This window comes from Providencia sp. PROV156 (assembly GCF_028480905.1).
GTDB classification, from domain to species: domain Bacteria; phylum Pseudomonadota; class Gammaproteobacteria; order Enterobacterales; family Enterobacteriaceae; genus Providencia; species Providencia hangzhouensis.
In genome coordinates this window covers 1-57,671 of record NZ_JAMPPE010000003.1, presented here as the reverse complement: position 1 = coordinate 57,671, position 57,671 = coordinate 1, and the positions used below count along the sequence as shown (strand labels likewise).

At 40.4% G+C, this 57,671-nt stretch carries 50 protein-coding genes, 4 tRNA genes, 1 pseudogene and 1 other annotated feature (1 of these 56 running past the window's edge); of the genes and pseudogenes, 44 read left to right on the top strand and 11 right to left on the bottom strand.

Annotated elements, in window-relative coordinates:
- Positions 1–176, bottom strand: the start of a protein-coding gene (locus tag PSF31_RS02625) for a LysR family transcriptional regulator (protein ID WP_096864766.1). Its footprint begins 760 nt before the window's first position; 176 of the gene's 936 nt are visible here — the first part of the coding sequence; its start codon is at positions 174–176; its stop codon lies off the left edge, out of view.
- 125 nt (positions 177–301) lie between these two features.
- Here PSF31_RS02625 and lysA point away from each other — a divergent pair, with 125 nt between their 5' ends.
- The 4 genes from lysA to PSF31_RS02605 all read left to right on the top strand — a co-directional run bounded on the left by lysA (position 302) and on the right by PSF31_RS02605 (position 4,317).
- Entirely contained in the window at positions 302–1,561 is a 1,260-nt protein-coding gene (lysA, locus tag PSF31_RS02620; RefSeq protein ID WP_004264731.1) for a diaminopimelate decarboxylase, read from the top strand.
- Positions 1,562–1,732: 171 nt separating this feature from the next.
- Complete coding sequence (locus PSF31_RS02615; RefSeq protein WP_096864767.1) at positions 1,733–2,368, top strand: hypothetical protein; 636 nt, start codon at positions 1,733–1,735, stop codon at positions 2,366–2,368.
- A gap of 21 nt (positions 2,369–2,389) precedes the next feature.
- Positions 2,390–3,625, top strand: a complete 1,236-nt coding sequence (locus tag PSF31_RS02610; protein ID WP_164561206.1) for a hypothetical protein — start codon at positions 2,390–2,392, stop codon at positions 3,623–3,625.
- Positions 3,622–4,317 (top strand): hypothetical protein, encoded by a 696-nt coding sequence (locus PSF31_RS02605; RefSeq protein ID WP_164561205.1) that lies wholly within the window; start codon positions 3,622–3,624, stop codon positions 4,315–4,317. The genes PSF31_RS02610 and PSF31_RS02605 overlap by 4 nt, the downstream gene beginning before the upstream one ends.
- 89 nt (positions 4,318–4,406) lie before the next feature.
- On the opposite strand, the gene fadE is transcribed toward PSF31_RS02605, so the two are convergent.
- A complete protein-coding gene (fadE, locus tag PSF31_RS02600) occupies positions 4,407–6,872 on the bottom strand; it encodes an acyl-CoA dehydrogenase FadE (RefSeq protein ID WP_096864771.1) in 2,466 nt (821 codons plus the stop codon).
- A gap of 390 nt (positions 6,873–7,262) precedes the next feature.
- Here fadE and lpcA point away from each other — a divergent pair, with 390 nt between their 5' ends.
- Entirely contained in the window at positions 7,263–7,841 is a 579-nt protein-coding gene (lpcA, locus tag PSF31_RS02595; protein ID WP_004264745.1) for a D-sedoheptulose 7-phosphate isomerase, read from the top strand.
- Between the two features lie 26 nt (positions 7,842–7,867).
- Positions 7,868–8,635, top strand: a complete 768-nt coding sequence (locus tag PSF31_RS02590) for a class II glutamine amidotransferase (protein WP_004264748.1) — start codon at positions 7,868–7,870, stop codon at positions 8,633–8,635.
- Here the strand turns inward: PSF31_RS02590 and PSF31_RS02585 are convergent.
- Positions 8,606–9,343: a L,D-transpeptidase family protein gene (locus PSF31_RS02585; RefSeq protein WP_004264751.1), complete on the bottom strand. Its 738-nt coding sequence runs from the start codon at positions 9,341–9,343 to the stop codon at positions 8,606–8,608. The two genes, PSF31_RS02590 and PSF31_RS02585, sit on opposite strands and share 30 nt — an antisense overlap.
- 416 nt (positions 9,344–9,759) lie before the next feature.
- Between PSF31_RS02585 and PSF31_RS02580 the strand changes: the two genes are divergently transcribed.
- From PSF31_RS02580 to nqrM, 8 genes are all read left to right on the top strand, one after another.
- Entirely contained in the window at positions 9,760–11,103 is a 1,344-nt protein-coding gene (locus tag PSF31_RS02580) for a Na(+)-translocating NADH-quinone reductase subunit A (RefSeq protein ID WP_004264753.1), read from the top strand.
- Positions 11,104–11,107: 4 nt separating this feature from the next.
- The gene (locus PSF31_RS02575) at positions 11,108–12,346 is read left to right on the top strand and encodes an NADH:ubiquinone reductase (Na(+)-transporting) subunit B (protein WP_004264756.1); all 1,239 of its coding nucleotides are present in this window, start codon (positions 11,108–11,110) and stop codon (positions 12,344–12,346) included.
- Complete coding sequence (locus tag PSF31_RS02570) at positions 12,339–13,133, top strand: Na(+)-translocating NADH-quinone reductase subunit C (RefSeq protein WP_004264759.1); 795 nt, start codon at positions 12,339–12,341, stop codon at positions 13,131–13,133. The genes PSF31_RS02575 and PSF31_RS02570 overlap by 8 nt, the downstream gene beginning before the upstream one ends.
- The gene (locus tag PSF31_RS02565) at positions 13,126–13,755 is read left to right on the top strand and encodes an NADH:ubiquinone reductase (Na(+)-transporting) subunit D (protein ID WP_004264762.1); all 630 of its coding nucleotides are present in this window, start codon (positions 13,126–13,128) and stop codon (positions 13,753–13,755) included. Before PSF31_RS02570 ends, PSF31_RS02565 begins: the two co-directional genes overlap by 8 nt.
- A 4-nt stretch (positions 13,756–13,759) precedes the next feature.
- Positions 13,760–14,356: an NADH:ubiquinone reductase (Na(+)-transporting) subunit E gene (gene nqrE, locus PSF31_RS02560; protein WP_004264764.1), complete on the top strand. Its 597-nt coding sequence runs from the start codon at positions 13,760–13,762 to the stop codon at positions 14,354–14,356.
- Positions 14,357–14,371: 15 nt separating this feature from the next.
- Positions 14,372–15,598, top strand: a complete 1,227-nt coding sequence (gene nqrF, locus PSF31_RS02555; protein ID WP_004264766.1) for an NADH:ubiquinone reductase (Na(+)-transporting) subunit F — start codon at positions 14,372–14,374, stop codon at positions 15,596–15,598.
- A gap of 240 nt (positions 15,599–15,838) precedes the next feature.
- Complete coding sequence (locus tag PSF31_RS02550; protein WP_036958908.1) at positions 15,839–16,870, top strand: FAD:protein FMN transferase; 1,032 nt, start codon at positions 15,839–15,841, stop codon at positions 16,868–16,870.
- 17 nt (positions 16,871–16,887) lie between these two features.
- Entirely contained in the window at positions 16,888–17,115 is a 228-nt protein-coding gene (gene nqrM, locus PSF31_RS02545; protein WP_004264769.1) for a (Na+)-NQR maturation NqrM, read from the top strand.
- A 96-nt stretch (positions 17,116–17,211) separates the two neighbouring features.
- On the opposite strand, the gene PSF31_RS02540 is transcribed toward nqrM, so the two are convergent.
- Positions 17,212–17,574, bottom strand: coding sequence for a hypothetical protein (locus PSF31_RS02540; protein WP_096864772.1), 363 nt, complete (start codon positions 17,572–17,574; stop codon positions 17,212–17,214).
- A gap of 178 nt (positions 17,575–17,752) precedes the next feature.
- Positions 17,753–18,638 (bottom strand): annotated as a pseudogene (locus PSF31_RS02535) (glycerophosphodiester phosphodiesterase family protein).
- A gap of 281 nt (positions 18,639–18,919) precedes the next feature.
- On the opposite strand from PSF31_RS02535, the gene dinB reads away from it, so the two are divergent.
- Entirely contained in the window at positions 18,920–19,975 is a 1,056-nt protein-coding gene (gene dinB / locus PSF31_RS02530) for a DNA polymerase IV (protein ID WP_036958912.1), read from the top strand.
- Between the two features lie 48 nt (positions 19,976–20,023).
- Here the strand turns inward: dinB and pepD are convergent, their stop codons facing one another.
- A complete protein-coding gene (gene pepD / locus PSF31_RS02525; protein ID WP_004264782.1) occupies positions 20,024–21,484 on the bottom strand; it encodes a beta-Ala-His dipeptidase in 1,461 nt (486 codons plus the stop codon).
- 437 nt (positions 21,485–21,921) lie between these two features.
- On the opposite strand from pepD, the gene gpt reads away from it, so the two are divergent.
- The 18 genes from gpt to luxS all read left to right on the top strand — a co-directional run bounded on the left by gpt (position 21,922) and on the right by luxS (position 39,369).
- Positions 21,922–22,386, top strand: coding sequence for a xanthine phosphoribosyltransferase (gene gpt / locus PSF31_RS02520; protein ID WP_036958965.1), 465 nt, complete (start codon positions 21,922–21,924; stop codon positions 22,384–22,386).
- 184 nt (positions 22,387–22,570) lie between these two features.
- Positions 22,571–23,821 (top strand): esterase FrsA, encoded by a 1,251-nt coding sequence (gene frsA / locus PSF31_RS02515; protein WP_004264784.1) that lies wholly within the window; start codon positions 22,571–22,573, stop codon positions 23,819–23,821.
- 71 nt (positions 23,822–23,892) lie between these two features.
- On the top strand, positions 23,893–24,294 hold the full coding sequence (crl, locus tag PSF31_RS02510; RefSeq protein WP_036958914.1) for a sigma factor-binding protein Crl: 402 nt from the start codon (positions 23,893–23,895) through the stop codon (positions 24,292–24,294).
- Positions 24,295–24,410: 116 nt separating this feature from the next.
- Entirely contained in the window at positions 24,411–25,514 is a 1,104-nt protein-coding gene (gene proB / locus PSF31_RS02505; RefSeq protein WP_036958967.1) for a glutamate 5-kinase, read from the top strand.
- Positions 25,515–25,516: 2 nt separating this feature from the next.
- On the top strand, positions 25,517–26,770 hold the full coding sequence (gene proA / locus PSF31_RS02500) for a glutamate-5-semialdehyde dehydrogenase (protein ID WP_096864773.1): 1,254 nt from the start codon (positions 25,517–25,519) through the stop codon (positions 26,768–26,770).
- Between the two features lie 127 nt (positions 26,771–26,897).
- Positions 26,898–27,395: a shikimate kinase AroL gene (gene aroL, locus PSF31_RS02495; protein ID WP_096864774.1), complete on the top strand. Its 498-nt coding sequence runs from the start codon at positions 26,898–26,900 to the stop codon at positions 27,393–27,395.
- A gap of 140 nt (positions 27,396–27,535) precedes the next feature.
- The gene (gene aas / locus PSF31_RS02490; RefSeq protein ID WP_164561204.1) at positions 27,536–29,683 is read left to right on the top strand and encodes a bifunctional acyl-ACP--phospholipid O-acyltransferase/long-chain-fatty-acid--ACP ligase; all 2,148 of its coding nucleotides are present in this window, start codon (positions 27,536–27,538) and stop codon (positions 29,681–29,683) included.
- A gap of 1 nt (position 29,684) precedes the next feature.
- A complete protein-coding gene (gene lplT, locus PSF31_RS02485; RefSeq protein ID WP_036958917.1) occupies positions 29,685–30,887 on the top strand; it encodes a lysophospholipid transporter LplT in 1,203 nt (400 codons plus the stop codon).
- 14 nt (positions 30,888–30,901) lie between these two features.
- Complete coding sequence (gene pncC / locus PSF31_RS02480; RefSeq protein WP_004264808.1) at positions 30,902–31,405, top strand: nicotinamide-nucleotide amidase; 504 nt, start codon at positions 30,902–30,904, stop codon at positions 31,403–31,405.
- Between the two features lie 104 nt (positions 31,406–31,509).
- On the top strand, positions 31,510–32,577 hold the full coding sequence (gene recA / locus PSF31_RS02475) for a recombinase RecA (protein ID WP_094962029.1): 1,068 nt from the start codon (positions 31,510–31,512) through the stop codon (positions 32,575–32,577).
- A 326-nt stretch (positions 32,578–32,903) separates the two neighbouring features.
- On the top strand, positions 32,904–35,531 hold the full coding sequence (gene alaS / locus PSF31_RS02470; protein ID WP_096864775.1) for an alanine--tRNA ligase: 2,628 nt from the start codon (positions 32,904–32,906) through the stop codon (positions 35,529–35,531).
- A 227-nt stretch (positions 35,532–35,758) separates the two neighbouring features.
- Entirely contained in the window at positions 35,759–35,944 is a 186-nt protein-coding gene (csrA, locus tag PSF31_RS02465; RefSeq protein WP_004264815.1) for a carbon storage regulator CsrA, read from the top strand.
- A 435-nt stretch (positions 35,945–36,379) separates the two neighbouring features.
- Positions 36,380–36,472: transfer RNA gene (locus tag PSF31_RS02460), tRNA-Ser, on the top strand.
- Between the two features lie 11 nt (positions 36,473–36,483).
- A tRNA-Arg gene (locus tag PSF31_RS02455) sits at positions 36,484–36,560 on the top strand.
- Between the two features lie 138 nt (positions 36,561–36,698).
- Positions 36,699–36,775: transfer RNA gene (locus PSF31_RS02450), tRNA-Arg, on the top strand.
- Between the two features lie 94 nt (positions 36,776–36,869).
- Positions 36,870–36,946: transfer RNA gene (locus PSF31_RS02445), tRNA-Arg, on the top strand.
- A gap of 196 nt (positions 36,947–37,142) precedes the next feature.
- Complete coding sequence (gshA, locus tag PSF31_RS02440; RefSeq protein WP_096864776.1) at positions 37,143–38,702, top strand: glutamate--cysteine ligase; 1,560 nt, start codon at positions 37,143–37,145, stop codon at positions 38,700–38,702.
- 151 nt (positions 38,703–38,853) lie between these two features.
- Positions 38,854–39,369 (top strand): S-ribosylhomocysteine lyase, encoded by a 516-nt coding sequence (gene luxS / locus PSF31_RS02435; protein ID WP_004914042.1) that lies wholly within the window; start codon positions 38,854–38,856, stop codon positions 39,367–39,369.
- 85 nt (positions 39,370–39,454) lie between these two features.
- Here luxS and PSF31_RS02430 read toward each other — a convergent pair whose 3' ends face one another.
- Positions 39,455–40,741, bottom strand: a complete 1,287-nt coding sequence (locus PSF31_RS02430) for a CNNM domain-containing protein (protein ID WP_036958918.1) — start codon at positions 40,739–40,741, stop codon at positions 39,455–39,457.
- 42 nt (positions 40,742–40,783) lie between these two features.
- Complete coding sequence (locus tag PSF31_RS02425; protein WP_096864777.1) at positions 40,784–41,575, bottom strand: cytochrome C assembly family protein; 792 nt, start codon at positions 41,573–41,575, stop codon at positions 40,784–40,786.
- A gap of 384 nt (positions 41,576–41,959) precedes the next feature.
- Here PSF31_RS02425 and ffh point away from each other — a divergent pair, with 384 nt between their 5' ends.
- The 8 genes from ffh to PSF31_RS02385 all read left to right on the top strand — a co-directional run bounded on the left by ffh (position 41,960) and on the right by PSF31_RS02385 (position 50,048).
- On the top strand, positions 41,960–43,321 hold the full coding sequence (gene ffh / locus PSF31_RS02420; protein WP_096864778.1) for a signal recognition particle protein: 1,362 nt from the start codon (positions 41,960–41,962) through the stop codon (positions 43,319–43,321).
- A gap of 136 nt (positions 43,322–43,457) precedes the next feature.
- On the top strand, positions 43,458–43,706 hold the full coding sequence (gene rpsP / locus PSF31_RS02415) for a 30S ribosomal protein S16 (RefSeq protein ID WP_004264823.1): 249 nt from the start codon (positions 43,458–43,460) through the stop codon (positions 43,704–43,706).
- An 18-nt stretch (positions 43,707–43,724) separates the two neighbouring features.
- Positions 43,725–44,270 (top strand): ribosome maturation factor RimM, encoded by a 546-nt coding sequence (rimM, locus tag PSF31_RS02410; RefSeq protein WP_004264824.1) that lies wholly within the window; start codon positions 43,725–43,727, stop codon positions 44,268–44,270.
- A 38-nt stretch (positions 44,271–44,308) separates the two neighbouring features.
- On the top strand, positions 44,309–45,073 hold the full coding sequence (trmD, locus tag PSF31_RS02405; protein WP_036958921.1) for a tRNA (guanosine(37)-N1)-methyltransferase TrmD: 765 nt from the start codon (positions 44,309–44,311) through the stop codon (positions 45,071–45,073).
- 41 nt (positions 45,074–45,114) lie between these two features.
- The gene (gene rplS / locus PSF31_RS02400; RefSeq protein ID WP_096864779.1) at positions 45,115–45,468 is read left to right on the top strand and encodes a 50S ribosomal protein L19; all 354 of its coding nucleotides are present in this window, start codon (positions 45,115–45,117) and stop codon (positions 45,466–45,468) included.
- 467 nt (positions 45,469–45,935) lie between these two features.
- Positions 45,936–47,030 carry a 3-deoxy-7-phosphoheptulonate synthase gene (locus tag PSF31_RS02395; RefSeq protein ID WP_004264828.1) on the top strand — a complete coding sequence of 365 codons (1,095 nt, stop codon included), beginning with the start codon at positions 45,936–45,938 and terminating at the stop codon, positions 47,028–47,030.
- Between the two features lie 13 nt (positions 47,031–47,043).
- Positions 47,044–48,165, top strand: a complete 1,122-nt coding sequence (tyrA, locus tag PSF31_RS02390) for a bifunctional chorismate mutase/prephenate dehydrogenase (RefSeq protein WP_096864780.1) — start codon at positions 47,044–47,046, stop codon at positions 48,163–48,165.
- A 314-nt stretch (positions 48,166–48,479) separates the two neighbouring features.
- The gene (locus PSF31_RS02385) at positions 48,480–50,048 is read left to right on the top strand and encodes a methyl-accepting chemotaxis protein (RefSeq protein ID WP_096864781.1); all 1,569 of its coding nucleotides are present in this window, start codon (positions 48,480–48,482) and stop codon (positions 50,046–50,048) included.
- Positions 50,049–50,098: 50 nt separating this feature from the next.
- On the opposite strand, the gene pheA is transcribed toward PSF31_RS02385, so the two are convergent.
- The 3 genes from pheA to bamD form a co-directional block, all read right to left on the bottom strand.
- The gene (gene pheA / locus PSF31_RS02380; RefSeq protein ID WP_096864782.1) at positions 50,099–51,271 is read right to left on the bottom strand and encodes a bifunctional chorismate mutase/prephenate dehydratase; all 1,173 of its coding nucleotides are present in this window, start codon (positions 51,269–51,271) and stop codon (positions 50,099–50,101) included.
- Positions 51,272–51,297: 26 nt separating this feature from the next.
- Positions 51,298–51,415, bottom strand: a sequence feature (Phe leader region).
- Between the two features lie 140 nt (positions 51,416–51,555).
- Complete coding sequence (raiA, locus tag PSF31_RS02375) at positions 51,556–51,888, bottom strand: ribosome-associated translation inhibitor RaiA (RefSeq protein ID WP_036958924.1); 333 nt, start codon at positions 51,886–51,888, stop codon at positions 51,556–51,558.
- Between the two features lie 315 nt (positions 51,889–52,203).
- Entirely contained in the window at positions 52,204–52,935 is a 732-nt protein-coding gene (gene bamD, locus PSF31_RS02370; protein ID WP_004264835.1) for an outer membrane protein assembly factor BamD, read from the bottom strand.
- 137 nt (positions 52,936–53,072) lie between these two features.
- On the opposite strand from bamD, the gene rluD reads away from it, so the two are divergent.
- From rluD to clpB, 3 genes are all read left to right on the top strand, one after another.
- On the top strand, positions 53,073–54,050 hold the full coding sequence (gene rluD, locus PSF31_RS02365) for a 23S rRNA pseudouridine(1911/1915/1917) synthase RluD (RefSeq protein WP_004264836.1): 978 nt from the start codon (positions 53,073–53,075) through the stop codon (positions 54,048–54,050).
- Positions 54,050–54,784, top strand: a complete 735-nt coding sequence (yfiH, locus tag PSF31_RS02360) for a purine nucleoside phosphorylase YfiH (protein ID WP_004264837.1) — start codon at positions 54,050–54,052, stop codon at positions 54,782–54,784. The genes rluD and yfiH overlap by 1 nt, the downstream gene beginning before the upstream one ends.
- 123 nt (positions 54,785–54,907) lie before the next feature.
- A complete protein-coding gene (gene clpB / locus PSF31_RS02355; RefSeq protein WP_094962020.1) occupies positions 54,908–57,481 on the top strand; it encodes an ATP-dependent chaperone ClpB in 2,574 nt (857 codons plus the stop codon).
- Positions 57,482–57,671: the final 190 nt, after the last annotated feature.

Here is a 57,671-nt window from a genome sequence, read left to right as displayed (position 1 = left end):
TGTAACCGCCCTTTGACTCTATCGAATAACTTAAACTGTAAAAGGTATTCTAAGCGAGCAAGTTCACGGCTGATAGTCGGCTGTGAGGTGTTTAGCAGCGCAGCGGCTTCCGTTAGGTTAGGGGTCGTCATTACTGCACGGAATATTTCGATGTGCCGCCATGAAATGGCTTGCATAAGGCGTCCTTAATAAATTCCATATCAAATATGAATAGACTTTAGCAAAATAGATATTTTTTTTCCCGTATTATTCTTTGAATAATAGCTTTTAATATAATAAAAACTTGCAAACGAGAAAGACAATGACTTCATTCGCAACGACAACAAGCCAATATTTAACCCCTGAGTATTTACGCGCATTACCTGAGCAGTATGGTAGCCCTGTTTGGGTTTATGATAGCGCGGTGATCATTGAGCGTATCAAGCAATTACAAGTTTTTGATACCGTGCGCTTTGCACAAAAAGCGTGCTCGAATATTCATATCCTGCGCTTAATGAAGCAGCAAGGTGTTAAAGTCGATTCCGTTTCCTTAGGGGAGATTGAACGAGCGCTGGTGGCAGGGTTCCAGCCCGGGCGTGAAAACTCAGAAATCGTCTTTACAGCAGATGTGCTCGATAGGGCGACATTAGCGAAAGTGACTGAGTTAGATATCCCTGTGAATGCAGGCTCGATTGATATGCTTGAACAAATTGGCGAGCAAAAAGCTGGACATCCTGTTTGGCTGCGTATCAACCCTGGTTTTGGTCACGGCCATAGCCAAAAAACCAATACTGGTGGTGAAAATAGTAAGCACGGTATTTGGCATGAAGACTTATCTTTAGCGTTAGAAAAAATTCGCCATTACAATTTATCATTGGTTGGTATTCATATGCATATTGGTTCTGGGGTTGACTATCAACATCTTGCCGATGTGTGTGATTCTATGGTGGCGCTAGTCACAACCGCAGGGGTTGACCTTCATGCCATTTCAGCTGGTGGTGGGCTATCAACACCGTATCGTGAAGGCGATGAATTAATCGATGTGCAGCATTATTACAGCTTATGGGATAACGCTCGCCAACGTATCGAACAACACTTAGGGCACAAAATTGAACTTGAAATAGAACCTGGCCGTTATTTGGTTGCAGAATCAGGCGTATTGTTAGCCGAAGTGCGAGCCGTTAAAGATATGGGTAGCCGCCACTATGTGCTTGTAGACAGTGGTTTTAATGACCTAATGCGCCCAGCGATGTATGGCAGCTATCACCATATTTCAGTATTACCCACGGATGGACGTAACGTTGATGGGGCTCAACTAAAAGATACTATTGTCGCTGGCCCTCTGTGTGAATCAGGAGATGTATTTACCCAGTTAGAGGGCGGTTTAGTGGTAACCCGCGCTTTACCCGAGGTGAAAGTTGGCGATTTTCTGGTTTTTCATGACACTGGTGCTTATGGTGCATCCATGTCATCAAACTACAATAGCCGCCCATTATTACCCGAAGTGATGTTTGTGAATGGCAAACCACAATTAATTCGCCGCCGCCAAACGATAGAGGAATTATTGGCGTTGGAGTTGTAATTTAAATAATTCCTCAAAAAATTAATGGGTCCAGCTATTAAATAAATGGCTGGATTTTTTTGTTTTTAATTAAGGTTAAAACTACTCTTTTAGGTTATTTACAATACTTTTTTATATGTAAAAATAAATTTATTTTCTTCTAATGATTGATTTTATTTAAATGAGAATAATATGAAATTGATGATTTTTATACTTGGCTTAGCCTTTTTAGAGTGTAAAGCTAATGATTTTAAAAGAGATATCATTATGCCATCATATAGGATGTTATCATTTAATTATGATAGTAAGTATTTAATATATGAACCATCTATTAGTGATGAGTACCCACCACCAAGAAATGAAAAAGATTTCTTTTTGTTAGTTGAAAAGGCTGCATCAGGAGATTCAAATAGTAATTTATTATTATTTAAATTATTCCTTAAGGATTCTAATTGCAAGTATTTTGATTTTAAGCCTTCGATACCTAATTTCATATGTAAAAAAGCTGTTAATTACTTAATTGAATCAGTTAATATAAATCCTGATAATAATATGGCGTTATTTGAAATGAGTAAACTTTATCATAAAGGGGTTGTATTGAATGAAAATGTAAATAAAGCAAATCTAATTCTAGATAAGATAATAAAAAAAGGAGGGAGAGATTCTGTATTAGTCTGTGATTACTTAGTTGAAATTACTCTTTTTGATGATGATGGAAATATAAAAAATATTGATAAATCTAGATATTATGCAGATATTGGTGCTAAAAATGGTAGCGAAAAATGTAAAAAATATCTCAATGATATAGATAACTATATGAAAAATTAATAGAGATAAAAGGGGGGATGTATGGATGTTAAAGAATATATACCAGAACATTATTTACAAAGCGTAAATGAAGGTGATAGTCGATTGTTTGAATTAGATGATAATGGTTTCTCTAGCTATGGAGGACCTAGCTTTACTATATTTGTTTCTCCGCCAGATAGCCAATATATAGATGTTGTAGGTGATAATACAAATATAGGGGATTCTTCTTTTGGTCATGTATTTATTGGCCTTAAAGGCATAAATCCGGAAAGTAACCAATTTGAAAGCGTATCTATAGGTTTTAGTGCTGGTAATAGTTTTTTGACCAATACGGATAATATTTCATTCGATGATCATAATAAGTATTCAGAAGCATCATCTTTGACAATTGTGGGACAAGGACCTGTGTTTGATAATGATTTAAATAATTTATTTAAGACATATAATTCAATCAAAAATAATTCGGATGGTAATGAAAATTATAACTTGATATCAAATAATTGTATTGACTTCGTGAGTGAGTTTCTTGAGAAGTCTGGTGTCAATGGTATTAAATTAGCAGGAACACCGAAGAAAAACTTAAAGAAAATAAAGGAAATAGCAAAGGACTATAAAACACCTTTAATTATTGACTTAAATAATAATGGAGTGGAAACTTTATCATATGATTTTGGTGTGCTATTTAAATTTAATGGAGAGCTAAAAAAAACCGGATGGGTTTCTCCCAGTGATGCATTATTGGTGATGGATAAAAATAGTGATGGAATTATTAATGATTCTAGTGAGTTATTTGGGGATGATTATCTGAAAGAAAATGGTTGTTTTGCATTAAATGGCTTTGATGGCTTAATGGATTTTGATAGCAATAATGATGGATTTGTTAGTAATGATGATTTTCACTGGGAATATCTTAAGTTATGGCGAGATAAAAACAGTGATGGTAAAACGCAGTCTGAAGAATTATTAGGTTTGAGTAAGGCCGGTATTTCATCAATAAGCTTAAATTATTCATTTTCTGATTATGTGGATGGAAATAGTAATCAACATAAATTAATATCAGAGGTAACTTGGATTGATGGAAAAAAAACAGATATTGTTGATGTGTGGTTTAAACAAAAAGATATAGCTCATCCTGAAAATCAACTAGCAGAGTTGATTTCATTATTTAATAGTGAGTCATCTATAAGCTTAAATAATGTATTAATGACTACAATGAAAAATACACTACCATTTTTAAAATCAAATAACGATCGCGTATTTAATGGGTTAATATGAAATGGTTATTGGTTGTGCTAGTTTTTATTCTCAGTGGATATGATTCATATTCATACAGTGAAAATTTTTTACAAAGTAGTGACGTGAAACCTCCGTCGTATAGGATGCTTGCTTTTTCTACTAATAATATGAAGCATGAAGAAGAGAAAAATTTTTTTCAGGCCATGACACCAATTGAGACAGCAGAGAAATTTTATTTACTCAAAAATAAAGTAGATGAAGGTGACGCCAAAACCCATTATCTTTTATTTTTATTATATTTTGATGATTCGACCTGTTCTGAAAAAAGTCTAGTCAATTTAAAGCGAATTGCAGATGAAAATTGTTTAATTGGTTTAGAATATTTAAATAAAGCTGTAATGATTGATCCTAATTTCCAGCTGGGTTTATACCGATTAGCTTACTTTAATAACCACGGAGTTGGTATGGAGATTGATTTGGAACAGTCAATAAAATATTGGGAAAGGTTGATAGAAACTAAAGGTTATTACCGTCTATTAGCGTTAGAGGCTGCCTCTGAAATCTATTTTTACGAATTTGGAAAAATAGACAAAGCAAAAGAGTATCTAACAATTTGCGCAAATGAAGGTGGGGAGATTTGTCAATTTAAGCTAGGTGACTGGGATAATAAAATTAAATTACGACCTTATATATTAGAGGCTAAACAACGAGCAAACTCCCCGAGTACGTAGAAAATTGATGTATAATTTGCACTAATAAAAAACTCAAGGGGCGAATAACTCCTTGAGTTTTTTTATTACTTAATAAACTTAATAATTAATTAAGCCGCTTTCTTTTTCTTACTGGTTTCTTCATTTGATGGCTCATTTGGCGACTTTTTTGCAGGAAGTACACCCAGATCATCAAACTCAAACTCATCGACGTTAATTGTCCGTAACCGGCTTGCTTCTGCTTTACGCAAGATATCAGCCTCTTCTTGCGTAATTACGTTTTCAGGAAGTAGTTGGTCAGCAAGCTTATCTAAGCGAGTAAAGCTGAGCTTACGCTCTTTTAAGCGGCAGATACGTTCGAAAATAGGTTCAGCAGCAATGATATCGAGCAGAGCTTGGTTTACAAGGCCATGAGGGTTGTTTTCCGTCGGCGTTAAGTACTGGCCACGGCCCAATCTGTCGCGTGTTTCTGATGGCTCCATCAGAATTTGAGCCAGTTTATGGTCTAGTCGGTCTGATGGTGTCGACATCGCACGGCCAGTAGGGAACAGTGTGATGCGCATGATCCCGGCAACCAATTTGTTAGGGAAGTTTTTCAGGAGGTCATCCATCGCTTTTTCTGATTGATATAAACAATCTTCAACCGCCCATTTCACTAATGGTAAGTCTGCTTTCTGGCGACCTTCATCTTCATAACGTTTTAAGGTTGCAGATGCGAGATACAAGTGGCTTAAAATATCTCCTAAGCGAGCAGAGATACGTTCACGGCGTTTCAAGCTACCGCCTAACACACCCATGGCAACATCGGATAGCAATGCTAAGTTGGCACTTTGGCGGTTTAGCATTTGATAGTAACGGCGTGTTTCATCTTTGGTTGGTGAATGACTTCCACGGCCATTGGTTAAACCAAGCCAGAAGCTACGGAATTGGTTACTAACCACATGTCCAATATGCCCAAATACGGCTTTATCGAATTTATGTAAGTTATTATCCTGCGCTGCGGCCATTTCTTCTAATACAAATGGATGGCAACGGATAGCGCCTTGACCGAAGATGATCATACTGCGGGTTAGGATATTTGCCCCTTCAACTGTAATGGCGATAGGGGCGCCTTGATAGGCTCTCGCAACAAAGTTTGAATCCCCAAGGCAAATGCCTTTACCACCGGTAATATCCATGGCGTCAATAATTGCGCGCTGGCCTCGGTGTGTACAATGGTATTTAACAATAGCGGATAGAACTGCAGGTTTCTCACCTAACATAATCCCAGAGGTAATGAGAGTTGCAGCTGCATCCATTAGATAAGTATTACCAGCAATACGTGCGAGAGGCTCTTCAATACCTTCCATTTTACCAATGGGTAATTTGAATTGGCGACGAATATAAGAGTAAGCTCCTGTCGCGATAGCGATACTCTTCAAGCTACCTGTTGAGTTCGATGGCAATGTAATGCCACGACCCACTGAAAGGCACTCAACCAACATTCTCCAACCTTGGCCAGCCATTTTTGGCCCACCAATAATGTAATCGATTGGAACAAAAATATCTTTTCCACGTGTAGGACCATTCATAAATGGAATATTTAGTGGGAAGTGGCGGTGACCAATTTCAACACCTGGGGTATTAGTTGGAATTAACGCACAGGTGATACCAAGGTTTTTCTCGCCACCTAAGAGTTTATCAGGGTCTGAAAGTTTGAATGCGAGACCTAGTACAGTGGCAATTGGTGCTAAGGTAATATAGCGTTTGTTCCATGTTAAACGCATTCCTAATACTTGCTCACCTTGCCATTCTCCCATACAAACGACACCTGAATCTGGGATTGCACCAGCATCTGAGCCTGCTTCAGGGCTCGTTAATGCAAAACATGGAATTTCTTCACCCGTCGCTAAGCCCGGTAAATAGCGTTGTTTTTGTTCGTCAGTCCCATAATGCTGTAGTAGTTCGCCAGGGCCTAATGAATTTGGAACACCAACAGTGATAGCAAGAATACCGGATACGCCAGCGAGTTTTTGTAGAACTTGAGACTGTGCATAAGCAGAAAACTCAAGGCCACCATATTCTTTTTTGATGATCATAGCGAAGAAACGGTGATCACGTAGGTATTGCCACACTTCAGGAGGAAGATCCGCAAGTTCATGGCTAACTTCGAAGTCATTGACCATACCACAAACAGTTTCAACGGGCCCATCCATAAAAGCTTGTTCTTCTGCGGTTAATTGTGGTTTTGGGTAGTTATGCAGTTTATTCCAATCTGGAGCACCACGGAAAAGGTCACCTTCCCACCACGTTGTCCCTGCGTCAATGGCTTCTTTTTCTGTACTTGACATTGGCGGCATGACTTTTTGGAACATTTTCATCGCGCGGATAGAGAAAAGCGATTGACGTACGGGAGTGAAGACAAAAGGAAATAAAACCAAGGCAACTGGCAGTAACATCCAGTAGCTCCAAATATTGATGACCCCCATAACCGCGGTATAGGCCAATAATAATATTGAGCTAAAAACTAAAGAGGTTTTGTGGTAACAAAGTACGCCGATTAAGGCGAGAAATAACACAATGCTGAGAAGGATCATAGTTAAGCTCCTGTCCACTTGTAAGAGGTCTGACCTGTTTGTTGCTTTAATCTATACCTATTAATAAAGGATTAGCAATGTATTTACATCTTAATTACAACTTAGCTCACAAAAACGTCATATAAAGGAAATTATCGTAGTAATTAGTCTTATTTGTTTTCTGAAAAGTCAGGTTATTGGTTATGAGATACGGTGAATTTTGTCGATAGGGTCATGACAGCACAATCAAAAGTAGAAACAAAATTATCCCTGTGCAACAATCTGACTATTAAAGATTAATTACTGATATCTATCTGAGTTTTGCCATGGAACGCCATTTTTCTTTTAGGATAATTTGGATGTAAATTAATCGTAATTTCTGTAACGTATTCTTAATTAAGAGGAAATCTCATGTATCAAGACTTAATCCGCGGCGAGCTGACTGAAGCGGCCGAGACGTTATCGAATTTCCTTAGCGATGATGCCAATATTAATGCTATCCAACAGGCTGCCGTTCTACTTGCTGACTCTTTTAAAGCAGGTGGCAAAGTATTATCTTGTGGTAATGGGGGCTCTCACTGTGATGCAATGCATTTTGCTGAAGAATTAACTGGGCGTTATCGCGAAAACCGCCCAGGTTATCCTGCGATTGCTATTTCAGATGTGAGTCATTTATCTTGTGTGAGTAATGACTTCGGCTATGAGTATGTTTTTTCGCGCTTTATCGAAGCTGTTGGCATGAAAGGTGATGTTTTACTCGGAATTTCTACCTCAGGTAATTCAGGAAACATTATTAAAGCGATTGCCGCTGCGCGTGAAAAAGGTATGAAAGTCATCACGCTAACAGGTAAAGATGGCGGGAAAATGGCTGGAACCGCGGATATTGAAATTCGTGTTCCACACTTTGGGTATGCCGACCGTATCCAAGAAATTCATATTAAAGTTATTCATATCTTAATTCAGTTAATCGAAAAAGAGATGGTGAAGTAACGTTATTATTGATCAGGAGCTTTTAAATGTGCGAGTTACTTGGCATGAGTGCCAATGTTCCAACCGATATTTCGTTTAGCCTAAGTGGGTTAATTTCCCGAGGGGGCCAAACAGGCCCACATAAAGATGGTTGGGGAATTACCTTTTATGAGGGGCTCGGGTGTCGCACATTTAAAGATCCTCAACCCAGTTTTTTATCACCTGTCGCTCGTTTTGTGCAGGAATACCCGATTAAATCAGAAAGTGTTGTTGCGCATATTCGCCAAGCAAATCGGGGGGATGTGTCGTTAGCAAATACTCACCCCTTTACTCGTGAGCTATGGGGACGTAATTGGACTTATGCACATAATGGGCAGTTAAAGGGGTATCGTACACTGAAAACTGGACGTTATTGCCCAATAGGTGAAACTGATAGCGAATGGGCATTTTGTTGGATACTTCATCAACTCAGTGAAAAATACCCACGCAGGCCATCGAATTGGAAAAGCGTGTTCCGTTTTATTGCGACATTAGCTGACCAATTACGTCATAAAGGGGTATTTAATATGTTGCTGTCTGATGGGCAATATATGATGGCCTTTAGCTCGACGAATTTACATTGGTTAACGCGTAAGGCACCGTTTGGTAAAGCAAAATTACTTGACCAAGATATTGAAATCGATTTTGAGCAGTGCACGACCCCCACTGATGTGGTCTCTGTTATCGCAACGCAACCACTAACGGGTAACGAAAACTGGCAGCGAATTGACCCTGGTAATTTCGTCTTATTCTATCTTGGTGAGCGCATATTGTGATTTAGACCCTAACAATTTTGTTGGGGTATCAGCTTGGTCAATAACCGCATATTTACCTAAAGCGACCGACACCTCGGCAGGCCTTCCTGTGCGGTTGAAATACTCGTAAGCGGGTTGTAGCTGCTTCCAGAAGGCATAATGGCTGGAATTACGGTAGCGCAGCATATTTTCATTTGTCATTTTAAATGGGTAAATGCTGACATTAATGACCGACTGCCCGCTGAGTAAGGCCGTTTCTACTGTTTGGTAAATCTCACCCATATATTTATCGGTCATGGCATAACATCCCACCGAAACGCAACTGCCGTGGATCATAAGATAGCTACCGCTATAGCCTTGCGCTTTATCAAACTCATTAGGAAAACCAATATTGATAGATCGGTAATACCGACTATTAGGATTGAGCTGTTCCGCTGTAATTTGATAAAATCCTTCTGGGCTTTTCAGGTCACCTTCAATTTTTTTTGGACCTAGCCCTCCTGAAAACTTACAAATTGGGTAAGTTTTCGACAGTTTATATTTTCCTGATGGTGTTTTTTGATAGAGTTCTAATAAACCTTCTTGCTTAAATATTTGAATAAAAATGGATGAGTTTGAGCTATCCGATACGTTATTATTAAGTAGAAATGAATAGTTACTCGCCTGAATAGCAGGAGAATATATGAGTACAAATAAAAAAATTGCACTAAAAAATTTACTTAATTTCATATCTAAGCCATATCAAGAAAATGTTATTGAACAAAAAGAGTACATATTTTATGCATTCTAGACGAGTAAATCGAAAATTAATATAGTTTGTTAATAGTTTTTAAATGAACCTTTATTGTGTAAATAATAAACAATGATCGATAAATGTGAGCTTAAATATCGATAATACCGAATTGTTAACAGAAAAATTTAAATATTAATGCAATTTGCTTGAACTATGTCACTTCTATAGCCGGACATAGAGAGTGGGAACTGATAAAATTGTGGGTGGCAGAAGATAAAATTTAGTAACAATTATGTGAGAATACCTGCTTAAGTGATGGCTATTACTTGAGCTATTTTTTATTTAATGAGTCGCTATCATTCATTGCTGAATCGTTAGCTTAGGGTTTAACTGATAAACTTGTGCAGATCTTATGATTAAAATTAAAAAAGGCCTCAACCTTCCTATCGCAGGTGAGCCAGCCCAAGTGATAGAAGACGGCCCGAAAATTCAACACGTAGCTGTGCTAGGTGAGGAATATGTCGGAATGCGTCCTTCGATGCTGGTTAAAGAAGGTGAGCGTGTAGTTAAAGGACAGGTTCTTTTTGAAGATAAAAAGAATCCAGGGGTTTTATTTACAAGCCCAGCCTGCGGTAAAATTGTTGCTATTCATCGTGGTGAGCGTCGTGTGCTTCAATCTGTTGTCATCGAAATTGATGGCGATGAACAAGAAACATTTGCAGCTTATACTCGTGATGAGCTATCAACATTAACGCAACAACAAGTCGAAGATAACTTGATCAAATCGGGTCTGTGGACATCTTTAAGAACGCGTCCATTTAGCCGTTCACCACAACCGGGTTCTTCACCTATCGCTATTTTTGTCACTGCAATGGATACTAACCCACTTGCAGCGGATCCTGTTTTAATTATTAAAGAGCAAGAACAAGCATTTAACGATGGGCTTTTGGTTCTAAGTCGTTTAACAGAAGGTAAAATCCATGTGTGTCATGGAGAGGGAGACTTACCGAAGAATACGGCACATAACCAAATTTCTTATACTCAGTTTGCAGGGCCGCATCCTGCTGGTTTAGCGGGAACTCATATTCATTTCTTAGAACCTGTGAGTATTAAGAAAAAAGTTTGGAGCCTTAATTACCAAGACGTTATTGCTATTGGTAAGCTATTTGTTACGGGTCACCTATACACAGACCGCGTGATTTCATTAGCAGGGCCACAAGTTGAAAAACCTCGTCTTCTGCGTACTCGCCTAGGTGCTGATTTATATGAATTAACACAAGGTCAGCTTAAAGCGGGTGAAAATCGTATTATTTCCGGTTCAGTCCTTTGGGGCGTGACATGCGATGATACCCATCACTATCTTGGTCGTTTTCATAATCAAGTCTCAGTGTTAGCCGAAGGTCGCAATAAAGAGTTATTTGGCTGGATTATGCCTGGTGTTAATAAATTTACGATTACTCGTACCACAATCGGGCATTTCCTGAAAAATAAACGTTTTAATTTTACAACGACAATGAACGGTGGCGAGCGTTCGATGGTGCCAATTGGTAACTACGAGCGAGTCATGCCTCTCGATATCATGGTCACTCATTTATTGCGCGATCTCCTTGCTGGAGACACTGACTCATCACAAGAATTGGGCTGTTTAGAGTTGGACGAAGAAGATTTAGGTTTATGTACCTACGTTTGCCCAGCGAAATATGAATATGGTCCGGTGCTACGCGATGTTCTGACCAAGATTGAGCTAGAAGGGTGATTCCATGGGTCTGAAAAATTTATTTGAAAAGTATGAGCACCATTTTGAGCCCGGTGGAAAGCTAGAAAAATACTATGCGTTATTTGAAGCAGTTTCGACTGTTTTTTACACGCCGGGTACGGTAACAAAAGGGCGTTCTCATGTCAGGGATACTATTGACCTGAAACGTATGATGATATTGGTGTGGCTAGCGGTTTTCCCAGCTATGTTCTGGGGAATGTATAACGTTGGTAACCAAGCCATCCCAGCTTTGCATCAATTATATAGCGGGGCTGAATTACAGCAAGTTCTAGCTAGTGATTGGCATTATAGCTTAGCGCAGTTTTTAGGCGCATCACTTTCGATGGATGCTGGATGGGGAAGTAAAATGCTGCTGGGTGCAGTGTATTTCCTTCCTATTTATGCAGTCGTTTTCTTAGTCGGTGGTTTCTGGGAAGTGTTATTCGCCATGATCCGCGGCCATGAAATAAACGAAGGCTTCTTTATTACCTCGATTCTATTTGCCTTAATTGTGCCGCCAACCATTCCTTTATGGCAGGCTGCATTAGGTATCACGTTCGGGGTTGTTATTGCGAAAGAAATTTTTGGCGGTACTGGGCGTAACTTCTTAAACCCGGCATTGGCTGGACGTGCTTTCTTATTCTTTGCTTATCCTGCTCAAATATCAGGTGACTTAGTTTGGACCGCTGCAGATGGCTTCTCTGGTGCAACACCATTATCACAATGGGCAACAGGTGGTGAGCATGCGCTAATGAACACAGTGACTCATGAGCCTATTACTTGGATGCAAGCCTTTTTAGGTAATATGCCAGGTTCAATTGGTGAAGTGTCAACTCTGATGCTGTTTATTGGTGGGGCTCTTATCATGTTCTTCCGTATTGCATCATGGCGCATTGTCGCTGGTGTGATGGTTGGTATGATTGCAATGTCCTACCTATTCAACGCCATTGGCTCTGATACCAACCCGTTATTTGCTATGCCATGGTGGTGGCACATGGTACTCGGTGGTTTCGCATTCGGTATGATTTTTATGGCGACAGACCCGGTATCAGCTTCATTCACAGACAAAGGTAAATGGGCGTACGGCATTCTGATCGGTGTAATGTGTGTTCTTATCAGGGTTGTTAACCCAGCTTATCCAGAAGGGATGATGCTGGCGATCCTATTCGCCAACCTGTTTGCTCCTCTGTTTGACTATCTGGTCGTTCAAGCAAATATTAAGCGGAGAAAAGCTCGTGGCTAATGAAAAACCAATTAATAACGATAGCGTCGGCAGAACATTTCTAGTTGTTTTTATTCTTTGTCTAGTGTGCTCTATTGTCGTCGCAGGTGCTGCCGTTGGTTTAAAACCACAGCAGCAAGAACAGATTCAGTTAGATACTCAACGTAACATTTTAAGTGTTGCTGGGTTGCTACAGCCTAAAATGACCGCTGAGGAAGTTCAAAATGTGTATAAGGATCGCATCGAACCTAAACTTTTGAATTTTAAAACTAATGAATTATCTGATAGCACTAGCCGTTATGACTTAAATAACGAGTTACGTAGTGAAGAAACGAGTATTGCACTCTCTCCTGCAGAGGATATTGCAAAAATCCGCCGTCGTGCAAATAGCGCTGAAATCTATTTGGTTAAAGATGAAGCAGGAAAAGTATCACAAATTATTTTACCTGTTTACGGTTCTGGTTTGTGGTCTGTCATGTATGCCTTTATTGCGGTAGATGTAGATGGTGTTACCTCTCGTGGTATTACTTACTACGCACATGGTGAAACACCAGGGCTGGGTGGTGAGGTTGATAACCCTCAGTGGAAAGCACAATGGCCAGGTAAAAAGCTGTTCAATGAACAGGGGGTTCCGGCAATTAAAATCGTGCGCGGTGGTGCTACAGATAACCCATACGGTATCGACGGCCTTTCAGGTGCGACTCTAACATCGAACGGGATCCAACATATGTTTGATTTCTGGTTAGGGGATAACGGTTTTGGTCCGTTCCTGAAAAAAGTACGTGAAGGAGCGCTGAATAATGGCTGATTCAAAAGAAGTAAAACGCGTCCTACTTGGGCCGCTATTTGATAACAACCCAATTGCTTTACAGGTATTAGGGGTTTGTTCTGCACTTGCAGTGACAACGAAGTTAGAAACCGCACTCGTTATGACGATTGCTGTAACCTTAGTAACGGCTTTTTCTAACTTCTTTATCTCACTTATCAGGAACTATATTCCGAGCAGTGTGCGTATTATTGTTCAAATGGCGATTATTGCGTCTTTAGTTATTGTCGTTGACCAAATTTTACGTGCATACGCCTATGAAATATCAAAACAACTTTCTGTATTTGTTGGCTTGATTATTACTAACTGTATCGTCATGGGACGTGCTGAAGCTTACGCAATGAAAGCACCACCAATTGAAAGCTTCATGGACGGTATTGGTAACGGTCTTGGTTATGGTGTGATCCTTGTTTTAGTCGGCTTTTTCCGTGAGTTATTTGGTTCCGGCAAATTGTTTGGTATCACAGTTTTTGAATCACTACAAACCGGTGGTTGGTACATGCCAAATGGCTTGTTCCTCCTCGCGCCAAGTGCATTCTTTATCATTGGTATGCTGATTTGGGGACTACGTACTCTGAAACCAGCTCAGGTAGAGAAGGACTAATCACATGGAACACTATATTAGCCTGTTTGTTAAAGCCATTTTTATTGAAAATATGGCATTAGCGTTTTTCTTGGGAATGTGTACTTTCCTTGCGGTGTCGAAGAATGTAAAAACCGCTTTTGGACTGGGTATCGCTGTAACGGTAGTTCTGGGGATCTCTGTCCCAGCCAATAACTTAGTATACAACTTGGTGTTACGTGATGGTGCGATTGCCGAAGGTATCGATTTATCCTTCTTGAACTTCATCACTTTTATCGGTGTTATTGCCGCGTTAGTTCAGATTCTTGAAATGATTTTAGACCGCTACTTCCCGTCACTGTATAACGCGTTAGGTATCTTTTTGCCATTGATTACCGTTAACTGTGCCATTTTCGGTGGTGTTTCTTTCATGGCTCAGCGTGATTATAACTTTAGCGAATCGATTGTGTATGGGTTCGGTTCGGGGATCGGCTGGATGCTCGCAATCGTATTGCTGGCGGCTATCCGTGAGAAGATGAAGTACTCAGATATTCCATCGGGTCTAAAAGGGTTAGGTATCACCTTTGTGACAACCGGTTTAATGGCATTGGGCTTTATGTCCTTCTCCGGTGTGCAGCTATAAAGGCGAGAAGAATTCATGGAAATTATTATTTTAGGTGTCGTGATGTTTACCCTGATTGTCTTGGTGCTGACAGGTTTAATCCTGTTTGCTAAATCCAAGCTAGTCAATACAGGGAACATCAAAGTTGAAGTTAATGGCGATCCAGACAAAAGTTTTGAAGCTCCGGCGGGCGACAAACTGTTAGGCATGCTATCAAACCAAGGTATTTTTGTTTCATCAGCATGTGGCGGCGGTGGCTCTTGTGGTCAGTGCCGTGTGAAAATCAAAGAAGGCGGTGGTGATATTCTGCCAACTGAGCTTTCACACATCAACAAACGTGAAGCAAAAGAAGGCTGCCGATTAGCGTGTCAGGTCAACGTTAAGCAAGATTTAAAAATTGAGCTTCCAGAAGAAATTTTTGGTGTGAAAAAATGGGAGTGTGAAGTTATTTCTAATGATAACAAAGCCACTTTCATTAAAGAGCTTAAACTGAAAATTCCAGAAGGAGAGGTAGTTCCTTTCCGTGCGGGTGGTTTTATTCAGATTGAATGTCCGGCACATGTTGTCAAATACGAAGATTTTGATGTACCAGAAGAGTACCGCGAAGATTGGGATAAATTTAACCTGTTCCGTTATGTGTCTGAGGTTAAAGAGCCAACTGTTCGCGCCTATTCGATGGCAAACTACCCGGAAGAGTATGGCATTATCATGCTAAACGTGCGTATTGCTACGCCACCACCTCGTAATCCAGATGTCCCACCGGGGATCATGTCTTCTTATATTTGGTCATTAAAGCCAGGGGATAAAGTCACTATTTCTGGGCCGTTTGGTGAATTCTTTGCTAAAGAAACGGAAGCAGAAATGGTGTTTATCGGTGGTGGTGCGGGAATGGCGCCAATGCGTTCTCACATATTTGACCAACTGCGTCGTTTGGATTCTAAACGTAAGATCAGTTTCTGGTATGGTGCGCGTTCAGTCCGTGAAATGTTCTACACTGAAGATTTTGACCAACTTGCCGCAGAACATGAAAACTTTACATGGCATGTCGCGCTTTCAGACCCTATGCCTGAAGATAATTGGGATGGTTATACAGGTTTCATCCATAATGTCTTATATGAAAACTACTTAAAAGACCATCCAGCGCCAGAAGATTGTGAGTTCTATATGTGTGGACCTCCAATGATGAATGCTGCTGTGATTAAAATGTTGAAAGACCTCGGTGTTGAAGATGAAAATATCCTGTTGGATGACTTCGGTGGTTAAGCAACTTAGCTGATTTTATTAGACTTATCAAAGTCAGTAGACAGTAACACTTTAAAGAGGGAAAATATTTTCCCTCTTTGTGATTTTAGTAAATCTATTAAGTGCTAATTAGTTAGCGCTTAATAGGTAGATTTATAATTATTTTGACTGGAACATTCTCTGCATGGGTGACGATGTAAAGTGTGTTAATAGTCTGGGCGGCCTTAACAAAATGCGCTCATGATTGACGCGGAGAAAATTATGCTAAGTAAAAGAATCTATACCCCAATACTGCTATTTGTTGCAGCTCTGTTTCTTACTGCCTGTGGTGGACCTGAACAACAGAATCTTCAGGGGCAAACGATGGGGACGTACTATTCGGTTAAATATGTTACAGATTCTTCGGAGCCAAAGCCTGAAGTCATTCAAGCCGAAATAGATAAACGTTTGGAGGAAGTTAACGACCAAATGTCAACATATCGCCCAGATTCAGAATTAAGTCGTTTTAATCAATTTAAAGAAGTGAATACGCCGTTCCCAGTTTCTGCAGCAACCGCAACTGTGGTTAAAAAAGCCATTGAAATTAATAAGCTTACTAATGGTTCATTAGATGTAACGGTTGGGCCTTTAGTTAATTTATGGGGTTTTGGCCCTGAAGGAAGAGTGACTAAAGCGCCTTCTGATGAAGAGTTGGCTAAGCGTAGAGCCTGGACTGGTATCGAGAAACTCTCGGTTCAGGATAATAACCTAATTAAAACGATCCCTGAGCTGTACGTCGACCTTTCCTCAATTGCTAAAGGTTATGGTGTCGACGTTGTTGCTGAATATTTAGAATCATTGGATATCAATAATTATATGGTTGATATTGGTGGTGAAGTGCGTACGAAAGGAACAAATGGTAAAGAAGTACCATGGCGTATTGCAATAGAAAAACCTGTAGCGGATGGGGTAAGCCAAACAGCACAAGAGATTATTGAACCAGGTGACCGTTCTATCGCTACATCAGGAGATTACCGTAATTATTTCGAGCAAGATGGCGTTCGTTTTTCTCATACCATTGACCCAAAAACAGGCAAGCCAATCACTCATAATTTAGTTTCTATTACGGTGATTGCAGAAAATTGTATGAGTGCTGATGGCCTATCTACGGGGCTAAATGTTTTAGGGCCTGAAGTTGGCTTTGATTTAGCTGAAAAAATGAATATTCCTGTTTTTATGATTGTTAAGACAGATAAAGGTTTTGAAGAGCGTTATACTAAGGCATTCGAACCATTTTTAACTAAAAAACAGTAGTTGTGGGAGGATAAAAGATGCTAAATGTTTTTATTGCAGCCTTTGTACTGTTTTTGCTGGCCTTTTTAGGCATGTCACTTGGATATATTATTAAGCGTAAGAGTATCCAAGGTAGCTGCGGCGGGTTAAGCAGTATTGGTGTTGATAAAGTGTGTGATTGCCCTGAGCCTTGCGATGCACGTAAAAAGCGTATGGCACGTGAAGAAGCCCGCCAAAAAATACTGGATAAAAATCGTATTATTTGAATAGTAATATTTAACGGTTCTATAACTAGTAATGAGCCGGAGATGTCTAAATATAGTTATTAGACATCTCCAAATATTACTTTCCCGTTATACAGTCTAAATTAATTGCATTTTCTTAGCACATGAAACAGAGACAGGGTAATTAACATGCATGCTTTTTGTCTCACCATCAAATCTAATCGTGACCTTTCCATTATCATTGTTGTTAATTTGGCAAGGTAAAAAATCACCACTACTCCACAGTTCATTACTTTTCGTAGTAATTTTAGCTTTCCAAGCACTTTTACCTGTTGTTGAGTAAGGGAATGAATTTTCGTTAGAGCTAGATGTGGCATGTGCTAGATTATAAAATATAAACACATTATCATAGGGGTTATCACTATTATGATAATGTATTTCAACTTTCCTTAATGTTTCATTCCAATAATTCTCGACAATCATTGTTCCAATATTTGACATATAAAACCTTTTTTAAATTATTTTAAATAGAATTTTTGTGACGGATTAAATATATCAAGTTTTCTATAGCGGTAAATTAAGAACAATTATTATTAATTGATGAAAAGAATGTTTTTAAGATGTGATTTAATTCCTAAGCTATTATTAAAGTAATAATAGCTTAGGAGATGTTATTAGATTATTTTTTAAATGCTTTTGGGGAATCAACCATTACAGCATCAACACCAATTTCTTTTGCGAGTTGGTAGTCACTGTCATTATTAACACCAAAGACAATGATATAGGCATTACCATTTTTTCTAAAACAGTCGATGGACTCTTTATCCCATGAAAGGGTAGCTGGTGAGCGTGCCTCACCTAATGTATATTTTTCAACTACTTCAACTTTACGATGTAGCTCAAAGCCATACCAACGAGTGGTGGTTTTGTCATTTTCTATTGAGCATTGATGGTTCATCACGATATTTGCCAACATAGTCCGAGTTTCATCACGGCTTTCAAATAGTGAAATTTTTGATGAAAGGGATTTTAGCGCTTTTAAAAATTCATCATTAGTGGAATAAAAACGTACTCGGCTAAATGAATTAGTTTTATCTAGTAATGCAAGGATAGCTTGTGCTTGGATATTAGGGTCTGCATCAGGTGATTTTAAATCAATATAAAAAGTCGTATCAGGGTATTTTTTTAAAATAGTTTCTAGTCTACTAATAGTAGTATCTTGCATAGGTAGTTGCAGGTTATTTTTTATATTGTATTTATATGCAGCATTTATACGGTTAAGTTGCAGGGCATACAGGACCTTCATGGTCTGTAAGTGAGCTTAAGTCACTTGGACGATATAAAACGAGTTGATTATCTTTACTTAACTGAGCGGTAAGCCAAATAGCATCAGCATTATTTTTCTTCGCTAAATCAATTGCATAAATTGTATTTTCTGGTGCATCAGCCGTTCCTGCACGGTGAGCAACAATTTTAGGGGATAGTGCAAAAACGGTTTGGCTAGCAAACAGTATTATGAGAGTTGCCATAAATTTAAAATATTTTGATGTTGATGTAATTGCCATAGAGATGATCCATAAATAGTTTTTCAAGGTATTGTCGTTGGTAAAACAACTCTTTTTATTACTTTTTTGTTTAAAAGTAAGTATTAACACTTATTTTTAAGACAAACTTTAAATAAAATCTTTATTGGATAGATTGGCAGATGATTATTGCAATATGATGAATTACCTAGTTATCATTAAGTTAGCTTGTTATTCATCCATTTATGGTGGTCTGATAATAATTGCATGGCTATTAAAGATACTGTATATTTAAACAGTTGATTGATTGTTAGGGTATACTCGTGCGTAAAATTATTCATATTGATATGGACTGCTTTTATGCCGCCATCGAGATGCGTGACGACCCAAGCCTTCGCAATGTACCTATTGCGGTGGGAGGTAGCGCAGATCGCCGAGGAGTGATTAGTACTGCAAATTATGAAGCACGTCGCTACGGTGTTCATAGTGCGATGTCTACAGCGATTGCACTTAGGCTTTGCCCTCACTTGAAAGTGGTTCCTGGGCATATGGCACTTTATAAAGAAACCTCTCTTCATATTCGAAAAATATTTGCGCGTTACACAGACCTCATAGAACCGCTTTCTCTTGATGAGGCTTATTTGGATGTTACGGATTGTACGCAATTACACGGCTCTGCAACGTTAATTGCTGAGGCTATCCGTAAGCAAATCTTTGATGAATTACAGCTCACTGCTTCAGCGGGGATCGCTCCAATAAAATTTTTGGCAAAGATTGCTTCCGATATGAACAAACCGAATGGCCAATTCGTGATCACACCACAAGATATCGATCAATTCGTTCTTAAATTGCCGCTAAAAAAAATACCAGGAGTGGGTAAGGTAACAGCCCAAAAATTAGCGGATATGGGGTTGGTGACTTGTGCCGATGTTCAAAAATATGATGTAGTTGCGTTGATTAAAAGCATGGGGAAATTTGGGCAGGTACTTTGGGAGCGTTGCCATGGTATCGATGAACGTGCGATTAACCCTGATAGGCTTAGGAAATCGGTAGGAGTTGAACGTACACTTACAGAAGATATCTATCAATGGGAAGATTGCTTGCCGTTGTTGGATAAATTATACGATGAACTCCAACTGCGTTTAGCAAAGGTAAAGCCTGACCTTCGTATTGCTCGCCAAGGTGTAAAATTTAAATTTGCAGACTTTCAGCAAACGACACAAGAACATGTATATCCAGTTCTCAATAAACAAGATTTGGTACAAATAGCGAAAAAAGCTTGGGATAACCGCCGCTTAGGGCGTGGCGTTCGGTTAGTTGGTTTGCATGTGATGCTGCAAAGTCCTCAGCTTGAACGGCAATTATTACTTGAATTATAAAAAACACCCATCGTATGATAGGTGTTTGATTTACAATTAATTAGTTGTTTATTCTTTAACTGGAATTGCTTTTAAAACCGCAGTTAATAATTTCCAATACTCACCAACGCTTGCAATATGCACACGCTCATCAGGGGAGTGCGCACCACGAATAGTTGGCCCAATTGAAACCATATCCATGTCTGGGTAAGGCTTTTTGAATAAGCCACACTCAAGGCCTGCGTGGATCACCATCACATTAGGAATTTTACCGAATAGTTTGTTGTAGGTATCACTGACTAAATGCATCACTGGTGAGTCTGCATCGGGCTGCCAACCAGGGTAACTGCCTTCTGCTCGATATTGGGCTTGTGCTAATTTACTGATAGATGTCAGCATGTTAACAACGTAGTTCTTGCCGCTATCGATAAGTGAGCGAACAAGGAAGATAATTTCTGCTTTATCTTCAGTTAGGCGTACCACACCTTCATTAAGTGACGTTTCAACCACGCCAATAGCCACGTCGCTCATGCGAATTACACCGTTCGGTGCTGCATTTAAGAAGAAAACAAAACGCTTTTGGCAATCATCAGAAAGGGCTTTTAGCTCACTTTGCGTTTCGTCAAGTAGCAGAACAAGGTTAGGCTCAACAACAGCTAATTCATTTTTCAGAATATCTTCATAGCGCGTTCTCAGTGCCGTTAATTCAGCAACTTTGTCTGCTGGAACAGCAATAATGGCATAGGCTTCACGAGGAATCGCATTGCGAACAGTACCCCCTCTAAAATCTAATAATTTTAGGCTTAAATCTTCTGCGTGCCCTGCTAGAAAACGAGCTAACAGCTTATTGGCATTACCTAAACCTAAATGTACATCACCACCGGAGTGACCACCTTTTAGGCCTTTTAGGGTCATTGTGAAGGTTTTATAGCCTTGTGGTAATGCTTCACGAGTCAGGTCAAACGTGGTTGTAAAATCAACACCACCAGCGCAACCCATGTAAATTTCACCTTCTTCTTCGGAGTCGGTGTTTATCAAAATATCTGCTTGTAACCAGCCTGCTTTCAAGCCAAAAGCACCTTCCATACCGGCTTCTTCGGTCATGGTCAGGAGAACTTCCATTGGCCCATGCTCAACGCTATCGTCAGCAAGAACAGCCAAAGCAGAAGCTAAGCCAATGCCGTTATCAGCACCTAAAGTGGTGCCTTCAGCAGTAACCCACTCACCATTAACATAGGGACGAATTGGATCTGTTTTAAAGTCATGTACCGTGTCGTTATTTTTTTGTGGCACCATGTCCAAGTGAGCTTGTAAAACAACACCTTTACGGTTTTCATAACCAGGCGTAGCAGGTTTACGGATCAGAATATTGCCTACTTCATCACGTTCAACGTGAAAGCCTTTTTGTTTTGACCAATCAACAATATGCGCGGCTAAGGCTTCTTCGTGATACGAAGGGTGTGGGATAGAACAGATTTTAGCGAAGATATCCCATAGCGGTTGGGGGGATAATGTAGCTAGCTCAGACACGTCTCTCTCCTTTTATTTTCCCTTTATATTTCAATCTGTAGCGTTGTTGGCTTCATTCATAAATCCCAGTCACATACTTATGTATGCTCCTAGGATTTACTCATTTGCCGCCTAGCTACAAATTGAACTATTTAGGGATAATATCCTGAATAACCCAGTAGGAGCTGATTGGCAACCAACGTTAATTTCAGCTTCAATTTTAAAAGGAATATTGCTGTAATTATGACCTAACAGCCTGAAGTTTCGAATTAAAGGCTGCCTCTTTTATAAACTCAGGATAACACTTTCTTTTGAGCAATGGACAGTGTAAATGATAATAATTAATGGCGAATGGTGCTTTTTACTGGTTTTTAACCGGCCAAATCACTATAATCTCGCGCAACCTTTTTTCCGCAAGACACTTTTCAGATTTACTCAGCAGTCGGGACCCGAATTTTATGAGCGAAAAATATGTCGTAACGTGGGATATGTTGCAAATACATGCCCGTAAACTCGCACAACGTTTATTACCAGTAGAGCAATGGACCGGTATTATCGCGGTTAGCCGTGGTGGCCTTGTTCCTGGAGCACTGCTTGCACGCGAACTTGGTATTCGTAACGTTGATACCGTTTGTATTTCTAGCTATGACCATAATAACCAGCGCGAATTAACCGTGATTAAACGTGCAGAAGGTGATGGTGAAGGCTATATTGTCATCGATGATTTAGTCGATACAGGCGGCACAGCTCAAGCTATCCGTAACATGTACCCTAAAGCACATTTTGTCACCATCTTTGCAAAACCTGCAGGCCGTCCATTAGTTGATGACTACGTAGTTGATATTCCACAAGACACATGGATCGAACAACCATGGGACATGGGTGTCGTTTTTGTTAAACCATTGTGTGAACAAGATAAATAAATCTGTTTTTCATGAGCGTTTTAGGTGAAAACATTGTAATTATAAAGCGTTATAGGTTTTATTGATTGCAAAAACACATTAATACCTAAAATTTTTGAGCTAAACACGATATAATTTGGGGAGTGCATTTTTGCATTCCCTTTATTTTTGGCCAAATTCAACTCTGATCGACAAGGAAATAGGGATGACTCAGCAAAACCTTTCAGAAAAACTTTTCAAACCTAAAGTCAGACAAGTTGAAACATCAACATTAGTCTCTTATTCATCTCAAACAATTTCTCAAATTAAAGAACACAGTGTGTTAAGTGGCTCCCATCATGCGGGTTGGTATCGTATGATTAATCGCTTAATGTGGATTTGGCGAGGAATAGACGCCTTAGAAATTGAAGAAGTACTAAGTCGTATTGCTATCTCAGATGCTGAGCGTAGCAATGATAACTTGTTGGATACGGTCATTGGCAACCGTCGTGGAAACTGGTGTTTCGAATGGTCCCAGCAAGCCATGCGTTGGCAGCAAAAAGCATTAGAATTTGAAAAAGGTGCAGAGGCAGGGGAGGCTTGGTTACGTTCTGCTAATTTGTACAGCATTGCCGCTTATCCTTTTATTAAAGGTGACGAGCTGGCTGACCAAGCTATTTTGCTGGCTTGCAAAGCTTATGATAGTGCCGCAAAATTTTCTCAATATCGCCTAAAGAAAATTCCTTTCAAAGTTGATGGTGGGAAAGAAGTCTGCGGTTTTTTACATATTCCTTCACAGGGGCAAGGGCCTTATCCGACAGTGATGATCTGTGGCATGTTAGATAGCTTACAGATTGATTTCTGTCGCTATTTTCGCGACTACCTCGAACCACTCGGTATTGCGATGCTAACACTGGATATGCCGTCAATTGGTTATTCGGTTAAACACAAGCTTACGCAGGAAACGAGCACCTTACATGAGCAAATCGTTCGCCAGCTTGGGGATATCGCTTGGATTGATCATACGCGTTTTGGCATCGTTGGTATGCGTTTTGGCGCAAATATAGCGTTAAGATTAGCTTATATGTGCCCTGATAAGATTAAAGCAGTCGCTGTCATAGGGCCAATTGTCCACAGTTTATTGCATGAAGAGAAATATCAGCAAGATATTCCTCGGATGGTTTTGGATGTATTCGCCAGTCGTTTGGGTATTTATCAAGTTGATGGTTCTGCTTTACGTCATGAATTAAGTTGTTATTCACTTAAAAATCAAGGGCTTTTGGGGCGGCGCAGTAAGGTTCCAATGCTATCGGTTAGTCTTAAAGATGATATTTACAGCCCCAAAGCAGAGTCTGATTTAATTCGACGTTCATCGATGGATGCTGACACGATAATGCTACCAAGCCAGCCCGTTTTTGCTAATTTTGAAAAGGCGCTAAGTGAAACTACTAATTGGTTAAAAGCAAAAATACTTTAATTTTATTTAATAACTTGCTTATTTTTTCCCATTTGTTAAAAAGGTGCCTTCCCAAGAAGGAGATCCTTAACATGGCTTTACCGACTGATTACTCAAATGGAAAGTATTTAAAGAAGTTTGCTTCGATAGGACCTTATTTACGTGAAAAACAATGTTTAAATGGCTGTTATATATTCGATAGTCTCGTTGTTTGCGTGAATGCAAATATTGCCCCAGAAAAACGTGAATTTTGGGGGTGGTGGCTAAAATTGGTTGCAACTGATAAGGGGTTTGAATTTACTTATCATTTGGGCCTATACAACAGCCATGGTAGTTGGCAAGTCAAAGCATTAAAAGATGCACCAACCATTGAGGCGACAGAGCAAAATTTAGTGTCTTTTCACCAAGCCCTTGCAAAACAACTATCTGAACTTGAGTTAAGCCTCTTTCCCTCCCCGCTAATGACAGAATTAAAACTGGAATTAAGCGCATAAATTTGTTTTAAACCAACTTTTGTTGAATTTTGCGTTATGCCTGTTGGCATAACGCGCTTCTCCTGATAAAAATGATACCTACTTTTTGGTTTATTAATCCTAATGGCAGAAAAATGATGAAAAATAGCCAGACGCTGGTAGTTAAATTAGGGACCAGTGTATTAACAGGGGGCTCGCGCCGTTTAAATCAAGCTCATATTGTTGAGCTGGTTAGGCAGTGCGCGCAGCAATATGAAAAAGGGCATCGTATTATTATTGTGACTTCTGGGGCAATTGCCGCAGGTCGCGAACACTTAAATTACCCCGAACTGCCGGCTACCATAGCATCTAAACAGTTGCTTGCGGCGGTCGGTCAAAGTCGTTTAATCCAGTTATGGGAACGGTTATTCTCCATTTATGGCATTCATATCGGGCAAATGTTACTGACACGAGCCGATTTAGAAGACAGAGAACGTTTCTTAAATGCACGAGATACCTTGCAAGCACTGCTAGATAACGGAATCATTCCAGTTATCAATGAAAATGATGCTGTGGCTACCGCAGAAATCAAAGTCGGTGATAATGACAATCTATCCGCTTTGGCCGCGATTCTTGGCGATGCAGATAAACTGCTATTATTGACAGATATCGAAGGCTTATATGATGCTGATCCACGCAGTAATCCAAATGCAAAATTGATCCCTGAAGTGTATGGTATCAATGATGAACTTCGTGAAATGGCGGGGGGAAGCGTTAGCGGGTTAGGAACCGGTGGAATGGCAACTAAATTACAAGCAGCAGATGTCGCGGGCCGCGCAGGAATTGATGTTATCATTGCAGCAGGCAATAAACCTGATGTTATTAATGCGGTTATTGAAAATCTTCCAGTTGGTACCCGTTTTTATGGGCAAAAAAATCCAATGGAAAATCGTAAACGTTGGATTTTCGGTGCTCCAGCAGCTGGGGATGTGTACATTGATGATGGTGCACAACTGGCAATTATGGAAAAAGGCAGTTCATTATTGCCAAAAGGTATTAAGAAGATTGAAGGCGATTTCTCCCGAGGCGCAGTGATCCGTATTCGTAATATGGCAGGGAAAGATCTTGCTCATGGGGTCAGCCACTATAACAGTGATGCACTTAGAATGATTGCTGGGCACCATTCACAAGAGATCAGCAAAATACTTGGCTATGAACACGGTTCTGTGGCTGTTCATCGTGATGATATGATAGTGAGTTAATTATGTTAGAGACAATGGGTAAGGCTGCAAGGGTTGCTTCATGGCAATTAGCTCAGTTAAGTACCAAACAAAAAAATGCAGCACTATTACAGATTGCTGATCTACTAGAACAAGACAATGCAGTTATACTTGCAGCGAATCAAAAAGACATGGCGCAGGCAAAAGCAAGCGGTATGACTGAGGCGTTACAAGACCGCTTATTGCTGACGCCAGAGCGTTTAAAAAGTATTGCTGATGACGTCAGAAAAGTATGCCAATTAGCTGATCCTGTTGGGCAAATCATTGATGGAAGCCAATTGGATAGCGGCTTAAATTTACAGCGCCGCCGTGTCCCATTGGGGGTTGTCGGTGTCATTTATGAAGCCCGCCCTAATGTCACCGTTGATGTGGCTTCGTTATGTTTAAAGACAGGTAATGCGGTCATTTTACGTGGCGGGAAAGAGACACACCATACTAACCTTGCAGTGGTGGAAGTTATTCAAAAAGCATTGGAAAATAGCGGCTTGCCAGCAGATGCAGTACAGGCTATTAATAACCCTGACCGTGAATTAGTTGCGCAATTACTCAAATTAGATCGCTACGTGGATATGCTAATCCCTCGAGGCGGTGCGGGTTTACATAAATTATGTCGTGAGCAATCAACGATCCCAGTAATTACCGGGGGAATTGGTGTTTGCCATACATTTGTTGATAAATCGGTAGATTTTAATAAAGCCATTAACGTGATTATTAATGCAAAAGTTCAGCGTCCAAGCGCTTGTAATTCACTGGAAACATTATTAGTTCATAAAGAGATTGCGAATGAATTTCTGCCGTTTTTAAGTGAAAAAATGGCACAACAACAAGTCACATTACATGCGAGTGAAAAAGCGCTTCCATTGCTAAAACAAGGTCCAGCTAAAGTTGTTGATGTAAAACCTGAAAACCTTGTCGATGAGTGGCTCTCACTGGATCTTAACGTAGACATTGTTGACGATATTGACGCTGCTATCGACCATATTCGTCATTATGGTACAGCTCATTCTGATGCTATCTTGACAGAATCTATTCACCAAGCTGGCTATTTCGTTCAATGTGTAGATTCAGCCGCGGTATATGTTAATGCAAGCACTCGCTTTACCGATGGTGGGCAGTTTGGTTTAGGTGCAGAGGTCGCAGTGAGTACGCAAAAATTACATTCACGTGGCCCTATGGGGTTAGATGCACTAACAACGTACAAATGGATCGGGTATGGTGACTTTTTAAGTCGTCCATAATGAGTAAAAATGATGAGATAGCCACACTTGTGTGGCTTTCTTTTTTTATTTGCCAAATTAGGCAGTTTATCATAAGCAAATTTGTAATCGGTATTGCTTAGTATTTATGATGATGGGATGAAATTTAATGTTTTACATTATCGGTCCAAGAGGTTCGGGTAAAACCACAATTGGTAAAAAATTTGCAGAATCTAAAGGTTATCAATTTGTTGATACAGATAAATTGATTTTAGAAAAAGCGGGAAAAAGTATCGCAGAAATTGTTGAACAGCACGGGTGGGATTACTTTCGCCAGCTAGAGACTGACGTCCTTAAGTCGATTACGCAAAGCGATATGATTGTTTCAACTGGTGGGGGGCTTGTTCTTGCAGAAGAAAATCAGCAAATTATGCGTAATAACGGCACCGTGATTTACTTAAATACCCACCCTGAAGTTTTAGCAAAACGCCTTGCTGCGGAACCGCAAGCGGATCAGCGACCAAGTTTGACAGGAAAATCTTTAGTTGAAGAAATTGAAGAAGTGATGCAACAAAGGGAGCCTATCTACCGTGCGACAGCACATCATATTATTGATGCGGCTCAGCCTGTCGACGACATCATCGTACAACTTAATGATTTAACTTAAACTCATGAGTGATAAGCCAGCGGTGTTTTCGGAATATACTAATTAGAGTAAAGGGAGTAGCTCAGTAAGATAGAAGTCACTAAAGGTATAGTCGTATCACACTAATATATAAAAATATAATCATAGTATAGGGACTCATTATGTTGGCAAAGATAGTCAAAACAGTACTTAAATTTTTGTTTCGCGTACAAGTTATTGGCGACGCGAAAGAATTTAATCAAGATAAATGCTTAATTACGCCCAATCATGTTTCTTTCCTAGATGGTGTATTAATCGCACTTTTTTTGCCTGTCAAACCTGTATTTGCTGTTTATTCAACATTTGCCACACCGAAAATGGTGAAGCGCCTTAAGCCCTATGCGGATATTGTCCCTCTTGATCCTGCCAACCCTCTAGGTATTCGTCATCTAGTTAAAGAGGTAGAAAAAGGGCGCCCAATAGTTATTTTCCCAGAAGGCCGAATTTCGGTTCATGGCTCTTTAATGAAAATATACGAAGGAGCGGCTTTTGTGGCAGCAAAGTCAGAAGCAAAAGTTGTTCCTATTCGTATAGAAGGTGCACAATATAGCCATTTTGGGCGGCTGAAAGGAATTTTTCCATTAAAATGGTTCCCGAAGATCACATTGCATATCTTGCCAGCACAAGAAATTCCAATGCCAGAAGCTCCTAGAGCGGTAGAGCGTCGTGTTCTGGCTGGTGAAAATCTGTACCAAATCATGAAGTCCGCACGTATGTCTTGTTTACCACAAGTCACATTAGTTGAAGAATTTATTCAAAGTGTTCAGTTTTTTGGGCGTCGCACGCCTTGTATTGAAGACATCGCATTTAAAGAGGATTCATATCAATCTCTATTGAAAAAAACCTTAGGGGTTGGTCGTATTATTGAACGTTATACTCATGAAAATGAAAGAGTTGGCCTATTATTGCCAAATGCGACAGTCACCGCAGCCGCGATTTTTGGCGCTTTAATGAGAGGCCGAGTACCTGCCATGCTTAATTACACTGCTGGCAGTCACGGTATTAGTAACGCTTTAAAAGCTTCAGCAGCGAAAGTGGTCTTTACTTCCCGCCAATTTTTGGAAAAAGGCAACTTAACGCATATTCCAGAACAAGTGCCAGAAGCAAGTTGGATTTACCTTGAAGATTTAAAAGACACGGTAACATGGCAAGATAAAATATGGATTATTAAGCACTTATTTAATCCTAAAAAAGCCATTATTCCCCGAAAACCGTCCGATGAAGCGATTGTTTTATTCACATCCGGCTCGGAAGGTACACCGAAAGGTGTTGTCCACAGCCATGCCAGCTTGATGGCAAACGTAGAGCAAATTAAAACGATCGCTGATTTTACACCTCGTGACCGTTTTATGTCGTCACTTCCATTATTTCACGCATTTGGTTTGACGGTTGGCTTATTTATCCCTCTATTTTCAGGTAGCCGAGTTTTCCTTTATCCAAGCCCATTACATTACCGGATCATTCCTGAATTAGTCTATGACAAAAACTGTACGGTATTATTTGGAACATCAACCTTTTTAGGTAACTACGCACGATTTGCTCATCAGTATGATTTTGCACGTTTGCGTTATGTGGTTGCGGGCGCAGAAAAATTATCAGATAAAACCAAAAAAATCTGGTTTGATAAATTTGGCATCCGAATTCTTGAAGGCTATGGGGTAACTGAGTGTGCACCTATCGTTTCAATTAATGTGCCAATGGCCGCTAAAGAAGGTTCTGTAGGGCAAATTTTACCCGAAATGGAAGCGCGAATTATCCCCATTTCTGGTATTGAACAAGGTGGTAAATTACAGCTTAAAGGCCCAAATATCATGAAAGGGTATTTGCGTGTGGAAGCGCCAGGGGTGCTTGAAACACCGCGAGCTGAAAATGCACAAGGTGAAATAGAGGAAGGTTGGTATGACACAGGTGATATCGTTGAATTAGATCATAAAAATTTCTGTACGATAAAAGGCCGTGTTAAACGTTTTGCTAAACTTGCGGGTGAAATGGTTTCTCTCGAAAGTATTGAGCAAATGGTGGCATCTCTTTCTCCTAATGCAAATCATGGTGTGGTTACAAAGCCAGATAGCAGTAAAGGTGAAGCGCTTGTCTTGTTCACAACAGATAAAGAATTGGACCGTAGCGCATTATCCAGCGCAGCCAAGAGCAAAGGGTTAACCGAGTTAGCGGTTCCACGTGATATTCGTTTTGTTAAAGAATTGCCAGTACTAGGTAGTGGTAAAACGGATTTTGTCACATTAAAGCAAATGGCATTAAAGGATGAATAATATGCAAGAGAATGCGTCCAATGTACCGTTAATGAGCAGAGGAATGAAAGCTGTACTTGCTTCACAGTTTCTTTCTGCATTTGCAGATAATGCTTTATTATTTGCCATATTAGCCCAACTTAAAGCCGAGTTTTATCCTGAATGGAGTCATCCTATCTTACAAATGGTGTTTGTTTTCACTTACATCGTTTTAGCGCCATTTGTTGGGCAAATTGCAGATAGGTTCTCAAAGGGCCGAGTGATGTTGTTTTCTAACATCTTTAAGTTTATTGGGGCATTAGGGATTTGTTTTGGCCTAAACCCATTCCTTTGCTATGGGTTAGTGGGAATCGGTGCTGCTTCATATTCACCAGCTAAATACGGTATTTTAGGTGAGCTCACTGGTGGAGATAACCTTGTTAAGGCCAATGGCGTTATGGAGGCTTCAACAATCGCAGCCATTTTAGTGGGATCGGTTGTCGGAGGAATGCTTTCCGATATTAACTTAATCTTAGCGTTAGGCACATGTGCTGTATTGTATGCGTTAGCCGTTATTGCGAATTTTTTCATCCCACACTTAGCTGCCGCGAGGCCTGGAAAAGGTTGGGATCTTAAACTGTTAATTACTTCTTTTTTCAATGCCTGCCGGGTGCTATGGGCTAACCAAGAAAGCCGTTTTTCACTAGTTGGAACCAGCTTGTTCTGGGGGGCTGGGGTAACGCTGCGTTTTCTGCTCGTTGCATGGGTGCCTGTGGCATTGGGATTACAAGACAACACAACGCCGACTATTTTAAATGCGATGGTTGCCGTGGGAATAGTTGCAGGAGCCGGGCTTGCTGCCAAGTTTATTACCTTAAAAACGGTTTATCGCTGCATTCCTGCGGGGGTTATTATAGGTGTGATGGTGGTGTTACTTTCGTTGCAAACTAATATTATTCCATCCTATTTTATTTTAATCATCCTTGGGATCTTCGGCGGTTTGTTTGTTGTTCCGTTGAATGCATTATTGCAAGAAAAAGGGAAGGAAACCGTTGGAGCAGGGAATGCGATTGCAGTACAAAACTTAGGTGAAAATAGTGCAATGCTAATTATGTTAGGCTTGTACTCATTAGCAATTAAAGCAGGTTTGTCAGTTGTGAATGCCGGTATTGGTTTTGGTGCTGTATTCGCAATTGCGATTGCGGGTTTATGGGTTTGGGATCGCGCTCGTAAAAAAATGGCATAAAGGTAGATAACATCATGATAGATGAGAAGCGGCTTGAAACTCTGAGTATTCAGGTTGGGCTGAAACTGAAAGAACAGGGTAAAACAGTCACAACCGCAGAGTCATGTACCGGGGGCTGGGTTGCCAAAGTTTTAACCGATATATCGGGTAGTTCAGATTACTTTCAGCGTGGCTTTGTGACATACAGTAATGAAGCAAAGCATCAAATGATCGGTGTTAAAGATGAGTCTTTACAGCAGTATGGCGCTGTAAGCCAACAAGTCGTTACTGAAATGGCGACAGGCGCTTTACAAGAAGCCTGTGCAGATTTTGCTGTTTCAGTTAGTGGAATAGCAGGCCCTGGGGGCGGTAGTGTAGAAAAACCTGTTGGTACAGTATGGTTTGGTTTTGCACAGAAACAGGCAGACCAAACGGTATTAGTCACAACACAACATCAAGTGTTTCAAGGAAACAGAAATGAAGTTCGTTTTCAATCAACACTTTATATACTTGAAACACTTTTAAAGCAGTTAAGTTAAAAATCTTCTTGATACTGTATGATTATACAGTATAATTAATTTCAACAAACCGAATTCAATCGTTTTATTTGCAGTGGTCAAATCATTGCACTTAGGGAGTAAACATGGCTATTGATGAAAACAAACAGAAAGCACTTGCAGCAGCATTAGGCCAAATTGAAAAGCAATTTGGTAAAGGTTCCATTATGCGTCTTGGTGAAGACCGCTCTATGGATGTTGAAACTATCTCAACAGGCTCCTTATCCCTTGATGTTGCATTGGGTGCTGGTGGCTTGCCACTAGGTCGTATTGTTGAAATCTACGGCCCTGAATCTTCAGGTAAAACAACACTAACTCTGCAAGTTATTGCTGCAGCGCAACGTAGTGGTAAAACATGTGCTTTCATCGATGCTGAACACGCTTTAGACCCTATCTATGCTAAAAAATTAGGCGTTGATATCGATAACTTACTATGTTCTCAACCGGACACCGGTGAGCAAGCGCTAGAAATTTGTGATGCATTAACTCGCTCAGGTGCGGTTGATGTGATCATCGTTGACTCCGTTGCTGCATTAACACCAAAAGCTGAAATTGAAGGTGAAATTGGTGATTCACATATGGGCCTAGCTGCTCGTATGATGAGCCAAGCAATGCGTAAGTTAGCTGGTAACTTAAAAACATCTAATACCTTACTGATCTTTATCAACCAAATTCGTATGAAGATTGGTGTTATGTTTGGTAACCCAGAAACAACAACAGGTGGTAATGCATTAAAATTCTACGCATCTGTTCGTTTAGACATCCGCCGTATTGGTGCTGTTAAAAATGGCGAAGAAATCGTCGGTAGTGAAACTCGCGTTAAAGTGGTAAAAAACAAAGTTGCAGCACCGTTCAAACAAGCTGAATTCCAAATTTTGTATGGTGAAGGTATTAATACCTTCGGCGAGCTAATTGACTTAGGTGTAAAACATAAGTTAATTGAAAAAGCAGGGGCTTGGTATAGTTATAACGGCGATAAAATTGGCCAAGGTAAAGCTAACTCAACAAATTATTTAAAAGAGCACCCTGAAGTCGCTCAAGAAATTGATACCAAACTGCGTGAAATGTTATTGAATCACACTGGTGAATTTAGTAGTGCAGCAACAGACTTTATCAGTGATGCTGATGAAGAAGAAACACCAGAAGAATTTTAATTTTAATCTAATTAATTGATTAACAAGTAAATTATAGGCGCTCCGCTGATGTGGTGGCGCCTATTTTATTTTTAACCTATTACATTAATAGTTTATTGAACAGTTTTTCTGTGGAAAAATACACCAGTGCAAGGTATAAACATACTTTCAGAAAATATCTAGACGCTTTACAATGAAAGCTGCGAATGGATGTATCTATATTTTACTTCTGCACAAAGAGACTTTATCTTATCAGTCACTTTTTAATCGGAGAGTTGATTAGAGGTGATGTTACATTCCATCTCAACAATTCGTAATTCTGTTTCCAGCTTGATATCGGGATAAATATGAGTAAAAGCACCGCTGAGATCCGTCAAGCGTTTCTCGACTTTTTTCATACAAAAGGTCATCAAGTGGTCTCTAGTAGTTCACTAGTGCCAAATAATGACCCTACACTATTGTTCACAAACGCAGGGATGAACCAGTTCAAAGATGTATTTCTTGGTCTGGATAAAAGAGCATATTCCCGAGCGACAACCGCGCAACGCTGTGTGCGTGCAGGTGGTAAACATAACGACTTAGAAAATGTGGGCTATACCGCCCGCCACCATACATTTTTTGAAATGTTAGGCAATTTTAGCTTTGGCGATTACTTTAAGCATGACGCTATCCGTTTTGCTTGGGAGTTATTGACTAGCGAAGAATGGTTTAACTTACCAAAAGAAAGGTTGTGGGTGACCGTTTACGCAACTGACGATGAAGCTTATGATATCTGGAATAAAGAAATTGGTATTCCAGTTGAGCGTATTATTCGTATTGGTGATAACAAGGGCGCACCATATGCGTCAGATAACTTCTGGCAAATGGGCGATACCGGTCCCTGTGGCCCATGTACCGAGATTTTCTATGATCACGGTGACCATATATGGGGGGGGCCTCCAGGAAGCCCAGAAGAAGACGGTGACCGCTATATTGAAATTTGGAACTTAGTCTTCATGCAATTTAACCGTCAGTCTGACGGGACAATGGAGCCTCTACCAAAACCTTCAGTTGACACAGGAATGGGCTTAGAGCGTATTTCTGCGGTATTGCAGCACGTTAATTCAAACTATGAAATTGATATCTTCCGTGACCTTATTGCTGCGGCAGCTAAAGCAACAGGTGCGACGGATTTAGAGAATAAATCATTACGTGTTATTGCTGACCACATTCGTTCTTGTGCATTCCTTGTCAGTGATGGTGTTATTCCATCAAATGAAGGTCGTGGTTATGTTCTGCGTCGTATTATTCGACGTGCTGTTCGTCACGGTTATATGCTTGGTGCCAAAGACACTTTCTTCTACAAATTAGTCGCGCCATTGATTAAAGTCATGGGGCCTGCGGCCGATGAACTTGCACGCCAGCAAGCTATGGTTGAAAAAGTTCTCAAGACCGAAGAAGAGCAATTTGCACGCACGTTAGAACGCGGTCTTCAATTATTAGATGAAGAACTTGCTTCACTGAAAGGGGATACTCTGGATGGTGAAGCGGCATTCCGCTTATATGACACCTATGGCTTCCCAATCGATTTAACGGCAGATGTTTGCCGTGAGCGCAATATTAAAGTCGACGAAGAAGGTTTTGAGCGGGCGATGGAAGACCAGCGTCGTCGTGCGCGCGAATCCAGTGGTTTTGGTGCGGATTATAACTCTTTAATTAAAGTTGATAAGCGTAGTGAATTCTCCGGTTATCAATATGATGAGCAACAAGCCACTATTACTGCATTATATAAAGATGGCCAACCTGTAGACAGTTTGAATGCGGGTGAAGAAGGCTTAGTTATACTAGATAAAACTGCATTTTATGCAGAGTCTGGTGGGCAAGTCGGTGATACTGGTTACTTAAATAATGACAATGCGAGCTTTAAAGTCACTGACACACAAAAATATGGTCAAGCAATTGGGCATATTGGGAAGGTAGAGGCGGGTTCACTGGTTGTTAACCATAGAATTACCGCTTTTGTGGATAGCGCTAGACGTGATGCGATCCGTTTAAATCACTCAGCAACACACTTACTGCATGCGGCATTACGCCAAGTATTAGGCGACCATGTTTCTCAAAAGGGTTCATTGGTTAATGACAAATACTTGCGTTTTGACTTCTCTCATTTTGAAGCGATGACACAAGAGCAACTACGTCAAGTAGAAGATATTGTGAATGCACAAATCCGTAAAAACTCAGAAATTGAAACTGAACTGATGGATTTAGAAGGCGCTAAAGCAAAAGGTGCTATGGCATTATTCGGTGAAAAATATGAGGAACGTGTACGTGTTCTGAGTATGGGTGATTTTTCTATCGAGTTATGTGGTGGTACACATGCGCGTCGTACAGGAGATATTGGTTTATTCCGTATCTTGAGTGAATCTGGTACGGCTGCAGGTGTTCGTCGTATTGAAGCGACTACAGGCACAATGGCGATTGAAAGCATTCACAATCAGTCAGAGCAACTTTCAGCAATTGCACACTTAGTGAAAGGTGATATTAATAGTCTTGTCGAGAAAGTAAAAGCGGCGTTAGACAAATCTCGCCAACTCGAAAAAGAAATTGTGCAACTAAAAGATCAACAAGCATCTCAAGAAAGTGCTTCACTAAGTAGTAAAGCGAAAGACGTGAAAGGCATCAAATTATTAGTCACTCAATTAGCGGATACTGATCCTAAGTTGTTGAGAACTATGGTTGATGACCTTAAAAATCAGTTGAAATCAGCGATTATCGTGCTTTCAACAACAAGTGGTGATAAAGTCAGTATGATCGTTGGGGTAACTAATGATTTGACTGCTAAAGTTAAAGCAGGGGACTTAATTTCCTATATTGCAAGTCAGGTAGGTGGTAAAGGTGGCGGTCGCCCAGACATGGCTCAAGCGGGAGGTACTGACGTTAGCGCATTACCTGCTGCTATGGCAAGTGTCGAAGAATGGGTCGAAGCGCGTCTGTAAGCACTTACAAAGTTGCCTCATTAAAATATGAGGCAACTTTAATCTGTTGCGGCATTGTTAATGTATCGTTTGTAGTGCTATATTTTGCTTGTAAATAATTAGAATGCTTGTATTGATGGCATCAATGCTTTAGGTGAATGTCATTGCTTTACGTTTTCACGGTGTGTGATGGACAATAGCGGGGATACCTAGAGACCCGACTCTTTTAATATTTCAAGGAGCAAAGAATGCTTATTCTGACTCGTCGAGTTGGTGAAACACTCATGATAGGCGATGAGGTAACAGTTACTGTATTGGGTGTCAAAGGCAACCAAGTTCGTATTGGTGTTAATGCCCCAAAAGAAGTTTCTGTTCACCGTGAAGAAATTTATCAACGGATCCAGGCTGAAAAGACTCAACCAGATAATCAATAATAATGAATAAGCGTCCAATGATTGATCACACAGCAAGAATGGGCGCTTGTCTTACTCGCATTATTTCTAAAAATATCCTTTCGTTTTTATAATTCTCTAGCATCAAACTCACTTTATTGTTTAGTCTTCGGTTTTCTTGTACGAAATCTTGTTTTCCTTTGTATGAAATATAGGCTAATCAATCCAGTGAGCTTATTTTTATTCACTTATAGAATAATTTTTTTTCTGTATTTTTGTTTATAAAGTTAGTGTCATAAGGGCTGAAAAATATCTTTTTCGGTGTTAAACTAAGCATCTTGCTTGTGAAATGTGCAAACAGACAACGGAATGCAAAAAGTTTGGAAAAATTGTTTGACTTCTAAGTCTAGGAAAGTAATATGTGCGCCACACAGCAACGAGATGTTTGAAAAAACAAATCGTGTGTAACTAAAATATGGTGAGGTGGCCGAGAGGCTGAAGGCGCTCCCCTGCTAAGGGAGTATGCGGTCAAAAGCTGCATCGAGGGTTCGAATCCCTCCCTCACCGCCATTTTAGATTATGCATCCGTAGCTCAGCTGGATAGAGTACTCGGCTACGAACCGAGCGGTCGGAGGTTCGAATCCTCCCGGATGCACCATCTTTAACCCTATGAGAGAATCTGATGGGGTTTTGTTTTGGTTTTAGCAACCAAACAAAGCAGTAACTAAGAAGTTGATTTATAGAAGTAGAAGTTGATAAAGAAGTTTGAGAGAGCAGCACATCTTGCATTAAGTATGCATCCGTAGCTCAGCTGGATAGAGTACTCGGCTACGAACCGAGCGGTCGGAGGTTCGAATCCTCCCGGATGCACCATCTCTTAGCTAATAATTTAGCATATCAATAATACCTTTTAATTTAACTCAGAAAAGTTATTGAGAATGTATCGATTTCAAATCGAATGAATTTTGCATCCGTAGCTCAGCTGGATAGAGTACTCGGCTACGAACCGAGCGGTCGGAGGTTCGAATCCTCCCGGATGCACCATCTTTAAGAAACTCCTCATTTGAGGAGTTTTTTTTTGCCTAAAATTACCATTCATAAAATTAATTAAATCGTATTTTCTATACCTCTTTGATTTATTCCCTCATAAACCACACATCTAGACAGCGACAATTTATGTGATTTAAGCTAAAGTAATTGCCTTAATAAAATAAATTAACATCACAGGCGGGAGGTCGACTTGATCCCGGACGTATCGAAAGCGCTCTCATGGTTAGAGGCGCACCCAGAAACACTTAATGGTATTCAACGTGGTATTGAGCGTGAAACATTGCGTGTAACCCCCACAGGCGCAATTGCAGAGACCTTGCATCCAGAAGGGCTGGGAAAAGCTTTAACACATAAATGGATCACGACAGATTTTGCGGAGTCCTTACTCGAATTTATTACTCCTGTAGATAAAAGCATTAGCCATAATTTGGCTTTTTTGCGAGATTTACACCGCTATACAGCTCGTCACCTTCAAGATGAAAGAATGTGGCCGCTGAGTATGCCATGCTTTATTGAAAGTGAAGATAAAATCACTCTTGCGCAGTACGGCTCTTCTAATGTGGGGCAGTTTAAAACGCTGTACCGCGAAGGCCTTAAAAATCGTTATGGTGCTTTGATGCAAACGATAGCAGGGGTGCATTATAACTTCTCTTTGCCGATTGAATTTTGGCAAGCATGGGCGGGTATTGAAGACGAAGAAAGCGGTAAAGAAAAAATTTCTGAAGGCTATTTACGTCTAATTAGAAATTACTACCGCTTTGGTTGGGTTATTCCTTATCTATTTGGCGCATCTCCAGCTATTTGCGGCTCTTTTTTGAAAGATAGGGATACGACGCTATCATTTGATAAAACAGACTGTGGTACGTATTACTTGCCTTATGCGACATCGTTACGCATGAGTGACTTAGGTTATACAAATAAATCACAAAGTGATTTAAACATCACATTCAATAAATTGGATGAATATGTAGAGAACCTGAAAAAAGCCATCCATAAGCCTTCAGCTGAATTTGAAAAACTGGGTGTAAAAAAAGGCGGCAAATATATTCAACTAAATACGAATGTGCTGCAGATTGAAAATGAGCTCTATGCCCCAATACGGCCCAAACGCGTTCCTAAAGGCAATGAATCACCTTCTGACGCATTATTACGTGGTGGTATTGAGTACATTGAAGTCCGTTCACTTGATATCAATCCATTTAGTGCGATAGGCGTTAATGAAACGCAAGCTCGTTTTGTTGATCTATTCTTAATATGGTGTGTACTTGCTGATGCACCTGAAATGAATGCTCAGGAATTAGACTGTTGCCGTCAAAACTGGAATCGTGTCATTCTTGAAGGTCGTAAACCAGGCCAAGTCATTGGTTTCGGTTGTGGCAGCGAAGTTAAACCATTAGTTGACGTTGGGCAGCAATTATTTAATGACTTGATCCGTGTGGCTGAAGTGCTAGACACTTGTTGCGATGCAAAATATCAAGAAGTTTGTCACCAATTTGTTGCTATGTTTAAAGACCCAACTCTTACATATTCAGCGCTTGTTATGGATGAAATGTTAGAAAAAGGTATTGGTGGTTACGGGTTAGAATTAGCTGAAAAATATTTTGAACAGTTAGTGAACGAGCCGTATGAAGTGATAACTGAAGAGCAATTTGAGCAAGCACGATTAGCTTCAATAGCGAAGCAAGCGAAGATGGAACAAAGTGAGAGCGAAAGCTTTGAGGACTATCTACGCATTCATGCAGGACGCTAAAAGAAATGGCCACTCTAGGTGGCCAAAAAAAATCTCTTAGAGAATTAGGGATGATAACAAATTGCGCGTCTTTCAATAATTCAGACTCTGTATTTTCAAAATAGTTTCATTTATTTTAGAAAATATTTTTTATTTTCGAGGAGGTCACGAAATGCCATTATTAGATAGCTTTACTGTCGATCATACTCGCATGTCAGCACCTGCTGTACGTGTGGCAAAAACCATGAAAACACCAAGCGGTGATACTATCACAGTTTTTGATTTGCGTTTTACTGTACCAAATGAAGAAGCCATGACAGAAAAAGGGACGCATACTTTAGAGCACCTTTTTGCAGGCTTTATGCGTGATCACCTCAACGGAAATGGTGTTGAAATTATTGATATTTCACCAATGGGGTGCCGTACTGGTTTTTATATGAGCCTTATTGGCCAGCCAGATGAACTGCGTGTTGCTAATGCATGGAAAGCGGCAATGGAAGATGTTTTGCAAGTGAAAGACCAAAACAAGATCCCTGAATTGAATGTCTATCAGTGCGGTACATACAAAATGCACTCACTGGAAGAAGCCCAGCAAATTGCACGTAATGTTCTTGCATCAGAAATTGGTATCAATAAAAATGATGAATTAGCATTACCTGCAGAGAAACTTGAACAGCTACACGTTTAGTTTTTATCAAATATTCTCTATAAAAAGAGCCAATTAAGGCTCTTTTTATTTTATATGAGAATTAAATTGCAAGTTTATGGCCAAATTAAAGATCAGGGACTTGAGAACTAAATGTAAGAGGTGTGATCCTAACCTGTTTAACGATATTTTCACTCATCGCTAATACCTCGATAAGGTAATGCCCCACCACGATTTGCTCTTCAAGCTGTGGAATATCACCAATGACCTCTAAAACCATGCCATTAACCGTCCTAGGGCCATCTATGGGGAGATTCCAATCAAAAGCCTTATTCAGCTCACGAATATTAGCAGAACCGTCTACAAGAACGCTTCCATCACTTTGTGGCAAGACTTCTTCGGCTAAAGATGGTGACATCGAGGTTGTGAAGTCACCCACTATCTCTTCTAATATATCTTCGACAGTGATAAGGCCTTGAATTTCACCGTATTCATCAACAATGATCCCAAGTTTTTCTTTATTGTGCTGGAAGTTAACTAACTGAACATTTAATGGTGTACTGTTAGGAATAAAATAAATGTTATCTGCAGCTTTAATTAGGTTTTGCTTATTAAACTCACGTTTTTCCATCATAAGACGGTATGCTTCGCGGACGCGTAAAATGCCAATAGAGTCATCAAGTGAGTCGCGATAAAGCACAATACGGCCATGAGGGGAGTGCGTGAGCTGCCGAATGATTGATTTCCAGTCATCATTGACATCAATACCAACAATCTCATTCCTTGGCAGCATAATATCGCCAACAGTGACTTTGTCTAAGTCTAAAATTGAAATCAACATGTCTTGATTTCGGCGGCTAATTTTATGCTTTGATTCGTTAACAATGGTGCGTAGCTCTTCCTTATTAACCGCATCAGTTCGTGCGGTTAGTGACTTCACCCCAATGCAGCGTAACAGTAGCGCTGAAATAGTATTAAATGCCCAAACAATAGGCATCATGACTACTTGTAATGGTTTTAAGAGGTAACTACTTGGAAATGCGATTTTTTCAGGGTACAGCGCTGCCAGTGTTTTTGGCATGACTTCGGCAAAAATGAGGATCACAAAAGTCAGGATCCCTGTAGCCATAGCTACACCCGCGTTACCATATAGCCGCATACCGATAATAGTCGCTAATGCGGAAGCGACTATGTTGATTAAGTTATTACCAATAAGGACTAGACTTAACAGCTTGTCAGGGTGTTTAAGAAGTTTTTCAACGCGGATCGCTGAGCGATTACCTTGTTTTGCTAAATGTTTTAACCGATAACGGTTTAGCGTCATCATCCCTGTTTCTGATGCAGAGAAATAGGCTGACATAAAAATTAAAACAATCAATATGATGATTAGCGTACTCGTGGACACATCATCCAAAACAAGTTTCCTTATATTGTGAAAGTCGTGGCTTTATTTGCGTCAAAATACCATAAACTCCTGTATTAAACGGTTACCAAAAAAAGCCATTGTTAAGATGATTGAGCCACCAACATGGAAAAATAGGACGCGCTTACCTCGCCATCCTCCATGGAAATGTCCCCAAAGTAGAGTGATATAAACAAACCATGCAATGACGGATAATACCGATTTATGGATATTTTCTTTATCAAAAATATTATCCATATAAATAAAGCCAGTACACAAGGTCAGAGTCAGCAAAATGACCCCAACTTGAGTGATGTGGAACATTTTACGTTCAATTACCATCATGGGTGGCATATCTGGACTAAATTTTAAGGTTTTGTTCTTTAGCTGATGGTCAATTAAAGCCACTTGTAATGCATATAAAGCCGCAATAAGGAGTGTCGCATAGCTCAACAACGCTAGACCAATATGAACAAAAAGTGGTACTCGAGCTTCAAGATGCGTAATAAACTCACCAGGCATTAGCGTTGACAGCATCAAGTTAATAATGGCAAAACTATAGACTATAGGCGTTAAGTACCAAGCTTTTCCCCAGTAAGCGACAACAGTCATAATCACACACATGAGTAAGCTCACTGTTGAGCCTAAATTCAACAGAGTGAGGTTTTGTCCCTCGGCTTCACTGAAAATCAAAAATTTCAATGTAATAGCGTGAGTTACTAACGCAACAACGGCAAGAAAAAGCGCGAGGTGGCGGTAGAACGGCTGTTTACGCACTTGGCCAGGGATGATCAGTAACAGACTGACCATGTATGTACAAACTGCTATGACTGCAAATACGGGCATAGTATAGTGTCGTTAATCATTTTTAGTGGAAAGTTATTCATAGTATAACTTGTACGAGTGTAGGCTCCAACTATTGGACAGGCCAATCACAATATATTCATTGCTGATAGCACTTCATGCGCCTACTGCTTGGTTTGTATTATTAAATTCATGCCATAATAACCTGTATCATCTGTTTCAAACAGGGGGCAGCGAAAAAACTGCGGGCATGTTACAATGGGGCATTATTTTGCCGCGATTATTTTTAGTGTTGGTTTCCCTTCATCATTGTGAAGGTATTGATGCTTATAATTCAAGTTGTTAGGTAACACGCACTTGAAATTATCTGTATTAGCAACCAGATCAGGCTGACATCGGCCCATCAACAGAATTGAGCTAAGACATATGTTTGATAATTTAACTGACAGACTATCGCGCACGTTGCGCAATATCAGTGGGCGTGGGCGTCTAACTGATGAAAATATTAAAGAAACACTACGCGAAGTTCGCATGGCTTTGCTGGAAGCTGACGTTGCTTTGCCAGTTGTCCGTGAATTCATTCAAAAAGTTAAAGAAAATGCCGTTGGGCAAGATGTCAATAAAAGTCTAACACCTGGCCAAGAGTTCATTAAAATAGTTCAAAATGAACTGACTAGGGCGATGGGGGACGAAAACCACCAACTTAATTTATCCGCACAACCTCCTGCTGTCGTTTTAATGGCAGGTTTGCAAGGTGCCGGTAAAACGACCAGCGTTGCAAAATTAGGTAAGCTCTTAAAAGAAAAGCAAAAGAAAAAAGTATTAGTTGTCTCTGCTGACGTTTATCGCCCTGCAGCGATTAAACAATTAGAGACATTAGCTGAAAGTGTTGGAATTGACTTTTTCCCTTCAGAAGTACAAGAAAAACCCGCTGCAATTGTTCAAAAAGCATTAAAACACGCACAATTACAATTCTACGATGTGCTGTTGGTGGATACCGCAGGTCGCTTGCATGTTGATGAAGCGATGATGGAAGAAATCCAAGAAGTTCACCGTATTATTAAGCCAGTTGAGACCTTATTCGTCGTCGATGCGATGACAGGGCAAGATGCGGCAAATACAGCGAAAGCATTTAATGAAGCCTTACCACTGACAGGGGTTGTGTTGACCAAGGTCGATGGTGATGCACGAGGCGGTGCGGCACTTTCAATTCGTGCGATCACGGGGAAACCTATTAAGTTCTTAGGTGTTGGTGAAAAAACTGATGCCTTAGAACCATTCCACCCAGAGCGCGTCGCGTCTCGTATCCTTGGTATGGGTGATGTGATTTCTCTGATTGAAGAGATTGAGCATAAAGTTGACCGTGATGAAGCTGAAAAGCTTGCTAAAAAACTTAAAACGGGAGATAGCTTTGATTTAAATGACTTTTTAAGTCAATTGAAGCAAATGCGTAATATGGGCGGCATGGCGAGCATGATGAGCAAAATGCCAGGAATGTCTCAGTTACCCGATGCCGTTAAGTCCCAAATGGATGATAAAATCACCGTTCGTATGGAAGCGATGATTAATTCCATGACACGTAAAGAACGTGAAAAACCGGAAATTATTAAAGGTTCACGAAAACGTCGTATTGCGGCAGGTTCGGGAACTACCGTGCAAGAAGTTAATCGCCTCTTAAAACAATTTGATGACATGCAACGCATGATGAAGAAAATGAAAAAAGGCGGTCTAGCCAAGATGATGCGCGGCATGAAGGGTATGATGCCACCGGGTTTTCCGGGGCGTTAAGCAATAAAGCCTCAAACAAAACGCACTTTTGATTGATTTTTGCGTCAAAGTGAGTAAACTTTTCGGGCTTTTTATATGACAGCCGGACTCTATCCCTCGATGGAGTCTGGTTGTTTTGTTAACTAATGAGGATGTTATGGTAACAATTCGTTTATCTCGTGGCGGCGCTAAAAAACGTCCGTTCTACCAAATCGTTGTGACTGATAGCCGCAATGCGCGTGACGGTCGTTTCATTGAGCGTATCGGTTTCTTCAACCCGATCGCTGCAGGTCAAGCAGAAGAACTGCGTTTAGACCTGGACCGTGTTGAGCACTGGGTTGGCTTAGGCGCAACTATTTCTGACCGTGTTGCACAACTGGTCAAACAAGCTAAGAAAGCAGCTTAATCTGTCGCGGTGGTAACAATGAGCAAGCAAACTAAACTACAGCCACCTGAAAACCCAATTGTATTGGGGAAATTAGGTGCGGCATACGGTATTCGTGGTTGGCTCAAAGTTTTTTCGTCCACCGAACATGCTGAAAGTATTTTTGAGTATCAGCCTTGGTTTATCCAACGTTCAGGTCAATGGCAACACATTGAAATTGAAGATTGGAAACATCATAACAAGGATATCATTGTCAAGCTGAACGGGGTCGATGACCGCGATGCAGCCGCGCTTTTGACTAACTTTGAAATTGCGGTTGATTCAACCCAACTTCCTGAGTTAGAAAACGAATACTACTGGAAAGACCTGATGGGCTGCCAAGTAGTGACGTTACAAGGCTATGACCTTGGTACCATCACTGACATGATGGAGACCGGTTCAAATGATGTGCTGGTCATTAAGGCGAATTTAAAAGATGCATTTGGCATCAAGGAGCGGTTGGTTCCGTTTCTTGATGGGCAGGTTATCAAGAAAGTCGATCTCGATGCCAAACTTATTGAAGTGGATTGGGATCCTGGTTTTTAAATCTCCGGTTGAACGGTTTTGATAAGTGGGACGAAATTATGTGGATTGGTGTAATTAGCCTGTTTCCCGAAATGTTCCGCGCAATAACCGAGTACGGGGTAACTGGTCGGGCAGTGAAAAATGGCCTGCTAACATTTGAGTGCTGGAATCCGCGAGATTTTACTCACGATAAGCACAAAACTGTTGATGATCGCCCCTATGGTGGTGGTCCAGGCATGCTGATGATGGTGCAACCGCTTAAGGATGCAATCAACGCAGCAAGAACTGAGGCTGGTGAGGGTGCAAAGGTTATTTATCTTTCACCGCAAGGGCGCAAACTTAGTCAAGACGGTGTTTGCGAGCTGGCAACCAATGAGAAATTGATTCTTGTTTGTGGCCGCTATGAAGGCATTGATGAGCGTATCATTCAAACCGAAGTTGACGAAGAATGGTCAATCGGTGATTACGTTCTCAGTGGCGGGGAACTTCCCGCGATGGTGTTGATTGACTCAGTTTCACGGTTTATACCGGGAGTACTTGGTCATCAAGCCTCTGCTCAAGAAGACTCTTTTGCAGATGGTTTGTTAGATTGTCCGCACTATACCCGCCCTGAAGTGTTAGATGGCATGCAAGTTCCTGATGTTTTACTTTCAGGAAACCACGCTAAAATAGATAGCTGGCGTATGAAACAATCACTCGGCCGTACCTGGCTTAGAAGACCTGAGCTTCTGGAAAGCCTAGCTCTGACTGACGAGCAGAGGATGTTGCTGGCTGAATTCCAAAGGGAATATCAGTCTGAGCAACAAATGAATCCAGACAATTAATTGTCTAAACATATCAGTTTACCTAGGGTAAGAGAGTTATTATGAGCAACATTATTAAACAAATCGAAGAAGAGCAGATGAAGCAGGACGTACCTTCATTCCGTCAGGGTGACACCGTGGAAGTTAAGGTATGGGTCGTAGAAGGCTCTAAAAAACGTCTGCAGGCATTCGAGGGCGTGGTTATCGCTATTCGTAACCGCGGTCTGCACTCTGCATTCACTGTTCGTAAAATTTCTAACGGCGAAGGTGTTGAGCGTGTATTCCAAACTCACTCTCCAGTCGTAGATAGCATTGCTGTTAAACGTCGTGGTGCTGTTCGCAGATCTAAACTGTACTACCTGCGTGAGCGTTCTGGTAAGGCAGCTCGTATTAAAGAGCGTCTGAACGCCAAGTAATACGCTTTCGCTACATCCGAAAGTTATGTCATGAGAGAGGCCCGCATTTGCGGGCCTTTTTATATTCGTCACTATCTTCTTCATATTTCAAGTTGTAGCCGTGTTGGCTGCGTTCAGCCACACAGGTCACATACTTGTGTATGCTCCCTGCGATGTCCTCACTTTGCCGCCTTGCTATAACTCGAACTATTTAGAATATAGCTGATAACTTATGCTTATCTGTAAATAAATACTTACAGATTGCTTGTTTTTCTTTGGTCTATTAAAATAATTTAATGTTAAATTAATGTAAAATTGTAGTTTATTCAATTTATTATAGTGATGTAAACAATTCAATACGGAAGTGGAAATATTTTACATAAATGGATTGAATTGTTTACGATGCATGGTATGTTATTACTCATACACCCAAACACAATACGTAAATAATAAACTAAGCAAATATAAGCTAATAAGTAGGTAAAAAAATGATCATGCAAAAAGATGTACTCAACAACGTGAATATTCAAGACGAGCAGGTATTAATCACTCCTGAGAGTCTGAAAGAGAAATATCCGCTGAGTCGCAGCAACCTGCATGCCATTGCGACATCGCGCCAAGTGATTGCTGACATTATTCATCAACGCGACCCTCGCTTACTCGTGGTATGTGGTCCTTGCTCAATCCATGATGTGGATGCCGCTATTGAATATGGTGAGCGCCTGAAAGTATTAGCCGAAGAATTAAGTGATAGCTTATATATTGTGATGCGTGTGTATTTTGAAAAACCTCGTACAACCGTAGGTTGGAAAGGTTTGATTAGTGATCCATTTATGGATGGTTCTTTTGAAATGGAAAAAGGCCTACATATTGCTCGTGATTTGTTGACCAATTTAGTGAATATGGGGCTGCCATTAGCGACAGAAGCATTGGATCCTAACAATCCTCAATACTTAGGGGATTTATTCAGTTGGTCAGCCATTGGTGCAAGAACGACTGAGTCACAGACCCACCGTGAAATGGCATCTGGTTTATCTATGCCTGTTGGTTTCAAAAATGGAACCGATGGGAGTTTATCTACAGCGATTAATGCGTTAAAAGCAGCAGCGATGCCACACCGTTTTATGGGAATTAACCAATCTGGCCAAGTTTGTTTATTACATACCAAAGGTAATAGTAACGGACATGTCATTTTACGTGGTGGGAAAACGCCTAACTACAATGCTGAAGACATTGCGGCTTGTGAAGCGGAAATGAAAAAAGCAGGTTTAGAGCCGTCCCTTATGGTGGATTGTAGCCATGGAAACTCGAATAAAGATTACCGCCGTCAACCATTAGTTGTTGATTCTATTATTGAACAAATTATTAATGGTAATGAATCAATTACAGGTATTATGCTAGAAAGTCATATTAATGAAGGGAATCAAACATCTGAACAAGCCCGTGACACAATGAAATACGGTGTGTCAGTGACAGATGCCTGCATTAACTGGCAAACGACGGAAACGGTATTGCGTAAATTACATCAAGCATTGTTGCCTGTGCTTGAACAACGTGCGCAAAAATTGAGTAAAGTGAGCTGATCAAGGTATTGGTATGTCTGTTGAGTTATCCCATTTACGGGAACAAATTGATGAAGTTGATAAATCGTTACTAGATTTATTAGCAAAAAGGCTGCAACTGGTTGCTGAAGTCGGTGAAGTGAAAAGCTTACATGGTTTACCGATTTATGTGCCTGAACGAGAAACAAGCATGCTGACAGCACGTCGCGCCGAAGCTGAGCGTATGGGGATCCCACCTGATCTGATAGAGGATATTCTAAGGCGGATCATGCGCGAATCTTACGCACGTGAAAATGATAAAGGGTTTAAAACACTGAACCCATCAGCTGGCCCAATTGTGATTGTAGGTGGTGATGGGAAAATGGGGCGGTTATTTCACCGTCTCCTTAATTTATCAGGCTATCAGGTTAAGACATTAAACGAAGATGACTGGGCACAAGCAGAATCTATAGTTGCTGGTGCGAGCGTCGTGATGGTTAGTGTACCAATACATTTGACAGTACAAGTCATCAACCAGCTGCCTAAACTGGATAAAAGCACGGTCTTGATGGATATCGCATCGATTAAGCAACAGCCATTAGAAGCGATGTTAGCGGCCCATGATGGGCCAGTACTTGGGCTTCACCCGATGTTTGGTCCTGATATTGGTAGTGTTGCAAAGCAAGTATTTGCTTACTGTAATGGCCGTGGCTCGGAGTCTTATCAGTGGTTTCTTGAACAGTTATTAGTTTGGGGGGCACGTTTGAAAGAAATCTCAGCCGAAGAGCATGATAAAAACATGAGCTTTATTCAGGCATTACGCCACTTTACAACATTTACTTACGGGCGAAATCTTGCTGAGGAAAATATCGATTTACAGCAATTACTTGATTTGTCATCGCCTATTTATCGTTTAGAGCTCGCGATGGTTGGGCGGCTATTTGCTCAAGACCCTCAACTCTATGCAGACATTATTATGTCTTCAAATGAAAATGTTGAATTGATACGCAGATATCATCAATTGTTAGGTGATTCAATAGCGCTACTGGAGAAAAAAGATAAAGCGGAATTTATTCGCCAATTTAATCAAATTAGCCAGTGGTTCGGTGAAGATGCCCATCATTTTATGAAGGAAAGCCAATCATTACTGCAACGAGCAAACGATAATCGAAAATAATCATCCCGCCTTCTATCGTGTTTTATAGCGGTAGAGGGCTTTATTTTCTTGTTAATTTTTTGTTATCTTCTATATTCTTCTATTTCAGTTAATCTCACCAAGAATGTTTATTTAAAATAGGTAATTGTACTTATCTGTATAATTTCTATCGAATAATCTGCTAATCAGATAAAAACTGAATTTATTCACTATCTAATTTCAAATTAATCAATTTTTAAAATTAATATTTATAAATCGATCGATTTATATGATAAAGATTTCACCTGTTTTACCGATAACACTACTCATTAAATGATGGTTAGCGTGGTAAATATATGTCTTTTAAAAATCTCAAAATTAGTATGAAGTTAACGGTAGCATTTGGTGGTTTTGTTGCGCTTATTATCCTAAGTTCACTTTTTTCTTTAGCCAATATGAACCGAGCTAATGATGGCATGAAACAAGTCCTGTATGAAAGTTATCCTATTGCCTCTACCGCAGGGCAAATGATGGATAACTTTTATTCTTTTATAGGGATCCAAGAGCTAATTTTACTTGATGATCGTGGTAGTGATAGACGCAGAGAAGAGTTGGCTAAAATTACATTAAAAATTAATGGATTGATGGAAAGCTTAGAAAATAACGTTACAGATGATCGCTCTAAAGAAGTCTTGGCTGATTTGCGTGTTATTCGCCAACAGTTTCATTCATCAATTACTCGCATCAATACCTTTTTATCAGAGAATAATCGCCAAGCTGCTATTGACGAAATGATGACTAAAACGTCTAGTATTCAACGTGATTATCGTGATCAAATTCAAACTTTAATGGCTATCCAAGATTTGGAAATGCAAGAGGTTGGCCGTAAAGTGAATGCGGATTATGAAAACAATAAACTATTACTAGCGGTGTTATCAATCTTGAGTATTGGCGCGGGCTGCGTAATGGGCTGGTATATTACGAACATTATCACAAGGCCATTGGAAAATGCGGTTAATTTCGCGCAGTCAATTGCAAATGGGGATCTGACTAAAGATATTCAGGTCACCTCAAAAGATGAAACGGGTGTATTGTTAAATGCACTTAATGATATGAAAGAGCACTTGCTGGAAATCGTTCAAGAGGTTCAACAAGGTTCTGAAAGTATTTCGGCAGCAGCAGGGCAAATTGTCGCGGGGAACCAAAACCTGGCGGCGCGTACCGAAGAACAGGCTGCATCAGTTGAAGAAACGGCCAGTTCAATGGAACAAATAACTTCAACCGTTCAAAACACGACTGAGCACACTCATGAAGCTAGCATGCTTGCAGACCAAGCGGCAATTATTGTACAAAACAATGGCGACATGATGAGTCAAGTAACGAATAAAATGCGTGCAATCAATGGATCATCATCACAGATGACAGAAATTATTAATCTAATAGACTCAATTGCATTTCAAACCAATATCTTAGCATTGAATGCATCCGTTGAAGCGGCAAGAGCCGGTGAACATGGGCGAGGCTTTGCCGTTGTTGCCGGAGAAGTGAGATTATTAGCACAAAAAAGTGCGGCTTCAGCGAGTGATATTCGTGGGTTGATTGAAAACTCATCGTCACAAACGCAAGAGGGTATGGAACTTGTTGAAAAAGCGACTCAGCAAATACATGGCATGGTTGATAGTGTAAAAGAGATGAATGCGTTACTACGTGAAATTGGGCAGGCTAGTCGTGAGCAAAGCGATGGAATTTCTCAAATCAATAGTGCAGTAGGGCAACTTGATTTAACCACACAACAAAATGCGAGTTTAGTTGAGGAATCTGTTGTCGCAGCGGACTCATTGAATGAACAGGCGTACCATTTGAAGGAACTAGTCAATTATTTCAGAGTCAAATCTTCGAATTATCAACCTGAAGTGAGAGCATAGTTTCAGTTTAGTAGGCTGCACTGAAAAAATGCAGCCTAATTATATTTTAATTAAGGCGTAATTTTTTCAGGTTCAATAGGAACCACATTTTCGGATGGGTAGCAGCCTAATATTTTAATTGACCTAGTAATTGTTGAAAGCTCTCTTAAAGCTTGTTGCATATTATCTGAACGTAAATTGGCATGCACATCAACATAAAACATCTCTTCCCATGGTTTTCCATTTATTGGGCGTGATTCTAACTTGCTCATGATTATCTTATTATTTTTCAAAATAACTAATGCATCAACTAAGGCACCAGCTTGTTGGCCAGTGGTCAGAAGCAGTGTTGTTTTAGCCGGTACTTGTTCAGTGACTTCAATTGGTTGTGGTGCAACAACAATAAAGCGTGTCATGTTAATTTGCTGATTAGCGAGATTATGCTCTATTACGCTTAAATCGTATAAGGCGCCACCGGCTTCACTTCCAAGTGCCGCGACACTCGGTGAGTTTTGGTCTGCGACCATTTGCATTGCAGTTGATGTGCTATCACAATATTTTATTTCCCAGTGTGGGAATTGCGCTAAGTATTGGCTGCATTGTTGGAAAGGCTGAGGGTGGCTATACACGGTTTTGATCTGGCTGAGATCGGTATTTCCTGTTGTTAAGAGGCAATGGTTAATTGGGAGCCGAATCTCTCCGACGATTGATAATGATGTATTTTGCAGTAAATCGTAAACATCGTTAATTGCGCCCGAACTGGTGTTTTCTATTGGTAAAATGCCATATTCCGCTTGCCCATTTTCAACTAATGAAAAAATATCTTGGAATTTATGGCAACTGCATTCAACTAGTTGGTCAAAATGACGGGCTGAGTACTGGCGTGCCGCAATGTGTGAATAAGAACCTTTCGGCCCTAAAAATGCGAAACGCGCGGTATCACTAGGGGTTAAATTTAAATGCTTTTGTAAAATAGCCTGTTGCGTAAGAACAGAGTCCTCAATAATCATCTGGAATAGGCGAGTGATATAAAAGCCATCAAGCCCTAGCGGTTTGCCTTTGTTGATTAAAACATCAAGAAGCTGACGCTCACGGTCTTTATCACGAATAGGGCGGCTATCATCAATTTTTGTTTCAGCGACTTCAACAGCATAACCACGGCGCTTTGCTAAAAGATTTAGTAATTCACTATCCAGTTGACTTATTTTCTCTCTTACTTTTAATAAATTAGTGCTGTTTTCCATGCTGCCCACCCTGTTAATATCATGATATAAAAAAAGCCCCCTAGAGGGGGCTTTCTAATTTTGTCTTCTTTTCTTTCTCGAACGACAAAAGCCCCCAATTAGGAGTTGCTAAAGAAGAAAAAGAAAACAAAATTAAGATTCATATGAACACCTTTAGTCCGATTCAATTTAAATAAACCCGATACTCACTAAGAAGTCAATAGGTAAGGATCATAAACATAAAAAAACGCGCCCATGGTGAGCGCGTTTATAAGGTTCAAGATTAGTTGATAGATAATATAAAATTATAACGTAACAGTATTATTCGCTTCTTTTACACTATTATATGCTCTTCTTGATTCTCCTTTATGTTGCACTTTATTAAGTTGTCTTTCGAGTTTGTTAATTAGTTCATTAATTGCAACGTACATATCTTCATGCTTGGCACTTGCGACCAATTTTCCTGTCGCTGTTTTTATGTTGGCATCAACCATAAAACCTTGTGGCTCTTTTGATAATACGACATGCGTATTTATTAGAGATACTTGCCACTTATCGAGTTTTGTTAGACGGCTCTCAATGTGCTCACGAATCGCTGGGGTAATATCCATTTGTTTGCTAGTAATGTTCACTATCATATAGTTACCTCTCATTGTTTCCGTCTTTGTTGATTTCAGAATACCCGTTCTTGCTAAGAAAAAATTGATGTAGATCACATCTCATTCAGGGGAAGAGTAACAGCTATCTGAAGTGTGATTTCACATAAAAAAGGGGCGAAAAAGCATTGCCAAAATGAATGGATTAAGGGACACTGATTGAGTTGGCTAGGGGAACGGTAAATAGCCGGAACTTTTTTTGGGTTAAAATTAGTACCCTAAATGAGCAAGCAACTAAATCGCCGCTAGCAAAGAAAAACAGCAGCCATGGCTGCTGTTTTAGATCGCACGATGATATTATTGTGGGTTTGCAGCAATAATACTCGCAACTTTATTCGCTTCTTGGTTTAGCCCCATCTCATTATAAGCAATTTCCATGTATGCTAAGGCATTACGTGTTGCTTCTGTGTCTGGGTAGTCTTTTAGCATTTGTTGAACACGATTAACAACCGCGACATAAGCACCGCGTTTGTTGTAGTATTCGACAACAGAAAGGTCGAATTTCGCTAAGCGATCTTTTAAGAAGACTAATCGCTTACTCGCATCATTGGAGTATAAGCTGTTAGGATAGTAGCGAACTAACTGACTGAAATCTTTGAATGCAACTCGTGCATGCTGTGGGTCTCTGTCTGAGCGGTCAATACCAAAGAGGCCTTGCAATAAGCTATCATCCAGAGCCATCGCGGTTAAGCCTCGCATATAGAGGACATAATCAATATTTGGATGAGTTGGGTTCAAACGCATGAAACGGTCAATTGCGGCTATCGCCATTGGCAGCTCTGCTGATTTATAATATGCATAAATCAGGTCTAATTGAACCTGCTGAGCATATGGACCAAATGGATAACGGTTATCAAGAGCTTCAAATTGTTTAATCGCTGCTTTAAAATTGCCGTCCTGTAATTTTTGCTGACCCGTTGCATATATTTCAGCAGGGGTGCTATCAGGGCTGACTTCAGGAGTGCTGGAACAGCCGACTAAAATCAGGCTCAACGTGGCTGCAGCCACCAGATTTTTCATACGTATCATCACGTGTAGGTTATCCTCTGAGTGTTTCGAGGGAGTCTATCCATAAGGCTCCCGGCAAAATTCGAGTTACAATAGCATATATTTTAAATGAAACGGCACTGCCGTCAAAATACAAACACCAAAAAGTAGATTAATTTATGGCTCAACAAGTACAACTTAGTGCAACTATCGCTGAATCACAGCTTGGTCAACGTTTAGATCAGGCTTTGGCCGAATTGTTCCCTGATTATTCACGTTCTCGCATAAAAGAATGGATTTTAGCTGATAGAGTGCAGGTTAATGGCAAAGTTATCAATAAGCCAAAAGAAAAAGTTTTTGGCAGCGAACAAATTTTAATCGATGCCCTCATTGAAGAAGATAATCGCTGGGAACCACAAGATATCCCACTTAATGTGATTTATGAAGATGAAGATATCCTAATTATTAATAAACCGCGTGATTTAGTTGTCCACCCTGGAGCAGGAAACCCAGACGGTACAATTCTTAATGCGTTGTTATATCGTTATCCTGAAATTGCTGATGTGCCGAGAGCAGGTATTGTTCATCGTTTAGATAAAGACACGACAGGCTTAATGGTTGTCGCAAAAACAGTTCCAGCTCAAACACACCTTGTCGAAGCATTGCAACGTAGAGAAATTACGCGTGAATATGAAGCGGTTGCGGTCGGCCGTATGACAGCGGGTGGCATGGTAGAAGAACCTATCTCTCGTCATCCAACTAAACGAACCCATATGGCTGTGCACCCAATGGGCAAACCCGCTGTAACGCATTATCGTGTGATGGAACACTTTAGAGCCCATACTCGTTTACGTTTACGTCTGGAGACGGGCAGAACTCACCAAATTCGTGTTCATATGGCTCATATCAATCATCCATTAATTGGTGATCCCTTATACGGTGGCCGCCCGCGCCCACTAAAAGGGGCGACCGAAGAATTTTTAGAGGTCATGCGTAATTTTGATAGGCAAGCACTGCATGCCACCATGTTACGCTTATATCACCCAATCTCAGGTATTCAAATGGAGTGGCATGCACCGTTACCTGATGATATGGTTAAGCTTATAGAAGCTCTAAAAGCAGACACTGAACTGCATAAAGACGATATGGACTGGTAATGAATACATTGATTTTCCCTGATTGGCCGCAACCTAAAAACATAGCTAGCTGTAGTACAACTCGAGTGGGTGGTGTGAGCCTGCCACCTTTTGATAGCTTGAATTTAGGTGATCATGTTGGGGATATACCCAATGCCGTCAGTGAAAATCGTCAACGCCTTGAGGCGCTTGCTCAGCTACCACAACAACCAGTTTGGCTTGAGCAAGTTCATGGAACGGATGTGCTTCAGCTTGTTGGTGATAAAATTCATAATAGGCAAGCGGACGCCGTGTACAGTAATCAGGTTGGCCAAGTTTGTGCCATTATGACTGCGGATTGCTTGCCTGTGTTATTGACTAATCAAGCAGGAACGGAAGTGGCAGCAGCCCACGCAGGGTGGCGCGGGCTATGTCATGGGGTTCTTGAAAATACAATCAATCAATTTATTAGCCCTGCAAATGAAATTATCGCTTGGCTTGGCCCCGCTATTGGTGCTGAGAAATTTGAAGTCGGTAAGGAAGTCAAAGAGGCTTTTGTTAATCAATCATCTGATTTAGCCTCTGCTTTTGTTCCTTATAATGATAAATATCTCGCTGACATTTATTTATTAGCACGTAAAAAACTACGGGCTGCTGGCGTAACGAAGGTCTATGGTGGTGATTTTTGTACAGTAACAGATGAAAACAGATTTTTTTCCTATCGAAGGGAAGGAAAAACCGGCAGGATGGCTTCATTGATATGGATAAATACCTAGTGTTGGGGTTTTGTTCTAAATTAACGGATATATCAAAAATAATTCCTTGCAAAACTTGAATATTTAAAAACTGACCTCATCTAGTATCCAGTAGCAAATTTAATCTCATTTATTGGAGGTGTTATGCGTCTGGACCGTTTAACTAATAAATTCCAGCAAGCTCTCGCTGACGCCCAATCACTAGCCCTTGGGCGCGAAAACCAGTTTATTGAACCTATTCATCTATTAAGTGCCCTGTTTAATCAAGAGGGTGGCACAGTTCGTCCATTGCTGACGACGTTAGGCGTGAATGCCGTACAATTCCAGCAAAAAGTCGAAGATGCATTAGGGCGTTTACCTCAAGTGCAAGGTGTTGCGGGAGATGTTCAACCATCAAGTGACTTAATGCGTCATTTGAATTTATGTGATCAGTTGGCACAAAAGCACGGAGATGAATTTATCTCCTCAGAATTATTTCTTGTCGCCGCTTTAGAAGCCAATACGACATTAGCAGACATGCTCAAAGCAGCAGGTGTTAATAAAGATAATTTAAAAAAGGCAATAGAACAGATGCGTGGTGGAGAAAAAGTGAATGACCAAAGCGCTGAAGACCAGCGCCAAGCCTTGAAAAAATATACGGTTGATTTAACTGAACGTGCAGAGCAAGGCAAATTAGACCCAGTAATTGGTCGAGATGAAGAAATACGTCGGACCATTCAAGTACTGCAACGTCGTACTAAAAATAACCCTGTGCTGATTGGTGAACCAGGTGTAGGTAAAACAGCAATTGTTGAAGGGTTAGCACAACGTATTGTTAATGGTGAAATTCCAGAAGGGTTAAAAAACAAACGTGTATTATCCCTTGATATGGGGGCGCTGATTGCGGGTGCGAAATATCGTGGTGAGTTTGAAGAGCGTCTGAAAGCTGTTCTAAATGATCTTGCCAAACAGGAAGGTAACGTCATTCTGTTTATTGATGAATTACACACCATGGTTGGTGCAGGTAAAGCAGATGGTGCGATGGATGCGGGTAACATGTTAAAACCTGCGTTGGCTCGCGGTGAATTACACTGTGTTGGCGCTACCACATTGGATGAGTATCGCCAATACATTGAGAAAGACCCTGCATTAGAGCGTCGTTTCCAAAAAGTGTATGTGGCTGAGCCATCCGTTGAAGACACAATTGCTATTTTACGTGGTTTAAAAGAACGTTATGAACTGCATCACCACGTGCAAATAACTGACCCTGCGATTGTGGCAGCGGCAACGTTATCGCATCGCTATATTACTGACCGTATGTTACCCGATAAAGCGATTGATTTAATTGATGAAGCGGGTGCAAGTTTACGTATGCAAATGGATTCGAAACCTGAATCCTTAGATAGGCTGGAACGCCGTATTATTCAGCTTAAACTTGAACAACAAGCGCTGAAAAAAGAATCGGATGACGCAAGTAAAAAACGTCTTGAGATGTTAGAAGAAGAGCTCGCAGAGAAAGAACGTGAGTACTCTGCGTTAGAAGAAGAATGGAAAGCTGAAAAAGCATCATTAACAGGTACTCAGCATATTAAAGCTGAACTTGAAAATACACGTATCGAGATGGAAAAAGCACGCCGTATGGGTGATTTGGCAAAAATGTCCGAATTGCAATACGGTAAAATTCCAGAATTAGAGAAACAGCTTGAAGCGGCAACCAAAGCTGAAGGCAAAAGCATGAAACTGTTACGTAACAAAGTAACAGATGTCGAAATTGCTGAAATCTTAGCTCGTTGGACTGGCATCCCTGTATCTCGAATGCTAGAAAGTGAAAGAGAAAAGCTGTTACGTATGGAACAGCAACTCCATCAGCGTGTTATTGGACAAGATGAAGCGGTAGTTGCAGTATCGAATGCAATTCGTCGTAGTCGTGCAGGGTTATCAGACCCGAACCGCCCAATTGGCTCGTTTATGTTCTTAGGGCCAACAGGGGTAGGTAAAACTGAATTGTGTAAAGCGTTAGCAAATTTCATGTTTGATAGCGATGATGCAATGGTTCGTATCGATATGTCTGAATTTATGGAAAAACATGCGGTATCACGTTTAGTGGGCGCACCTCCAGGGTATGTCGGTTACGAAGAAGGTGGGTATTTAACTGAAGCGGTTAGACGGCGTCCATATTCAGTCATTTTATTGGATGAAGTTGAGAAAGCACACCCTGATGTTTTCAACATTTTATTACAAGTGCTTGATGATGGGCGTTTAACGGATGGACAAGGTAGAACAGTGGACTTCCGTAATACGGTGATTATCATGACATCTAACTTGGGTTCTGACCTAATCCAAGAAAGATTTGGCATGATTGGTTACTCAGAAATGAAAGATATGGTGATGGAAGTGGTATCCCATAGTTTCAGACCTGAATTTATTAACCGTATAGATGAAGTTGTTGTATTCCATCCATTAGGTAAAGAGCAAATTACGAATATTGCCAATATTCAATTGGCTCGTTTATATAAACGTCTTGAAGAGCACGGTTATGAAGTCAGTGCGACACCTGCTGCACTGGAGAAAATTGGTGAGGCTGGTTTTGACCCAATCTTCGGAGCAAGGCCATTGAAACGCGCAATTCAGCAGGAAATTGAGAACCCTCTGGCACAAGAAATCTTGTCAGGTAAGTTATTACCAGGTAAACCTGTCGTTTTAGATGTAGAAAATGACGAAATCGTTGCTAAACAGTAATTGATATTATTGTAAAATCAAAAGGTGGCTATTGTTAGCCACCTTTTTTATATCAAATTAGGTATAAAATCACTTTTTTTGCTTGATAATTGGGCGTAAAGTATAAAATATCACCACTTGAAATTTTTTTTCAAAAAAACACTTGCCAGATTTTTCTGACTCCCTATAATGCGCCACCACTGACCGGAAA

Coding starts and splice junctions, on each gene's coding strand:
- ffh (WP_096864778.1), top strand. CDS start 41,960: ATGTTTGATAATTTAACTGACAGACTATCGCGCACGTTGCGCAATATC.
- PSF31_RS02575 (WP_004264756.1), top strand. CDS start 11,108: ATGGGTCTGAAAAATTTATTTGAAAAGTATGAGCACCATTTTGAGCCC.
- aas (WP_164561204.1), top strand. CDS start 27,536: ATGTTGGCAAAGATAGTCAAAACAGTACTTAAATTTTTGTTTCGCGTA.
- pheA (WP_096864782.1), bottom strand. CDS start 51,271: ATGGAAAACAGCACTAATTTATTAAAAGTAAGAGAGAAAATAAGTCAA.
- frsA (WP_004264784.1), top strand. CDS start 22,571: ATGACTCAGCAAAACCTTTCAGAAAAACTTTTCAAACCTAAAGTCAGA.
- PSF31_RS02565 (WP_004264762.1), top strand. CDS start 13,126: ATGGCTGATTCAAAAGAAGTAAAACGCGTCCTACTTGGGCCGCTATTT.
- proA (WP_096864773.1), top strand. CDS start 25,517: ATGTTAGAGACAATGGGTAAGGCTGCAAGGGTTGCTTCATGGCAATTA.
- gpt (WP_036958965.1), top strand. CDS start 21,922: ATGAGCGAAAAATATGTCGTAACGTGGGATATGTTGCAAATACATGCC.
- PSF31_RS02610 (WP_164561206.1), top strand. CDS start 2,390: ATGGATGTTAAAGAATATATACCAGAACATTATTTACAAAGCGTAAAT.
- bamD (WP_004264835.1), bottom strand. CDS start 52,935: ATGATACGTATGAAAAATCTGGTGGCTGCAGCCACGTTGAGCCTGATT.
- PSF31_RS02615 (WP_096864767.1), top strand. CDS start 1,733: ATGAAATTGATGATTTTTATACTTGGCTTAGCCTTTTTAGAGTGTAAA.
- nqrF (WP_004264766.1), top strand. CDS start 14,372: ATGGAAATTATTATTTTAGGTGTCGTGATGTTTACCCTGATTGTCTTG.
- PSF31_RS02540 (WP_096864772.1), bottom strand. CDS start 17,574: ATGTCAAATATTGGAACAATGATTGTCGAGAATTATTGGAATGAAACA.
- PSF31_RS02590 (WP_004264748.1), top strand. CDS start 7,868: ATGTGCGAGTTACTTGGCATGAGTGCCAATGTTCCAACCGATATTTCG.
- lplT (WP_036958917.1), top strand. CDS start 29,685: ATGCAAGAGAATGCGTCCAATGTACCGTTAATGAGCAGAGGAATGAAA.
- PSF31_RS02585 (WP_004264751.1), bottom strand. CDS start 9,343: ATGAAATTAAGTAAATTTTTTAGTGCAATTTTTTTATTTGTACTCATA.
- PSF31_RS02425 (WP_096864777.1), bottom strand. CDS start 41,575: ATGCCCGTATTTGCAGTCATAGCAGTTTGTACATACATGGTCAGTCTG.
- rimM (WP_004264824.1), top strand. CDS start 43,725: ATGAGCAAGCAAACTAAACTACAGCCACCTGAAAACCCAATTGTATTG.
- raiA (WP_036958924.1), bottom strand. CDS start 51,888: ATGATAGTGAACATTACTAGCAAACAAATGGATATTACCCCAGCGATT.
- rluD (WP_004264836.1), top strand. CDS start 53,073: ATGGCTCAACAAGTACAACTTAGTGCAACTATCGCTGAATCACAGCTT.
- clpB (WP_094962020.1), top strand. CDS start 54,908: ATGCGTCTGGACCGTTTAACTAATAAATTCCAGCAAGCTCTCGCTGAC.
- rplS (WP_096864779.1), top strand. CDS start 45,115: ATGAGCAACATTATTAAACAAATCGAAGAAGAGCAGATGAAGCAGGAC.
- nqrM (WP_004264769.1), top strand. CDS start 16,888: ATGCTAAATGTTTTTATTGCAGCCTTTGTACTGTTTTTGCTGGCCTTT.
- nqrE (WP_004264764.1), top strand. CDS start 13,760: ATGGAACACTATATTAGCCTGTTTGTTAAAGCCATTTTTATTGAAAAT.
- crl (WP_036958914.1), top strand. CDS start 23,893: ATGGCTTTACCGACTGATTACTCAAATGGAAAGTATTTAAAGAAGTTT.
- alaS (WP_096864775.1), top strand. CDS start 32,904: ATGAGTAAAAGCACCGCTGAGATCCGTCAAGCGTTTCTCGACTTTTTT.
- rpsP (WP_004264823.1), top strand. CDS start 43,458: ATGGTAACAATTCGTTTATCTCGTGGCGGCGCTAAAAAACGTCCGTTC.
- lysA (WP_004264731.1), top strand. CDS start 302: ATGACTTCATTCGCAACGACAACAAGCCAATATTTAACCCCTGAGTAT.
- PSF31_RS02605 (WP_164561205.1), top strand. CDS start 3,622: ATGAAATGGTTATTGGTTGTGCTAGTTTTTATTCTCAGTGGATATGAT.
- PSF31_RS02550 (WP_036958908.1), top strand. CDS start 15,839: ATGCTAAGTAAAAGAATCTATACCCCAATACTGCTATTTGTTGCAGCT.
- PSF31_RS02580 (WP_004264753.1), top strand. CDS start 9,760: ATGATTAAAATTAAAAAAGGCCTCAACCTTCCTATCGCAGGTGAGCCA.
- proB (WP_036958967.1), top strand. CDS start 24,411: ATGAAAAATAGCCAGACGCTGGTAGTTAAATTAGGGACCAGTGTATTA.
- yfiH (WP_004264837.1), top strand. CDS start 54,050: ATGAATACATTGATTTTCCCTGATTGGCCGCAACCTAAAAACATAGCT.
- fadE (WP_096864771.1), bottom strand. CDS start 6,872: ATGATCCTTCTCAGCATTGTGTTATTTCTCGCCTTAATCGGCGTACTT.
- lpcA (WP_004264745.1), top strand. CDS start 7,263: ATGTATCAAGACTTAATCCGCGGCGAGCTGACTGAAGCGGCCGAGACG.
- PSF31_RS02385 (WP_096864781.1), top strand. CDS start 48,480: ATGTCTTTTAAAAATCTCAAAATTAGTATGAAGTTAACGGTAGCATTT.
- luxS (WP_004914042.1), top strand. CDS start 38,854: ATGCCATTATTAGATAGCTTTACTGTCGATCATACTCGCATGTCAGCA.
- csrA (WP_004264815.1), top strand. CDS start 35,759: ATGCTTATTCTGACTCGTCGAGTTGGTGAAACACTCATGATAGGCGAT.
- aroL (WP_096864774.1), top strand. CDS start 26,898: ATGTTTTACATTATCGGTCCAAGAGGTTCGGGTAAAACCACAATTGGT.
- recA (WP_094962029.1), top strand. CDS start 31,510: ATGGCTATTGATGAAAACAAACAGAAAGCACTTGCAGCAGCATTAGGC.
- tyrA (WP_096864780.1), top strand. CDS start 47,044: ATGTCTGTTGAGTTATCCCATTTACGGGAACAAATTGATGAAGTTGAT.
- PSF31_RS02395 (WP_004264828.1), top strand. CDS start 45,936: ATGATCATGCAAAAAGATGTACTCAACAACGTGAATATTCAAGACGAG.
- trmD (WP_036958921.1), top strand. CDS start 44,309: ATGTGGATTGGTGTAATTAGCCTGTTTCCCGAAATGTTCCGCGCAATA.
- pncC (WP_004264808.1), top strand. CDS start 30,902: ATGATAGATGAGAAGCGGCTTGAAACTCTGAGTATTCAGGTTGGGCTG.